The sequence below is a fragment of the Paraburkholderia ginsengiterrae genome, from assembly GCF_001645125.1.
GTDB classification, from domain to species: domain Bacteria; phylum Pseudomonadota; class Gammaproteobacteria; order Burkholderiales; family Burkholderiaceae; genus Paraburkholderia; species Paraburkholderia ginsengiterrae.
This window is the reverse complement of sequence record NZ_LXKA01000343.1, coordinates 1-42,706: the sequence shown is the minus strand read 5'-3', so window position 1 is coordinate 42,706 and position 42,706 is coordinate 1. Positions and strand designations below refer to the sequence as shown.

Below are 42,706 nucleotides of genomic sequence, written 5' to 3'. Positions count from 1 at the left end.
TTAGCGGGGTCACGGTGTGACGGGCATGGTGTGAATAGACGAGATTGCGGGGCGTTCTTGTCATTCATTGTCTTTTGTTTTAATGTTGCGGCACCCACAGGGTGCTAGACAGGGTGGATCGTCGGCAGCGTCAGATGTGTATAAGATCCAGAAGCGGCAGGCTTCGCAAATCTGCGTTTGCCGCGCTCGTGCCGCAATGGGACGTGCCGCACGTGCATTTGCCGTTTGGTCAGCGGAACGGTCTCCTACACGATCGAATGGCCCGGATTGAGCCGGGAAGAAAAGGCCGAAGGCCTTATTCTGCCCTGCGTTGCCATCGCCAGAACGGATCTGGTCATCGAGGTTCCTGACGCCTCGAGAATTTGATCGAAGGAAGCGCGCTTTCGCCCGATCAATCGCTGCAAGTTTCCCTTGCCACCTTACGACATACCTATAATAATTATGGGTATGTCCTCGCAACCCGTCCCGCTCAAGCTAACCGACGAAAACCTAAAGCGATTGATCCGCGAAACCGCGGCTGACACCGCGAGGGTGTTTTTCGTCCCACATGCCAAGAAGCGGATGCGGGAACGAAAGATAACGCCAACACAAGTCTATGACTGCCTGCGAAATGGTCATATCTGTGAGCAAGGGCACGTCAATTTGCACGGTCACTGGCAGTGCACTTTGACTCGCCGGCATGCGGGAGATGAAGTCACGATTGCAGCGGCGCTGGAGCGCGCAGACGACGGCAATTGGGTTGCAGTCGTTACAGTCTATTAAGGAACGGCCATGTACCACTACACAGAAATAGGGCTGCAAAACGTGTGGCTGGCTAACGGCTACAACACGAGAAAGACACCGTACGGAAAGGCTGTGTCCATCGAAGACGCCGAGGGCCTCCATTTGGCCATCGGCAGGGCGATCGCTCGCAAGAGCTATCTCACTGGCGCGGAATTCCGGTTCCTGCGCAAGGAACTGGACCTATCCCAGCATCGTCTTGCCGATTTGATTGGAACGTCGGAGCAAACCGTTGCGCTTTGGGAAAAGCGCGGAAAGATTCCGAAAACTGCCGACCGGATGTTCCGCGCGCTCTACCTTGAAACGATAGACGGCAACGTCAAGCTAAAGGAAATGATCGAGTTGATCGCCGATCTTGACCGCAAACCGGAAGAGAAAATGATTTTCGAAGACACCGAAAACGGGTGGCTCCCTAAGGCAGCTTAATCTGGACATTATTCGCGCGGCCAACGCGCCGCCCGATGCTCATGCCGGTCAGTTGGTGCTGAACGACATGACCGCCTGGTTGGGGTTGATCAGTCTGCGTTCAACGCCCGTTGCCCATCGCCCGGGCGATTTTCTTGTCGGTGTTGTACTGGCTCAATGCATACACCGACCAGATCGCGGCCGGAATCCAGCCGATCAGCGTGATCTGCAAAATCAGGCAGACGATGCCCGCAAACGGACGACCGATCGTGAAGAACTGGAACCACGGCAGAATGATGGCAAGCAGTAGACGCATACGGATTTCCTGTAGGCAATGTGGGTAGCGGGCTAGTTGATCGGCGCGAAGCGCGGCACCTTGGCGCCGTCGACTTCAATCAACTCGAAAAATACCGACGCCGGACGTGTCCAGATCGTACCATTGGCCGCTTTGTACACGATCATCGTGACGGTGGGGTCCGACTCGAGCGTGGCCTCGCACACCAGTTCGTAAATCCCGCCTTTGTAGTGCCGGTAGCGCACCATTCGAACTCTCCTTGAATTGAACAACCGCAGCGTTTGCGCAGAGCGGCGCCCGAACCGTCCCTCAAGGGGACTTCCTTCGGAGCCTCAACCGCCCTCTTTCATCTGCTTCAGAATCTTGTAGACCGTGGCGCGTCCCATCGTCAGCACGGCTGCCACATAGTTCGCGGAACTGCGGCCGCGAAACGCGCCTTGCGCGTGCAGCGCCTCGACGATTTCCCGCTTGTGCTCGCGCGTGAGCGCATTGATGCCGATCTGCCGCTCGCGCAGCCACGTATGCAGGTACGTGTTGATACGGTCCTGCCAGTCGTCGCGAAACAGTTCCTCGGCCGGCGCGTCCGTCAGATTGCCGCCCTTGATGAACAGGTCGAGCGTCGAGCGCACGTCTTCGAACACCGCAATATTGAAGTTGATGCACAGCATGCCGGCCGGCTTGCTGTCGTCGTCGAACAGAATGTTGCTCACGCAGCGCATGCGCCGGCCGTCCCAGTTGAGCTTCTCGTACGGTCCGATCGTCTGGCCGCGCGCCGCGTAATGGACTTCATCCAGCACGGAAGGGCCGCCCACTTCGAGCTTCGAGAGGTTGTTCACGAGGTAGGCGATGGTCTGGTCGCGCAAATCGTGAATCACCACTTCGGCACAGGGATACAACAGCGCTGCGATGCCGTCGGCGATAGGAGCGTAGCGCTCCAGCAGCAGGTCTTTCACAGGAGAGACGTTGGTCTTGCGCATTGGACAATCGCAATGGTCGAAGGATTCGGCAACTCGCCATTGTAGCCATCCGGCCCCGCCGCGGCGACCGCGGCGCGAATCGCCCCACAGGCAAATCGGCGCCCGTTCTTCGCCGCGCGGCGATTTTTGTCCGCCTGGCGAGCGATTTTTTTTCGTGCGATAAAAGAATCCTCTATTTCACGGAGCTCCAGATGGCCACGCTAGAAGCGTTTCGCGCCGTGCTCGATGACGCAGGCACGCCGGAAATCATCCGCAACCACATCATCGATTCCTTGCAATACACGCTGCGCAACCACGGACAGATCTTCACCTCGAAGGAAGTCGAATGGCTGGCCGGCTGGGATGACGCGCGCATTCCGCTCGCGGCGTCGCGCGAATTGCAAAAGCGCGTCGCCGAACCTTCGCGCTGAAGCGCCCCGCGGACCATCCATCGGTCCGCGCCGGAGCCTTCCGCACCCGGCGTCCCGCAGCGCCCCTCCGGCACACCGCCGGCGCCCCGGACATCTCGCGCAAACCCGCGCCGGCTGGGCGGTCTGCTCATGCGCGGAAGTTTTCGCTATCTAATTAGGCCCATTTATGGCACTATATTGGAATAGCTGTATCCCGCGTTCGTAGCACCGGCAGCACCTGGCAGTCTCAAACCGGCATCTCCGCACCACCCCCGACTGTTCGACCGCCGCCCGTCGGCGATCCCGTCACTCCGGCAATGCGCCGCCTGCATTCGCCGTCGCGAGTTGTGCAGCTGAGTGATCAGCTTTATGCGCCCGTTGTCCGCGCGACTTCGGCGTGTTTCTTCTCCATCGAATCCGCGATTTTGCGCGGCCGCGCCCAAGCCCTTGCAATCGGGCCTGTGCCAACTTTTTCCATGGCGGCGCGCCCCAAGGCTGCGCCGTCCGGCTGGTCGTGCCGCGCGTAACACGCGTGACACGACGGCCACGTAATACAGGACATGTGTTTCATGATTTCAGCTGTCAAGACGTACAAGGGTTACGAAATTCACCCGCTCGTCTATCCGCGCCGTCCGGCAACCGGCCAAACGAGCCGCAACCCGAACGCCGGTTACGACGCGTCGGTGCGCATCTGCCGCGTGGGCGCCAATCCGGCGGCCGAGGGGCGCGTGTTTCGACTGCAGTATCTGTTTCCGTTCGACGGCACGGGCAAGGCGCGCATTGCGTGCATGGCCCACGCCGAGCAACTGATCGACGGCCGCGTGGACGGCCAGTCGGTCGCCGATCTCTGAGCGGCACCGCCAGCGCATAGGTGATGCCACAAGGCAGTGGGCCGCAAAGCTCCTGTCATCCGTATCTGATTGATGTTGAGCCGCACACACAGGCGGCCAACGCACCCTAATCCCATCGACCAGGAGTAATGCATGGCGAAAGAAGAACTGCTTGAACTTGACGGTATCGTCGACGAAGTACTTCCGGACAGCCGCTACCGCGTGACGCTCGACAACGGCGTCGTGGTTGGCGCTTACGCATCCGGGCGCATGCGCAAGAACCACATTCGTATTCTCGCGGGCGACCGCGTCACGCTGGAACTGTCGGTCTACGATCTGACCAAAGGCCGGATCAATTTCCGTCACAAAGACGAGCGCGCCAGCGGTGGCGGCGCTCCCCGCGGCAACGCGCCATTCCGCCGCCGTTAAGGCAGGCGTGCCGCAGGGCCCGCTGGTCGTGTCCCGCACGATCCCGGCGCGGGCCATTGCGCTCAAGGTGAACCGCGCGCCTTCTCCGGCTTGACTCGTAGGTTCGGGCCCGAGCGGCGCGCCGCGGTATCGCGCACCCCTCCTGCGCTTCGCTCTGGAAGCGCGCTCAAAGTTTGAATACCGCCCTGAGGTCTTCTCCGGCGGCGCTTCTGCGCACCTGCTCGACCACCCGCTCCTCCAGTTCCGCCAGATGCTTGCGCATGGCGGTCAAGGCCACGTTGAGGTCGCCCGCGTCGAGCGCTTCAATGATTTGCCGATGTTCGTCCGCGGAGCACGTCGAACCCTTCGACGGATCGAACAGCGCCTTGTACAACTCGGTCTTGGCGACCAGTTGCCCGACCATTCCGAGTAGCGCCCTCCCGCCTGCCAGTTCCGTCAGCAGCACGTGAAACTGGCCGGCCAGGCGCACCGATTCTTCAATGGCCCCGGCGCGCAATGCCTTCTCTTCGCTGTGCACATGCGCGCGCAAGCGACGTTTGTGCGCGGCGCTCAACGTCCCGCACAAAGCCGTGACGATGCCCGCCTCGACGATCTGCCGCGCGCGATACACCTCACGAATGTCCTCCTCCGACGGCGACGGCACGAATGCGCCGCGATTCGCCTCCAGCACGAGCTTTCCCTCGAAGCCCAGGCGCGCGAGCACCTTGCGCAACGCGCCGCGCGTGCAGCCGAACGCGGCGGCGAGATCCCGCTCGACCAGTTGCGCGCCCGGCCGCAGGCGCCCCTGCAACAAGGCCGCGGAAATGGACTCGTAAATACGCGCTTCAACGCTCATCGGATCGCTGTCGGGCGCCGTCTGGGCGGACGTTTCAGCGTTGTCAGACAGGGCGCGACGGGATGGTGGAGCCATAGGTTCAGGTAACCGGAAAGGGAGCGATATCGCCCGGCATTCTAGCGGCGCCGGTTGGGCGGCGCCATCCGCCTGCGCCGTGAGCTATACCGGGCATTGCAAAAATGGTTAACCATTTCACGTTATTATGGCTGACCAAAATACGCCTTGCACGGATCTTCCAGACTGCCAAGGCGCCCTTCTCCCGCATCAAGGATCATCGTGAATTCGCCCTCCAGCGCCAATCCGCCCGTCGCTTCCGCTCACTACGTCGCCACGGCGCTAACGTGGCGGGACGCCGTGTGGCTGGCTGCGATCGTCGTGATCGGCATCAATCTGCGTCCGCTGCTCACGTCGATCAGCCCGCTGATGACAACGATCCGCGCGGCAACCGGCCTCAGCTTTTACGGCGCGTCGCTGCTGACGAGCCTGCCGGTCGTCGCGATGGGTATCGGGGCGTTCGGCGCAGGCGCGCTAACTCGCACGATCGGCGAAACACGTGGCGTCGCGCTCGGTCTGCTGGCGATTGCGCTGGCGTGCGCGGCACGCCTAAGCGCATCGAGCGGCGCCGCGCTGCTGGCGACGGCCGTGCTTGCCGGCATCGGCGTCGCAGCGATCCAGGCATTGCTGCCCGCGGTCATGAAGCAGCGCTTTCATGCGCGCGTGCCGTTGGCCATGGGCGTGTTCTCCGCGTCGATCATGGGGGGCGGCGGACTGGGCGCGAGCTTGAGTCCATGGATAAGCCGCGTGGCGCAGTCATGGCATGCGGGTCTTGCGGCATGGGCTGTCCCTGCGTGTTTGGCGCTAGTCTGCTGGTGGACCCTGAACCGGCAGTCTTCCTCGAACCGCGCCGCCACGCAGAACACTTCCGCAAACGCCGCCGACATCTCGCTGTGGCGCACGCGGCGCGCGTGGACGCTGGGCCTCTACTTCGGCATCGTCAACGGCGGCTATACGAGCCTCGTCGCATGGTTGCCGGCTTTCTATCAGCAGCGCGGCATGAGCGTCGCGGCAAGCGGCTCGCTGCTGGCGGCAATGACGGTATTTCAGGCCGTCTCGGCCCTGTTGCTGCCGCTGGCAGCGGCGTCGTTCCGGGACCGGCGGCCGTGGCTGGTGCTGGGCCTCCTCGCACAACTGTTCGGACTACTAGGCTTGATCGTGTGGCCCGATGCCGTGCCCTTGCTGTGGGTCGGCGTAGCCGGCGCGGGACTGGGCGGGGTATTTTCGTTGTCGCTCGTGACGGCCATGGATCATTCGGCCGATCACCGCGTGGCCGGCAAGCTCGTCGCGTTCACTCAGGGCGTCGGGTTTATCGTGGCGGCGGTCGCGCCGGTCGTGGCCGGCATCGTGCGGGGCTGGAGCGGCGGCTTCGGCGCCGCGTGGATCATGCTGGCCGTCTGCGTCGTCGCGATGATGGCGGTAAGCCTCCTGCTGTCGCCCCGCAGTTACGGCACGTGGCGTTGAGCATGTGAGCGGCGGCGCCATGCGCCGCTTCGGTGCATCATTCTCACATGCCCCGTGCGGGTGCAGCCGAAGCGCGGCATACGACCGCTTAATCCGCGATTACGTTGCTTTCAGCGCAGCATGCGTCACCTGGCATGGTCATTGCATTATCCATAGTCAGCCGTCGACAAAACTCATTCCATGCTGCGCGTTCTCCTCGTCACCGATACCGACAAACCCATTGGCGATTTGCGCGAGGCACTCGCCCGGCTCGGCTACGAGATGCTGGCGGGCACGACCACACCGCAAGCCCTGCATCGCGTGGTGCAGAGCGAACGGCCCGACGTGATCATCGTCGATACGGAATCGCCGTCGCGCGATACGCTCGAACAGCTCGCGGTGATGAACGCCACCGCGCCGCGCCCCGTGCTGATGTTCAGCCACGACGACAATCAGCAGCTGATTCGCGACGCCGTGAATGCGGGCGTCACCGCCTATCTGGTCGAAGGTCTCGCGACGGAGCGGCTCGCTCCGATCCTCGAAGTCGCGCTCGCGCGTTTCGCGCAGGAGTCGCAGTTGCGCGAACGCCTCGCGCAGGTCGAAAACGAGCTCGCCGAACGCAAGCTGATCGATCGCGCCAAACGCCTGCTGATGGACCAGCAGAAGATCACCGAACACGCCGCCTACGCCAGCTTGCGCAAACGCGCAATGAACCAGGGCGTCAAACTTGCCGAGGTCGCGCGCGCCATTGTCGCGGCGGCCGAGTCGAACAAATGAAGCGCCGCTCATGAACTCTCCTACCTCCCTCACCACGTCGTCCACATCGGGGCAGCTCGAGAAAACCCATTTGCGGCTCGGCTTCGTGGCGCTGTCGGACGCCGCGCCGCTGGTCGCCGCCAAACTGCTCGAATTCGGCCACGCCCACGGCCTTACGCTGGAGTTGTCGCGCCAGCCGTCATGGGCGGCCGTGCGCGACAAGCTGCTCTCGGGTGATCTCGACGCGGCGCACGCGCTCTACGGTCTCGTCTACGGCGTGCAACTGGGTCTCGGCGGGCCGCAAACGGACATGGCCGTGCTGATGGTGCTCAACCGCAACGGCCAGGCGATCACGCTGTCGAACCGTCTCGCCAATCTGCTTGCCGAGCACGGCACCCTGCCGAAGGCGCTGGCGGCGCTGGGCCGCAAGCCGGTGTTCGCGCAGACCTTCCCGACCGGCACGCATGCGATGTGGCTGTACTACTGGCTCGCGTCGCAAGGCGTGGATCCGTTGCGCGAGATCGAGAGCGTGGCGATTCCGCCGCCGCAAATGGTCGCGGCGCTCGCCGAAGACAAGCTCGACGGCCTGTGCGTCGGCGAGCCCTGGAACGCGCAAGCCGAAGCGCAAGGCGTGGGACGGACGATCGCCTATACGAGCGACGTGTGGCCGGATCATCCCGAGAAGGTGCTGGCGTGCCGGCGCGATTTTGTCCGCGCCAATCCGAACACCACGCGCGCGCTCGTGCAGACCATGCTCGAAGCCTGCCGCTGGCTCGACGGAGCGGGGCACCGCGAGGACATCGCGCGCTGGCTCGCCCGGCCCGATTACATCGGTATCGACGAAGCCCCGATCGCGGCACGCCTCGGCAGCGAGATTGCCGCGTCCGCGCCGCGCGGCCTGCCGATGCGGTTCTTCGACAACGGCGCGGTGAACTATCCGCACGCGTTCGAGGGCGCGTGGTTCCTCACGCAGTTCGAGCGCTGGGGCATGCTCGACGCGCGCGCGGACTATGCGGAGATCGCGGCGCGCATCAACCAGACGCAGTTGTATCGCAAGGCGGCCGCCGGTGTGAACGTGGCGGTGCCCGGAGACGGCGCGCCGCAGGTTTTGATCGACGGCGAAACGTGGGGCAGCGATACGTCACCGGTTGCGTACGCCAGGCGGTTTCCGATTCGCCGCTAAGGTCCGGCGGCCCGACCTCATGCCGCCGCTGCCCCCTTTACCGAAGGAAACAGTACGCTGACCACGAGTCCACCGCCGGATGCGTCGGTCAGCGCAACCCGCGCGCCATGCACGCGCGCAATCTCCCTTACGATCGACAAACCCAGCCCGCTGCCCTCGACCGCCTGGGTGGCCTCGCTGCGATAGAAGCGCTCGAACACCGCCTCGCGTTCGCCCGCGGCAATCCCCGGCCCGTTGTCGATTACCTGCAGCAAGGCCTGCTCGCCGTCACGCGCAACACGCACGGTAATCACCGCGCCGTCGCCCGCATAACGAATGGCGTTATCGATCAGATTGCCGGCCAGTTCCGCGAGCAGATCGGCCTGGCCCATCACGTCGATCCGCACGTCCTGTTCGAAGCCGAGGTCGATGCCACGCGAGCGCGCCACCGGCGACCAGTCGAGCGCGACGCTGCGTGCCACCTTATGCAGTTGCACCGCCGCATGCCTGACGGTGTAGCCGCTGTCCGCGTCGAGCCGCGACAGCGACAGCAACTGCTGCACGATACGCACCGCCTGCTGCACCGCGCGGTTCAGGCGCCGCAAATGCACCCCCTGCCGCCGCTGGCCGCCCGGGTTCTCGTGGGCAGCGTCGGTATCGCGCAGCGCCAGTTCGGACTCCGCCTGAATCACCGCCAGCGGCGTTTTCAACTGATGCGCGGCGTCGTTGAAAAAGCGCCGCCGTGATGACTGCATCGACTGCGTGCGGCTAATGTACTGATTGATCGAATCGACCAGCGGCACGACTTCGCTCGGCAAGCCGGCGGTATCGAGCGGGGTGGGATCGTCTTCCGCGCGCGCGGCCACCCTGGCCGACAAACGGTTCAGCGGTCGCAGGCCGCGCGCCACCCCCAGCCACACGATGCCGAGCGCGAGTACCACCAGCAGGCCTTCCTGTTGCAGCGAACCGGTCAGAATCTCGCGTGCGAGAGCCTGGCGCTGTTCGATCGTTTCGCCGACCCGCACCACCACCACCCGCGTCTGCGCGCTCGGCACGTCGTGCACCGGCAGCCTCAGCATCGCGATGCGCAGCGGTCTGCCGCGAAACACGTCGTCGTAGAACTGCACGCTGTAGGGCTCGCCCGGCACCGGCTGCGCGTCCGGCAGATCGGGATAACCCGTCACCACGCGGCCGCCCGCTTCGCGAATCTGATAGTAGATGTTGCCGCCACCGTTCGATTCGAACATCTCCAGCGCGAGGTACGGCAGGTCGACTTCAATCTGGCCGTCGCGCAAGCGGATGCCGTCGCGGATCGACCGCAAGGAAAATTCAAGCGTGCGGTCGAAGGCCGCGTGCGCGGCGTTCATGGCGCGCTGATACGTGAGCCAGGCGTCGAATCCGAGCAGCAGAAGCAGCGGCAACAACAGCCAGAGCGCGACCCGCACGCGCAGATTCGGCCGCGTCATGCGCTTTTTGCTTCGAGCAGATAGCCGAGTCCGCGCAGCGTGACGATGGCGACCGCGCTGTGTTCGAGTTTTCTGCGCAAGCGGTGCACATAGATTTCGATGGCATCCGCGTTCACCCACTCGTCGAGTCCAAAGATTTTCTCCGACAGCGTTTCCTTGTTGATCGCGCGGCCATTGCGCAGGATCAGCACCTCCAGCACCGAACGCTCACGTGGCGTCAGCGCGAGCGGCTCGCCGTCGAGCGTGAAGCTGCGATCCACGCTGTCGTACAGCAGCGCGCCGCATTGCGCATGCAGCAGCTCCTGGCCGTGACCGCGGCGCAGCAGCGCACGGGCGCGCGCTTCGAGTTCGGTGAGCGCGAACGGCTTGGCGAGATAGTCGTCGGCACCGAGGTCGAGGCCGCGCACGCGCTCCTCCACCGCGCCATGCGCGGTCAGCATCAATACCGGCACCGCGTTGCGGCGCGCCCGCAAGCGGCGCAGCACTTCGAGACCGTCGAGCTTCGGCAAGCCGATATCGAGAATCACCAGCGCGTAGTCCTGCGTGCGCAGCACGTGATCAGCGGATTCGCCGTCATGCATGCAGTCGACGGTCAGTTTCGCGATGGTCAGCGCGTCGGTCAGCGAGCGGGAAAGGATCGGATTGTCTTCGACGAGCAGTACGCGCATGAGCGGAATCCCAGGGAAATCCATGAGGTGAATCCGGGCATTGTGACGCATTTCTTTCGAAAACTGAAAGCATTCAGAAAGCACGCGATACTTACCATTCGCCTACACAAAACCAACATGAAGTTTTCTGGAGGAAGACGTGCAAAAAGTTTTGAAGAGTCTCGCCGTAGCTGTCGCATTCGCCGCAAACCCAGTATGGGCGTCGTTTCCGGCTGGATACCCCAGCGACTACCAGAGCACCGTCGACGGGGCGAAAAAGGAAGGCAAGCTGATCGTCTACTCGGTCACGGACACCGCGCTGGTGCGTCCGCTCATCAAGGACTTTGAAAGCCTGTACGGCATCAAGGTCGAGTACAACGACATGAACAGCACCGAGCTGTACAACCGCTACATCAGCGAAAACGCGGCCAGCAGCACCAGCGCCGACGTGCTGTGGAGTTCGGCCATGGACCTGCAGGTCAAGCTCGTCAACGACGGCCTCATGGCCACCTACGAATCGCCCGAGGCGAAGCAGTTGCCACAGTGGGCGCAGTACCAGAAGCAGGCCTACGGCACCACGTACGAGCCGCTCGCGATCGTCTACAACAAACGCCTCGTGCCGGCGGGCGAAGTGCCGCAAACGCGCGCCGATCTGATCAAGCTTTTGCAGGAGAAGCCCGATCAGTTCAAGGGCAAGGTCACGACCTACGACATCGAAAAATCCGGCGTCGGGTTCAACTATCTGACCCAGGATGCGCGCGTCAACCCGCAGGTCACGTGGGATCTGGTGAAGGCCATGGGCGCCACGGGTCCGAAGCTGCAATCGAGCACCGGTGCGATGATGGAGCGCATTTCGTCGGGCGAGAACCTGATCGGCTACAACATTCTCGGCTCGTACGCGCTCTCCAAGGCGAAGAAGGATCCGTCGATCGGCTACGTCTATCCGAAGGACTACACACTGGTGGTCAGCCGCCTCGTGACGATCTCGAAGAAAGCGCAAAGCCCGAATGCCGCGAAGCTGTGGGTCGACTACCTGCTCTCGCAGCGCGGCCAGACCCTGCTCGCGAATCAGGCGAGCCTGTTCTCGATCCGCGCCGACGTGGACGGTGAAACGTCGATGGCCGGTCTGACGAAGCAGCTCGGCGACTCCCTCAAGCCGATTCCGATCGGTGCGGGCCTGCTGGTCTATCTCGACCAGTCCAAGCGGCTCGAATTCCTCAAGCAATGGCAGCAGTCGATCAAGCGCTGAGCACCCGCGTTTGACGCTCCGGCGGGCGCGCTGAACCGCGCGCTCGCCTGCCTTTCCTTCCATACCTGTCGATATGCGGCGCATCTGCCGCAGGGGGACACTCATGCTTTCCACTAGCGCAACCGGACACCGCGGCGCCCCGCCGCACGCGGCCGACGGCGGCTCCATCGGCGCGCTGCCGCGCGGCACACTGCAGCCGTTCGCGGGGATGCTGCGCTGGCTCGTCGTCGCGGTGCTGACCGTCGCGGTCGCGCTGCCGCTCGGCTTTATCCTGCTGCAGAGCGTGCTGAATGCACCGTTCTTCGACGCGAAGCGCACCCTCGGCCTCACCGGCTTCGAATTCATTTTCAGCGACCCGGACTTCTGGTCCGCGCTGAAAAACTCGTTCGTCATCGCGGCCGGGATGCTGTTCATCTCCATCCCGCTCGGCGGCATTCTCGCGTTCCTGATGGTACGCACCGATCTGCCGGGCCGCCGCTGGCTCGAGCCGCTGCTGCTCACGCCCGTGTTCGTCTCGCCGATGGTGCTCGCGTTCGGCTACGTGGTCGCGGCCGGCCCGGTCGGCTTCTACTCGGTCTGGTGGATGGAGCTGTTCGGCACCGCCGAAGCGCCGTGGACCGTGTACTCCATTTTCGCCATCACCGTGATCGTCGGACTCACGCACGTACCGCACGTGTACCTGTATTCGTCGGCGGCGCTGCGCAATCTCGGCTCGGACGTGGAAGAAGCGGCGCGTGTCGCCGGGGCGCGGCCGTTTCGCGTCGCGCTCGACGTCAGCCTGCCGATGACGCTGCCCGCGCTGCTGTTCGCCGGCGTGCTGGTGTTCTTCCTCGGCTTCGAAGTGTTCGGCCTGCCGCTCGTGCTCGGCGATCCCGAAGGGCATCTCGTGCTGGCCACCTATCTCTACAAGCTCACCAACAAGCTCGGCGTGCCCTCGTATCACCTGATGGCCGCGGTCGCGGTGTGCATCGTCGCGATCACGTTCCCGCTCGTGCTGCTGCAACGCAGATTGCTGAAGAGTGCGAACCGCTTTGTCACCGTCAAGGGCAAGGCGGGACGCCAGACCGTGCTGCCGCTCGGCGCGTGGCGCTGGGTCGCGCTCGCGATCGTCGCGCTGTGGCTGCTGCTCACGGTGTTCGTGCCGCTTTCCGGCATCACGCTGCGCGCGTTCGTCACCAACTGGGGCCTGGGCGTGCATCTCGCCGACGTGCTGACGCTCGCCAACTTCACCGAACTGTTCGAGCAGGACAACCTGGTGCGCGCGATTCTGAACACGCTCGGCATCGGCGTGATCGGCGGCGCGCTGGCGGTGGGCTTCTATTCGCTGGTGGCGTTCGCGGGCCACCGGCACAACGACTGGGCCACGCGCCTGCTCGACTACCTCGTGCTGCTGCCGCGGGCGGTGCCGGGCCTGCTCGCCGGTCTCGCGTTCCTGTGGATCTTCCTCTTCGTGCCAGGACTCAAGGAACTGAAGAACTCCATGTGGAGCATCTGGATCGCCTACACCGTGGTGTGGCTCGCGTACGGCATGCGCCTGATTCAAAGCGCGCTGCTGCAGGTCGGCCCTGAACTCGAAGAAGCCGGACGCAGCGTGGGCGGCACGCGCACGCGCGTCAGCCTCGACGTGACGCTGCCGCTCGTGCGCTTCGGGTTGCTCGCGGCGTGGCTGCTGATCTTCATGATCTTCGAGCGCGAATACTCCACCGCCGTCTATCTGCTCTCGCCCGGCACCGAAGTGATCGGCGCGCTGCTGGTGTCGCTCTGGGCGACCGGCGCGGTCGATCAGGTCGCGGCGCTTTCTGTCATCAACATCGCGATGGTCGGCGCCGGACTCGGTGTCGCCCTGCGCTTCGGAGTGAAATTGCATGGATAAGCTCACGGTCGACAACCTCTTTCTCAGCTATGGCGACAACCCGATTCTGAAGGGTGTGTCGTTCGAGCTGAATCCCGGTGAAGTGGTGTGCCTGCTCGGCGCGTCGGGCAGCGGCAAGACCACCTTGCTGCGCGCGGTGGCCGGGCTGGAGCAGCCGTCGTCGGGCCGCATTCAGCTCGACGGCCGCACGTTCTTCGACGGCACGGCGCACATCGATCTGCCGGTCGAGCAGCGCTCGCTCGGGCTCGTGTTCCAGTCGTACGCGCTGTGGCCGCACCGCACAGTGGCGGACAACGTCGGCTATGGCCTGAAGCTGCGGCGCGTCTCGGCCGCGGAGCAGAAACAGCGCGTGCAGTCCGCGCTCGATCAGCTCGGCCTCGGCCATCTTGCCGCGCGCTATCCGTATCAACTCTCCGGCGGCCAGCAGCAGCGTGTGGCGATTGCCCGCGCGCTCGTCTACAACCCGCCGGTGATCCTGCTCGACGAGCCGCTCTCGAACCTCGACGCGAAGCTGCGCGAGGAAGCGCGCGCGTGGCTGCGCGAGCTGATCGTCTCGCTTGGCTTGTCCGCGTTGTGCGTGACGCACGACCAGACCGAAGCGATGGCGATGTCCGACCGCATCCTGTTGCTGCGCAACGGCAGGATCGAACAGGAAGGCACCCCCGCCGACCTGTACGGAGCGCCCCGCTCGCTCTACACCGCCGAATTCATGGGCAGCAACAACCGCATCGACGCGCGCGTGGCCGCCGTCGACGGCGCACGCGTGACGCTGGCCGGCGACAGCTGGCAATTGCAGGCGCAGGCGCGCGAAGCGCTCACGGTCGGTCAGAACGCGCAGGCCGTGATCCGCCTCGAGCGCGTGCAGGTCGCCGACGGTCCCGGTGCGAATCGTCTGCAGGCCGAACTGATCACGTCGATGTATCTCGGCGACCGCTGGGAATACCTGTTCCACTGCGGCGATCTGCGCCTGCGCGCCTTCGGCCACGTGCCGCGCGCGGCCGGCCGCCACTGGATCGAATTCCCCGCCAACGACTGCTGGGCATTCGCTCAGGCGAGCTGAACTCCCTGCCCTGAAGGACATTCCCTTTGGGATGTCCTCGTAGATGCAACAAAACCAACCACAGGAGACTGTTGATGAAGTGGAGCATGAAAAAGAAGACCCTCAAAGCGACCCTCGGCGCGACCTGCGCCGGACTTGCTGGTTTTGCCGGCGGCGCGCAGGCGCAATCGAGCGTGACCATCTACGGCATCGTCGATGCGGGCATTGAGTACGTGAACCATGCGAGCGCGGACGGCGGCGCCACGCGGCTCGTGTCCGGCGGCAAGAACACGTCGCGCTGGGGTTTGCGCGGCGTCGAGGATCTTGGCGGCGGCCTGAAGGCGGTGTTCCAGCTGGAAAGCGGCATCAACGTCGCGAACGGCCAGTTCGACGACGGCCCCGGCGCGATCTTCGACCGTCGCGCGACTGTCGGCCTGAAAAACCGCTTCGGGCAAATCACGCTCGGCCGCAATTTCACCACCACCTACGACTACATGCTGCCGTTCGACCCGATGGGTTACGCGCCGAACTACTCGTGGGCCACCTCGTCCACGGCGACGGGCGGCCGCAAGGACGGCCTGTTTTCGCGTTCGGCCAACGCCGTGCGTTACGACGGCACCTACTCCGGCTTCAAATTCGGCGCAATGTACGGCTTCGGCAACGTGCCCGGCAGCATGAAGTCGAGTTCGAAGTACGACTTCGGCCTGGGCTATGAGAACGGTCCGTTCGCGGCCGTCGCGACCTTCGACCGGCAGAACGGCGCGAACGACAGCGTCACGCCCGCGGACACCACCAACTACATTCAAGGCATTAATGCCGGCCTGAGCTACGACTTCGGCCCGGTCAAGGCCATGGCCGGCTACCGGAACTACCGGCGCACCTTCCACACCGCCGCGCCGACGCTGCGCAGCGATATGTACTGGCTCGGCGGCCAGTACGACGTGACGCCGTTCATCTCGCTGTTCGCCGCGGTCTACCACCAGGACATCAAGGACGCGAGCGACGCCGATCCGACGCTGTTCTCGCTGCGCGCACAGTATGCGCTGTCGAAACGCACGGTGTTGTACATGGCGGGCGGTTATGCGATGGCCAAGCACGACAAGCCGGTCAGCCTGTCACGTGATCTGATCGGCGCGGCGGATACGCAAGCGGGTGTGACGGCGGGGATTCAGCATCGTTTCTGAAGCAACGCAGGGCGCGATGCGCCCTGCCCGCTCGAGAAATTCGACGAGGCCAGCGCCTTTCGCCGTTCTGGCCGCAGCTTGCCGAGCTGCATCCACTTTCAACTGGAACGTCAGCACGCGTTGTGCAATTTGCACCAGTATCAACGACCCGCTTTACGTCAATCGAATGGCTGCGCTGATTATTGCGTCAGACAACGCACGCATACGGCCACTGTTGGCCACCCATCTGGCTGCAAATAACGCTGTGACGTCGTGCGTGCGACTCGCAGCAGACACTCTGTCCACTCCCACCATTCTGCTCGACACATATGTAACGCTTACTACCGCGAGCGCGCCAAATTATTCAGAATAACTATCTTAAATATCTTTTTCAACGTCTCACGAATCTTTGAGAAATTCATGATTTGAGCCGGGCGCTTACGCATTCTTGATATGAAGCGATAGCTGCTTCTCGATGACCGTTACATGCAAGCGTTGGCAATGGTCAAGTCAATACTGAATTTCAATTCGCCATCTTTTTGTGGATAGGAAAACGGTTTGCCATGGGTTGTCTTTGCGTGTTTAATGCGGTTCCAGACCACAGGCCGTCAGAGCAGGCGGCGCGTTATTCAGTGATACATCCCGGCGTTACTGTCTCCGGCGTCATACAGTTCAAGGGAGTCTTCGATGGGGTTGATGGTTCTTCCGTCTCAGGCGTACGAGGTCAAACTCGCACCGCATCCGGCGCCGTTCTCCGTGTTGAAGTTCGAAGGCGATGAGGGCATCAGCCGTCTGTACCGCTACGACATCGAGTTCACGAGCCCCGTCGCCGACCTCCCGATGGACCAGGTGCTGGGACGCCCGGCGAAGTTCGTGATCGACCCCATCGACCCGGACGCCGACTACCTGCTGAAGATGTTCGGCGAGAACGCGTCGAAGTTCAGCGAGATGCCGCCGGCACGCACGATTCACGGCATCGTGACGCGGTTCGACCAGCTTGGTTCGTCCGCCGACGAGACGCACTACCGGCTGCTCATCGAGCCGCGCACAGCCGATCTGGCTCGCGCGGTGACGAGCCGGCTGTTCCAGAAGCAGTCGGTGCAGGAGATCATCACCGACACAGTGCGCCACTACGGGTACCGCGAAGGTGTCGACTTCAAGTTCAATCTGCGGGCACAGTACAAGCGTCACAAATACATTACCCAGTACAACGAAACAACGTTTTCCTTCATCCAGCGTATTGCGGCGGATGAAGGCATCTGGTTCCGCTTCGAACAGGAGAAAGACCAGGAGGTTATCGTCTTTGGCGACGATCTCGATGCCTATGCGCGCAACCAGCGCGTTGTGCCGTTCCGGCGTCACTCGGGGTTGGCCAATTCCGGGGCGGACTCTGTCAGGTCGATTGAGCGTCACATGCGGCGCGTGCCCGAGGCGATCCGGCTGAACGACTACAACCATCGTCAGGCTGGTGTGAACCTGCTCGTCGAACAGAACGCCGCGCGCGACGATAAGACCACGAACGCGGTCGACTACCGCTGGGGCGAGCATTACGAAACGCCTCAGGAAGGGCGGCGCATTGCGCAATTGCGCCACGAGGCGCATCTGGCGCAGCAGATAACCTTCGAAGGTAAGGGCAACGCGTTCGCGCTCGAGGCAGGTGAGGTGCTGAACCTCGACCAGCAACTCGCTGACGCGCCGCACGGGCTGTTCATTGTCTCCGTCTCATCCAGTGGTGGCCGCAAACAGGCGTATTCGAATACGTTCTCCGCGATTCCGGCTGATCGCGTCTGGCGTACGCCGGTCATTCCGGCCGCGCGGCCGCTTATCAACGGTATTCTGCCAGCGCGGATCACGTCCCCCGGAGATTACAAGCGCGCCTACCTGACGGAGGAAGGCTGGTATGTGATCAAGCTGCCGTTCGACCTCGACACGTGGAGTCCGGGTGGCACGAGTCGCCCGGTGCGGCTTGCGAAACCGTATAGCGGTGACAACTACGGTCATCACTTTCCGCTGATTGATGGAGCGGAAGTTGCGATTATTCATACGGACGGGGATCCGGATCGGCCCGTCATTATCGGTGCGATGCACGACAGTTTGCATCCGGACCTGGTCAACAACCTGAATCAGACCCGTAACCTGATCCGTACCGTCGCGCAGAACGAGATGCGCATGGAGGACAAGGAGGGTAATGAGCATATCCATCTGACTACGCCGTTCCAGACCAGTGAGCTGAGTCTGGGGCATATGGTGGACGATCAGCGCAAAGAGCGGGGGCGGGGGGCGGAGCTTCGCACCGACGAACACGTAGCAATCCGCGGTGGCAGAGGGGTTTTGATCTCTGCCGATGCGCAGCCGGCCGCAAACGGCAAGCAGCTAGACATGAAGCCTGCCGTGGCCCTGCTCGACCAAGCATTGCAGCAAATGGAGGCTCTCGGCGAGGCGGCCAAGGCTGCCCAGGCAATTGCCGCCGACTATGCGGAGCAAAAAGCACTTCTCGGCACACTCAAGGATCTGAAAAAGGCCGGAATTCTTGCCAGCGCTCCTGCGGGCGTTGGGATGGTCTCAGGCGACCATCTGCAACTGAACGCCAAACAGAATCTGATCGCAACCGCGGGGGGCAACGCCGACATCGGCGTCATGAATCGCTTAACGGTCGCCGCAGGCGAACGGGTATCGCTGTTCGCGCAGAAACTCGGCATGAAGCTGTTTGCCGCGAAGGGCAAGGTGGAAATTCAGGCTCAGCGCGATGAAATGGCACTGGCCGCGCTGAAGGACGTGACGATCATCAGCACCGACGGCAAGCTGGTCCTCACCGCTGCTAGGGAAGTGTGGATCGGAGCTGGCGGATCGTACATCCGAATCAACGGCGAGCGTATAGAAAACGGCACCCCGGGCGACATTCTTGAGAAGGGTGCCTTTTGGGAGAAACAGTCCGCAGCTACCGAAAAACGTGCAATGCCTGTTCTGGGCCAACGACCCATATGCCTTGAGTGTCTGTTGAACGCCGCATTGCATGCTTCACCGTTTCTGGGGCGCTAACGATGGACTCCGTGAGACGCTTCGCCCTGGTTGACTGCGCTGTCGAAACACCTTCTATCTATCGCGAATTACTGCAGCGTGTCGAATTGGCCGGAGCGCGCTCACAGTGCCTGTTCACCAATCAGCGCGAGGCTAGTCTGGCCCATGTGGGGCCATGGCTGATCGACGTTCCAGAGATCGAAGCCACCCGAGAGTTGTTCTCCTGGTTGATGCTCATCGAGAGCAAATATCCTGCGATCAGTTGGTTAGTCGCAAAGGTCGACTTTGAGACGTTGTTTGCACATTTGGAATCTCAAATCGACCTAATGCTCCCAGACGGAAGCCGCGGCATGCATCGTTTCTGGGATCCCCGTGCATGGTCGCGCTTTCAACGTGTTCTAACGATGGAGCAACGCGTGGCATTCATGGGGCCTGTATTGGAGTGGAAGGTCGCTTTGAAAGGTAAAACCCATCAGATAAGCCGAGTAGATGCCGAGTGCAACCTGTTAGAGGAAATAATCTATGTTGACGCTGACGCCTGATCAACTGGAGATACTTTCGCTGCCCGATGCTCGCACATTCGCCCCAAAACTTGCGGCGGAGATACGCCGAGAATACTCATCGGCCGTTGCAGACATGAATGACTCCGCTCTTATCCGGGAGGTTGAGCGCAGCTATGGACATGCCAGTGAAACCTTGCACATCACTCATCTACCCACGCTGGTCGAATGGACGAAGGCGGATGTAGCGTGGGCACGCGGTCTGCGAAACGAGATGGGCATAGACCTCTGGATACGCGGAAGCCGCCCGAGCAATCTTGCAGCGCAAGACATTTTATCGGGTATGAAAGCCGGGGCAAAGTGGCATAGGGAGGATCAATAATGGCTGTCATTGTCGCTCCAGCTGCAGAAGGATTGGGTGCCCTTGTCATACGCATTTTGGTGGCACTCGGTGTGGGTGTTGAGTTAAGCGAGCAAGCGACGTCGCTATCGAAAGATAAAGTATCAGACTGCGCCGAGTCCGGTAACCAGAGCCAGTGCAATCAGTGCAGGTTGCAGGAGGGCTTTGTGGGACAAGCATTGCAACCGCGTTATGTCACTCGCGGTAATCGCATCAACTACGACTATCAGTTGTACATCGGGAATCTGCATGCAGGGCCAGAGCGCTTTTCCTACGTCAAACGCGGAGACAACGCCAATACTGAGATTGATCTAGGTTGGCAGATGACAAAGGATATGTTTGGTAATGGCGGAATCTATACGACAACCGAATGGAGTTACGGTGGCGTCTGGTTTGATGGTTTCTGGCGAAGCATGTGTACTGTCGTCGAAGCGAAGGCTAACTTTGAGGACCTGTGGAATGAAAGAGGAAATCTCGCGAAGCCCTGGGGTTTAGGGATTGTCACGGGTTGGGTTAGCAAAGACTATCCGCGACAACAGGCCGCCATAGCAAACACTGCGCCACAAGGAAAATTGGAATGGCATTTCATGCAAAGACTACCTTATGCCAAAGCCGTGGAAACAGGCCTCCCGAAAACTGTTGCACGATTGACTCCTATGCCGATACTGGGCCTTTAAATGAATACCAGATTTCACTTCATCATAAAGAGACATCCGCTCACTGAAGACGAGGGCTATGAATGGCTGAGCAGTTTGCTTACTACCATCCACCCTTTCTTGCCTACCGTCCATTGGTATCTAAGTCCAAGCACTCAGGAAGAATCGAAGCGACCGTTCCCCCAGGTGGTCGATAGAACCAATTTCTTGGCGTGGATCAAGCGGCGCCATGCTGAAACTCTCAGGGAATGGCCCGAATATCCGTTTGGCTTCAGCGCGTTATTGACTAGCGCTTCCGACGAACGAGCCTTCGAGGTAGAGGAAGGGCGATGCTCACTTATCTTCGAACCCGGTCACGGCAGAATACAGTTGGAGATTATCGATCCCGATATTGCATGGCCGCAAAGCGACGTCACAAAGATGATGAAAGGTATCCTTGGCGCGGTGGTGAATGATGAGTCCGTTGAGTTCGCTGCCGTCGATACGTCAAAATGGCCCCGGAAGGATGGCGAAAAGGGTGCTGACACATACAGCATTGACTTTCGCACCTTCCCTCATCGACGGTTTCTTGGCTGGATGGGCTTTGTCCCAAAGGTGATCGAACCCGCGGACCTGACCCAGGCTGACGAAGTCATCCCAATCCTCAGTCGTCGCGGCTCCATTGTTGTGGCCGTAAGTGATCAATTCGATGTTCACAATCCTCTACACATCGAGCAAGCGCAGCGAGTGGAAATGCGGTTGGTGGATCTGGATGCATTGCCAGTGATTGATCCTTCTTTCCAATAATGAAAATCGGCGGCAGTAGTTGCCAAAATGCAAGGGGATACCACGTTCGACTAACACTAAATACGTCTATGAGAATTTCCGTGTGAGATCTAGCGGGACTTGGGGGAACAAAAATCGGCGGTTAGCAATTATGGCTGTCCGCCGTTGGCACGGAACTGGCCGATGCGAATCCATAAACTGCTTCGGTGCTTTCAGGCCGCGTTGCTGCTGCAATTGGTGTGCAATGAGGAATCCCTCGCTCAGAGTTCCACTGTGGCATTCGACATTGGGAGCATTCGATAATGCAATTCATATGCAGGTCGACCCATTTTCCAGCTCAGCGCAGTATGTCGTGAACAACATAGCCGCATCTCAGCAGGAAGCTGCCACGGCGGCCCGGCGCGTGAACGAATTGAAGTCGCAACTGGAGAAGGCAAAGACAGAGGACCCGCAGAAGTTGAATATTCCAGGGCTAAACGTGCATATCTGCACCCTCGTTCCGCCAGATACACCGAAAGGCGGCGCGTGGAACGAGGTGTATATCCATTCCAAACTGATGATCATAGACGATGTATTTGTGGCGCATGGCTCGGCCAACGTCAATCTCCGCAGCATGGAGGTGGATAGCGAGTTGAATATCTGTCACGAGTCGATGCGCGTGACGCAGCCACTAAGGGAGAAGCTGTGGGGAATTCATACGAATGGGATGGGGGTGGGAAAAAAAGAAGTCAATGGGAGACTGGATGCACAGAATGCTTTTAAGAGTTGGGGCGAAATTATCGCCCGAAACAAAGACAGAAAGTCCGATAGAAATAGCAATCCATACGCATCCTTGGTCGAGTTCCGCAGAGAAGACCCGAAGCGGTCCAGTTGGGATTAGGAAATGAGAACTGCCGCGTTACTGTTGTTGGCTATCTTGAGCTTGGCCGCCTGCTCGAAGGAGAATGACTTGCCCGGATTGCCTGATATCGCCAAAGTGCACGCCAATCTTGCGTTCACCTGTACCCATGAAGCGGACCATCTACCTGCACTCGATCCGGACCCGGATGCCTTGTTCCGTTACGGCAGGTATCTGCAAACGCGCGCTGGCCCGAAGAACTTCGACGAGATGGCGCGTTACTACCGGATCGCCGCGGCGCATGGCCATTACAAGGCGAACCATAACGTGCAGCAACTGGTGTCGCAAGGCATGGCGGATTCACCAGACGCTGCGCACGAAGCGGTTGAATGGGCAACCCAACTGGTCAATCAGGGGATTCCGATGGGTTATTACGATATTGGTTACTACCTGAATTCTTGATATGGCCTGAAGCAGAACACGGAAATTGCGCTGAAGTACATTCGCAAGGCAGCAGGTCTGGGGAACGGGAATGCGCAGTACTACGTCGCCAATTTGCTGGCTCCGCGCGACAAGGCACCGGATATAGCAATGCAAATGAGGTAATGCGCCACCGATCAGGGGCACGCGCGCGCAGCTCATGAGTTGGGCACAGAGCGTCAAGAGGACGGGAAATATCATGACGCCGTTGAGGCATACCCAAAGGGAGTGGCTGCTGGAAGTAGCGTGTCAGCAATGAAACTCGAGGAATTGTTTCTAGCTCCAGCTGCGACGGATGAAGGATCCTATCTTGATCTTCTCAAAGATCCGGAACGCTCGCGTCGCTATAAATTAGTCGGCGATTTCCTTGACCGTAACCAGCTGAGCAATCCCGCCGTCCCGGATATCGACAGAATCGTCCCCCTCCCCCCGGCCCAACTGCCACCATGGGACGGTACGTTCGAATGGGAAAAGAAGCCGGCGCAGACTCTGGCAGAACTGCGCGGTGAGACGACACAGCGCTTCCGCAAGGGTGAAACATTGCCCATGCGCGATGTGAGTCTCGCCGCGAGCCGGCAACGAGACATACAGTCTAGAAATTAAAGTTGTCGATATTGCTCGAATCGAACGTGGTAGGCGGTCCGAGAATGATTTCGCCTTGCGGCCCGATGGTGCGCTTGCCGAGCTTGCCGGCGTCGAACGATTCGCCCTCCTTACCGCTGATCGTGCCCGACGACAGCGCCGCTGCCGCATAGGCGGCCAGGTAGCCGAGTTGACCCGGATCCCACAACTGGAACGCCTTCACGGTGCCGTTTTTCACGAACGCGCGCATCTGGTTCGGCGTACCCAGACCGGTCACCGCCACCTTGCCCTTGCTCGACGACGTCGAGATATACCGCGCGGCCGCGGCGATGCCGACCGTGGTCGGCGCGACAATCGCCTTCAGATTCGGATACGCCTGCAACAAGCCCTGCGTTTCTACGAACGATTTCTGATCGTCGTCGTTGCCGTAGGCGATTTTCACGAGCTTGATCTTCGCGTACTCCGGTTTCTTCAACTCCTCCTGCATCCACTTGATCCACGTGTTCTGATTGGTCGCATTGGGCGTGGCCGACAGCACCGCGAACTCACCCTCGCCGCCCATCAGTTTGGATACCAGTTGAATCTGGCCGCGGCCAATGCCTTCCGCGTTCGCCTGGTTGACGAACAGCTGACGCCCTTCCAGCGCCGTGTCGGAATCGAAAGTCACGACCTTGATGCCTTGCGACATCGCTTTCTTCAGATACGGCACCACCGCATTGGCGTCGTTGGCGGCGATCACAATGGCGTCCTGCCGCTGTGTAATCAACGTATTGATGTATTGCACCTGCGACGACGCGCCCGCATCCGACGGTCCCACCGCTTTGCCTACACCGCCGAATTCCTTGATCGCGGCCAGCCCGCCGTCGTCGGCGATCACTTCGTAGGGGTTGTTGATCTGCTTCGGCACGAAGGCGATCTTCAGGCCGCTTTTCAGGCTCGCGGCGGATACAGCGCAGGTGATTGCAAGCAACGCCACGCAAAGCGCGGCTGTGCCGGTGTGACGTAGGGGTTTGAACATGAAGTGTCTCCTGCCTTGTTGTTGGACGTGACGGTGTCCGGGTTATCGGTCGTGTAACTTGCTGTTCTCAGATGCAGGCATTGCCAGGACGTTACGAGGAAGACGCGGACTTCGCGATGAAACGGCGGTCGCGCGCCGCGCGCCAGCGGGCAACCAGATTCGGTATCAGCACCGACGCCAGCAGCAGCACGCCTGTGACGATGGTCAGCGTTTCGCTGGAGACGTCGTCGAGCGTCAGCGCATTCTTCAGGACGCCGATAATCAGCAGCGACAGCAGCACACCGGTCATCGAGCCGCGTCCGCCGAAAATGCTGACGCCGCCGAACAGCACCGCGGCGATCACCGACAACTCGAAACCCTCTCCGTTGTCGCCTCGCGCGCTCGTGAAGCGCAGTGTGTACACCACGCCCGCCAGCGCGCTCATGGCGCCGGACAGCACGAATAGACGCATTCGCAGCTTCGCCACTTCGATGCCCGAAAACGCCGCGGCGGTTGCATTCGCGCCGATCGCATAGAGACTGCGGCCGAACGCCGTGGCTTGCAGCAGCACGGTGAACGCCACCGCACCGGCAATCACAATGGCAAACGGCAGCGGAATGAAGGTCGAGCCGACCGTGTTCATGCCGAACGCCGTATAAGCGGCGGGAAAATCCGCCACCGCCTGATCGCCCAGCAATACGTACGCCAGGCCGCGAAACAGCGCCAGCGTCCCGATGGTGACCGCGAGCGAAGGCAGATTGAGCTTCACGATCACGAGGCCGTTGAGCAGGCCCGCCAGCGCACCGGCAATCAGTACGAGCACGATCACGAGCGGCATCGGCAGGCCCAGATGCCACAGCACGCCCATCAACGCGCTCGATGCGCCCAGCACCGACGCCACCGAGAGATCGATTTCAGCGGCGACGATGATCAACGTCATCGGCAATGCCATCAGGGCGATCTCGGTTAGATCGGCCAGCACGTTGCTCAGATTGGCCCCGGTGAGAAACACGGGCGACAGCATCCGTCCGAGCGCGAGCGACAGGATCAGCACGATCACCAGCAACGCTTCCCATTGCAGCGGCGTGCCGCGTTTGTGCGTTAGCGGCGCGGAATCGGGTTTAGCCATGATCGCGCTTCCTCATCATGCGTTTGGCGACGGAACGGGCCAGCAAGGTATCGGCGGCAATCGCGGCGACAATCAACACGCCCTCGATCGCCTGCTCCCAGAACGGCGACACGTGCAGTACCACCAGCGCAATGCTGATCACGCCAAGTACGAGCGCGCCGAGCGTGGCGCCGAGAATCGTACCCACGCCGCCGGTGATCGCGACGCTGCCCACCACAGCGGCGGCCACGACCTGCAACTCGATGCCTTTGGCCGTGCTGGCATCCACGGTGCCGAAGCGCGCCAGCCACAATGCGCCCGCAAAGCCGGCAATCGCGCCGGACAGCAGGAAGCCCGCCATCACGCGGCGCTCGACATTCACGCCGGCAAGACGCGCCGCCTCGGGATTCGAGCCGATCGCGTAATGTTCGCGGCCGCCGCGAAACTGCTTCAGATACACCGCGAGCCCGGCCAGCACCACGACTGCGATCAGCGCTAGCGTCGGAATGCCGAACAACGTGCCGGTTGCCAGGCGCGAGAACGCATCGGGCAGGCTGGTGGCGTTGATCTGGCCGCCGTGCACCCACGCGTAGTCCGCGCCGCGAAAGATGTACAACGTGGAGAGCGTCGCCACCAGCGACGGCACGCGCCCCACCGCCACGAGCAGCGCATTGATGCTGCCCGCCACGAGGCCAATAGCGAGCCCCGCCGCCAACGCGACGATCACCGGCATATGTGGAAACGCCACGTACAGGCTGCCGACCGCATACGCACTGACGCCGACCGTCGATCCGACGGAGAGGTCGATATGGCGCATCAGGATCACTACGGTCATGCCGGCCGTCAGCAAACTGATAATCGACACGTTCAGCAGCACGTCACGCAGATTCTGCAGATTCAGAAACTGCGGTTTCGCGAGCCCGGTGCCCGCGATCAGCAGAACCAGCACGACGAACAGAGTCGTCTCCCGGCTCTTCGCGATGCTCGCCGCAAAACCGCCCGGCGAGCCGGCGGAGCGCTGCGCGAGTGGCGCCTGAACCGGGGCGTGATGAATAGACGAGTGGCGCATCATGCGGCGCCTCCCAGCGGCGAGCGCGATGGAAGCAATTGAGCAGGCTGACTGAGTTGACCGAGTGCCGCGCCCATGATGCGTTCTTCGTCGGCATTGGCGCGCGCTATATCCGCGCTGATACGTCCCTCGTGCATCACCAGCACACGGTCGGCCATGCCGAGCACCTCCGGCAACTCGCTCGAAATCATCAGCACCGCCATGCCGTCGCGCACCAGTTCCGCGAGTGCGCTGTAGACCTCGGCCTTGGCGCCGACGTCGATACCGCGGGTGGGTTCGTCGATGATCAGGACTTTCGGCCCGGTGGCGAGCCACTTGCCGAGCACGACCTTCTGCTGATTGCCGCCCGACAGCGTACCGGCCGGCGCGCCCGGATCGCCAGCCTTCAGGCGCAGGCGCGCGCCCCATTGGCTGGCAAGCTGCGTCTCGCTGCGCGTCGAAATGAGGCCGTGTTTGACGAGCCGTCCGAGGACCGTCATCGACGCATTGCGCGCGATGCTCAGCTCCAGCGCGAGTCCTTGCTGGCGGCGGTCCTCGGGCACCAGCGCGAGTCCGGCGCGCACCGCGGCGGCCGGCCTGCCCGCCGTCAGACGCTCGCCGCCGATGCGGATTTCGCCCGAATCGAGTGGATCGATGCCGAAAATGGCCCGCGCGACTTCACTGCGCCCGGCCCCGACGAGTCCGGCCAACGCGACGATCTCGCCCGCGCGCACGTCGAAGGAAATGTCCTTGAAAACACCCACGCGCGTCAGGCCCCGCACCGACAGGCGCACTTCTCCGGGTGGCCGGTCAGCTTTCGGATAGAAGGTTTCCAGATCACGCCCAACCATCCTGGCAACGATTGATTCGGTCGTGAGATCCGCCGTGAGTCCGTCGAATACTTTGGCGCCGTCGCGCATGATCGTGACGCGTTGTGTCAGCGCGAATACTTCGTCGAGCCGGTGCGTAATGAACAGGATCGCCACGTCCCGCTCGCGCAGTTTGCGCACAATGGCAAAGAGGCGTTCTACTTCAGGGAGCGACAACGCCGCGGTCGGCTCGTCCATGATCAGCACGTTGGCGTTCAGCGACAACGCCTTGGCGATTTCGATCACCTGCTGGTCCGCGATCGATAGCCCGCGCACCAGCTGATCGGCGCGCAGATCGACGCCGAGCGACGCGAGCAGGCCATCCACTTCGCGGCGCATCGCGTCGTACTGAATGCGGCCAATCCGGTCGACCGGCTGCCGTCCCATGAAAATGTTCTCCGCGATCGACAGATCGAAGAACAGCGTCGGTTCCTGGTAAATCACCGCGAGCCCGGCGTCGCGCGCTTCGGCGGGCGTCGCGAAGCGCCGTGCGACACCGTCCACCCAAAGCTCGCCCGCATCCGGCTGATGCACGCCGGCGAGAATCTTCACGAGTGTCGATTTGCCCGCGCCGTTTTCGCCGAGCAAGGCGTGCACCTCGCCCGGCCATAGCACGAGATCGCCGTCGGCTAGCGCACGCACCCGGCCGAACGATTTACTCGCATGCCGCAATTCGAGCCTCGGCACAGCGGATGTGGGTTGCTGCAAGGCCTGTCTCCTTGAATTCGTATTCCGGTGCGCGTCAGATGCGGTAGAAGCGCTCCGCGTTACCACAAAACAACGCGGCTTTCTCGGCGGCGCGCGCGCCCTCGACAATCGACGCATAGGCATGCCACAGATCCGCGTAAGAACCGAACAGCCGGTCGACTGGAAAGTTCGAGGCGAACATCGCACGATCCACGCCAAACGTATCGATCGTTTCGAGCACGTATGGCCGCAGGCTTTCCACGGTCCACTGATGATCGAACATCGCGAGTCCGCTGATTTTCACGGCGACATTCCGGCAGCCCGCCAGCAGCCGCATGCCGTCGCGCCAGGCGCGATAACCGGCCACGCCGGCGCGGTCCACGAACATGCCGGCATGGTTGATCACGAACTGTGTGTCGCCGTGCGCGCGCGCCAACGCAGCCGCCTCTTCCATCTGCGACGGATACAGTTGCAGATCGAACGACATGTCGTAGCGCCGCAGCAACTCAAAGTGCTCACGCCATTGCGGCTCGCGCATGAAATGACGGCCGACGTAGTCGAACAGTTTGTTCTCGTGCACGTTGAGAATTTGCCGTACGCCACGCGTATTGGCGAACGACGCGTGCGCTTCGAGCACGGCAGGCGCATTCGGCGCGGACAGATCGACGGCGGCGACCAGCGCATTCGGCATGCCTCGCGATGGCGGGCTATCGGCGATGGACTGCAGCCAGCGGGTTTCCTCGACCAGATCGGCGGGATCGTGATTCGCTTCGACGTGCACGAGTTTCAGAACCTCGATATCGCCCGCTTCACTCAACAGATCGTCGAGCAGGTAGTCGTGCCTCAGATCACGCGCGTCGCCGACGAACGATATGCCGGGATTCTCCAGCCACGGATAGCGATGCGTTTTGAGATCCCACAAATGAATATGTGAATCCACCACCTGCATGCGACACACTCCGTACTGTGAAGGTCACTTCGAGGTCAGATAAGGTAAGCGTGGTGAGCTTATTTCGAATCGGCTCAGCCCGGCAAATTCAGATGAAAAACCGGTTCGAGGCGTTGCTGAAGCGGCGTGTGATCCGGGGCCGTCTGCATGATGTCAGCCATGTAATCCCACCATTTGCGCATGACGTCGAGTTGCGGCAGTTCGTTCATGGTGTGATCCGCGGTTCTCGTCAGCACGGCGAACAGATGGTGCGAATCCGGATCGAAAAAATCCGGTAGTCGCGCACACCGGCGTGGTGCAACGCATCAACCAGCTCAGGCCAGATTTGCGCGTGACGTCGTTCGTATTCCTCGCGCATGCCGGGGTTGAGCACCATCCGGAAAGCGATTGTTTCCATTGCGGCCTGTCTCCCGTCGCATGTGCGCCTTCGCAGCGAAGCGTCTGATGCGACTATAATTCCTGCGTCGATAGCATCTCAATCCGTTGTTGGGATTGGGCGATCCACAAACCGAATCGCACCGCACACATGAGCCAACCCTCGGCCACCGTTGCACTCGTCAATCGGCTCAAGTTCAAGCATCTCGCGCTGCTCGTCGCGCTCGACGACACGCGCAACCTCCATCAAGCCGCCGAGGCCGTCAACGTGGCGCAGCCGAGTGCGAGCCGCATGCTCGGCGATATTGAAGAAGCGTTCGGCTTCCTGCTGTTCGAACGCAACGCGCGCGGCATGACGCCCACGCCGCTCGGCGTCGTCACGCTGGCCTACGCGCGGCGCGCGCTCGCCGAATTGACCCGTTTCGCCGAAGACCTCGACGTCAAACGGCGCGGCGGACATGGACAACTGACAGTCGGCGCGATCATGGGCGCCGCTCCCGATCTGCTGGCCATGGCGGTAGCCGCGCTGAAAACCGAAAGCCCGCTGCTGAACGTACGCATACTTGGTGAGACCAGCGACCAGGTTGTGCAGTTGCTGCATCGCCGCGAAATCGATCTGGCGCTCGGGCGCCTGACCAGTCCGCTGCAACACAACGATTTCAGCTTCGAACCGCTCGCGCGCGAGACCTTGCTGCTGGTGGTGCGTTCCGTCCATCCGCTCGCGCAGCGCTCGCGCCTCACGCTGCGAGAACTGGTCGACTGGCCGTGGGTCGCGCAACCCGTCACCAGTCCAGCACGCGTGCTGTTCGAAGAGGAACTTGCGCGCGCGGGACTCGGCACGCCGGTCAATCTGACCGAATGCGCGTCGATCTTCGCCACGCTGCAATTGCTCGAGAATTACGATGCGGTGGCCATGCTGCCCGAGTCGGTCGTGCGCGATCATTTGCGCGGCAAGCTGCTGGTCGCGCTGCCGCTCGAAATTGGTAAAAGCCTGGCCGGCTTCGGCATTCTCACGCGCAAGGAAGAACCGCTCGCCGAACCGGCGCTGCGTTTCATCGACCTGTTGCGCGGCTTCTCGCGCAAGCTCGCGCGTGACGCCGCGCTGTCCGCGGCCGACGCTCAAATCGCGTCGGCCCCGGCGAAATGACATCGGCATCGCGCGTTATTGCAGATTGACGAAGAGGCGGCCGTCCACCAGCAGCGCGGCGCCCGTCACGTAGCGCGCGCGGTCGGAGGCGAGGAACACCACGCAATCGGCCACATCTTCCGGGCGCCCCAGCCTGCCGAGCGGAATGCGCTTTTCGAAGTAGGCTTTTTTTGCCTCGTCCGCGAGGTCCTCTGCGTTCAGGTCGGTCGCGATGGTGCCCGGCATTACCGAATTACAGCGAATCCCGTACGGACCTAGGGCAACCGCGCAAGATTGCATCAGCGAATGCACGCCCGCTTTGGTCGGCGTGTAATGCGTCTGCATGCCGCCGCCCACCAGCGCGCTGATCGAGCTCGTTGCCACGATCGCGCCACCCGTGCCCTGCGCTTTCATCTGTTGCGCGGCGGCTTGCGTGACGTAAAACGCACCGTTCAGATTGACCGCCACGGTCGACTCCAGCACGTCCGGCGGCATGTCGAGAAAGGCGTGGAACGGGCAGATGCCGGCATTGCTGGCGAGCACGTCGACCTTGCCGAACGCTTCGACCGTCCGGCGCACCAGTTGCTGGCCGGTTTCACGCGCGGCGACGTTGCCTTCCACCGCGATCACGCGCCGCCCGAGCGCCTCGATTTCACTGATCACTTCAGCGACAGCTGAACGGCGCCCATACGATGCGTCGTTATCGCCCCAGTAGTTGATCGCCACGTCCGCGCCTTCCGTTGCACAGGCTACGGCGATCGCGCGGCCGATGCCGCGCGATCCGCCGGTGACGATCACGACCTTGTCCTTGAGCAGCACGTCATTCTCCCTGGTTGGTCAACAGTGCGATGCGGCTCGCGAGATCAACGCACCAATCAACGCACCAATCAACGCACATAAGGCCGCACCAGCGCGCACTCCGGATTCAGGCGCACGCCGAAACCCGGTGCGTCCGGCACTTTCATGCGGCCATTCACGGGCACCGGCTCGTCGAGCAGCAGCGGCGTGAACATCGGCACGACCTGGTCGGCTTGAGGCGCCATCATCAGAAACTCGGCGAACGGCGAGTTATGCCGTGTGACGACGAAGTGATAGCTGTACACCGACGAGCCATGCGGCACGACCATCACATTGTGAGCATCGGCGAGCGCGGATATCTTGATCAACTCGGTGATGCCACCGCACCAGCCGACATCCGGCTGGATCAGATCGCAGCATTGCATCTCCAGCAGCATACGAAAACCCCAGCGCGTCGCCTCGTGTTCGCCGGTCGACACCATCATGCCGCGCGGCACGTTGCGGCGTAGTTCGGCGTAACCCCAGTAGTCGTCCGGTGGCAGGCACTCTTCGAGCCATTTCAGACCGTATTCGTGCGCGGCCTGCGCGAGGCGCGTGGCATACGGCACGTCGAGACTCATCCAGCAGTCGTACATCAGCCAGAAGTCCTCACCGACGCGGCTGCGCATGTCCGCGAGCTTCTCCAGATTCTGCCTGAGACCGGCTTCGCCTTCGGCCGGCGCATGCTGCAACGGCAATTTGCCGCCGATGAACCCCATCTCTTTCGCGAGGTCCGGGCGCGCGCCGGTCGCGTAGAACACGAGTTCATCGCGTACGGGGCCGCCCAATAGCTGGTACACCGGCTCCTTGCGCACCTTGGCGAGCAGATCCCACAACGCGAGATCCACGCCGGAAATCGTATTCAGCACCACGCCTTTGCGGCCGTAGTACAAGGTCGAGAAGTACATCTGATCCCACATCTTCTCAATGTCGGTCACGCGCTGGCCTTCGAGAAAACGTGCAAGATGCTTCTCGACGATGAACGCGCCGATCTCGCCGCCCGTGGTCACCGCAAAGCCGACCGTGCCGTCGCTCGCCTCGATCTCCACGACCAGCGTGCCGAGCACGTTGATGCCGAACGACTGGCGGCTTTGCCGATACTCCGGATAGCGCGCCATGGGCGTGGCAATGTGGTCGTCGATCCAGTGTCCGCCGGGTTGATCGTGATAATCCGCACCGCCGCCGCGGACGATGAAGGCACGCACGTGCCGGATTGTGGGCATGGCCATGAAAGGGGCTCCGTGATGAGGGCGTCGGCTGCGGTTCCGCGTGTGCTGTCGGGTATGCGGCCACTGCGGCGATGCATCGGGGTGACGCCGCGGCGATTCAGTAAGTAGATTCAGTAAGTCGCGCGGCCGCCGGACAGGTCGAATACCGAACCCGTGCTGAACGCACAGTCTTCGGACGACAGCCAGAGAATCATCGACGCCGCCTCTTCCGGCAACAGAAAACGGTTCATCGGGATCTTGGAGAGCATGTAGTCGATGTGCTGCTGCGACATCGAGTCGAAGATTTCGGTTTTGGCCGCGGCCGGTGTGACGGCATTGACGAGAATGTTCTTCGTCGCGAGTTCCTTGCCGAGCGATTTGGTCAAGCCGATCAACCCCGCTTTCGATGCACTGTAATGCGAGGCGTTCGGATTGCCTTCCTTACCGGCCACCGACGCGATATTGACGATCCGGCCGTAACCCTGCTTGAGCATTTGCGGCACGACCGCGCGGCAGGTGAGATACGGCCCGATCAGATTGACTTCGATGACGCGGCGCCAGACCTCGGGCTCCAGCTCCCACGTTGCGCCGTTGCCACCCGTGATGCCGGCGCAATTGATCAGGATATCGATCGAACCGTGATCGGCGACGGTTTGTGCGACCGCTCGGGCAACGGCGGCTTCGTCCGTCAATTCGACGGTGACGGTGGTGACTTTGCCCAGTTCGCCGAGTTCGCGCTGGCTGCGCGCGAGGCGTTCGGCATCGACGTCCCATAGCGCGACCGACGCACCCGAATTCAAAGCCCGTTGCGCCACCGCGTAGTCGATGCCGCGCGCGCCGCCGGTAATGACGGCCACACGCCCCTCCAGATCGATTCGATTCATCGCCATGCTCCTGCGGCAGGCCTTGCCGGCATGCCGTTGAGTAGTTGTAGTTCCGCTGTCCGTGCTGACTGTGCAGTCAATATACGAGCGGTGCGATGCGCTAACAATTCGAGTATTGAAGGGGGCGATAGCAAAAGCGAATCGGCGTAGTGTCAGCTGGCGTATTGCCGAGGCGCAAGCACGCCTGCCGAACCAGCACCTGCAGTTCAGTGGAAGATTCCCGCACTCGCTCCAAGAAGGCCCGCGACACTCACGAGCACGGCAATGCCGGAGACGAGCCACAGGTAGGCCCCACGAGGCCGATGCTGGCTTGGCAGCGCAGTAACGCTCAGCGCGATGAGCAGACCAACCACGAGCGGCAGCATCAACGCGTTGACCACCTGCGCCGCCACGTTCAGCGAAACGAGATCCGGGGCGAGCCAGACGACGCACGCGCTGCCCGCCACCGACACCACATACACCCCGTAGAACCACGGCGCGCTCGTGGGCCGGTCTTCCAGCGAGCGCCGGAATCCGGCCACCTCGCCCAGCCCCCAGGCCAGCGACAGCGAGCAAACTATGGCGGCCACCATCGATGCTCCGAGAACGCCCGCGCCGAAGAGAAACCGTCCCGCCGGCAGACCCACGACCGTCGCGAGCGCGTGACTGATTTCGCCGACGCTTTCCAGAGAGCCCGAGTGACCGCCGCCCGACAGGGTGGCGGCCGCGGCGACGAGAACCGCTACCGTCAATAGCTGCGTAAGGACTGCGCCAATGGCCGTTTCAACTCGGGCCGCTGTGTAGTCTGTGGGCGTGAGCCTTTTATCCGCGACCGCTGCCTGCTGATAGAAAACCATCCACGGATTGAACGTCGCGCCAATGAGCGCAGCAGCAAGATAAGCAAACTGGTGATTGCCGAGCGGGAGATCCGCCATCTGCCGGAACAGTTCGTGGATATCCGGATGCGCCTTCCATGCCACGACGAAGAACATCAATTCGAAGGCCCCAATGACGATGGCGACCTTATCCACGCGTCGATGCGAGCCTGTGAGCACGACGGCGATCAGCGCGACAACAGCAAGCGGCAAGGTAATGGACCGGGAGACACCATACATCTCTCCGACGCCGGCAACGCCGGTGAACTCGGTCACCAGCGAACCGAGCACGGCAATGACCAGCCCGGTTGCCGACAGGTATGCCCACACCGGACCGAAGTTCGAGCGAATGAGTTCGCCGTGGCCGCGTCCGGTAAAAATGCCGAGCCGGACAGTCAGTTCCTGAACCATGTAAAGCAGAGGGATGAGGCCCAGCAGCACCACCAGCAGCTGAAGACCCCATTGCGCGCCGGCCTGCGCCGCCGTCACAACATTGCCGGCATCACAATCCGCGAGCATGACAAGCAGCCCGGGCCCCCACAAAGCAACCCACCGCAGACGAGGCGGGACCTTGGATTTGATCAGCGAGGAACCAGTCATGCTTTCTGAAAGGAAGCGTAGGTAGTATTCGGCGACTGATTGTAACTTGGCGGGTGCCGTCGGCCGGCATGACGAGCCTGTCAACGCCCTTACACGACCGAACGCTCAGTTGCATCGTCCTTGCCGCCGCGCTGGTGCGCTAATGCGCGTGGCCACATCTCGAGGTTTTGAAATGGAAACGTACGTCTTGTTGGGCTGTGTCTTTGGCGCGGCGCTGTTGATCGCCATCTGGGGAATCTGGAATCTCCGGTAACGCCGGCACGGTATCCGGGAGCCTCCTCGGCTGCCTGGAAATATTCGGTTTCAGAAGTCACACACTCCGGGTCGTCATCGCAAGTGCCTGCGACGTTAAAGGGATGAACGGCAAAAAAGCCGCTCTTCAACGACCAGGAGATCAACATGCGCACCCCTACCTACCGCCTTGCTGCAATCGCTGCCCTTTCCATGACGCTGGCCGGCACCGCGTCCGCGGCGACCCACTGGGATGCCACCCATCCGCGCCGTGCCGAGGTGAATCAGCGGCTCGCCAATCAGGATCATCGCATTCACAGAGAGGTGCGTGAAGGCGAAATGTCCCACGCTCAGGCGATGAGGCTTCATCGCGATGACCATCAGATTCGCCAGGAAGAGCGCGATATGGCTAGCCAGGACGGTGGCCATATCACCAGGCAGGAGGACCATGTTCTCAACCAGCAGGAGAATCATGTGAGTGCGCGGATCGGGCAATGAGATCGGGCGCGGGCGTCAACTGCAGCGTTCAATGGTTGCCGCTGACGTCTGCGCTAAACTCCGGGAACAATCGGCGACGGCGACCGACGGTGACTTTCGTCAGGAGGCAGATGTCATGGAACGCTCTGAATTTCTCGCAGCCACACGGCAATTGGCGGCGGCCGCCGAGATTCTGGCCAAGGCTGGTCCTCCCGCCCTCCAGTTCGACGCTTTCCAGATGCTCGCGTTGTTTCGCCAATACGACCAGCCTGGTGCCGGCATGAACACGGTCGCAACCTCCAACGACGCGTTGTTCGCAAGCACAGGCCACGCCGCACTCACCATGGCCGGGCGCAATGAGTTTGCCGCATCGCACGCACTGCTCGAGCAGGCACGCTCGCTTTTGGCCGCCACATGAAGCCGCTACGATAGACGGGTGTTGGATTGCGAATATGCAGTACTTCGAAGCAGTATCTCGCGCTCCCGAACGGCTTCGTTACAGGAGCGCCCCATCATGCCCGGGATCTGATTACTGAATGGGCGCACCACCCCGCGTCACCTGGATGGCGGTCGCGGACTGGTAGTCGGCTCGAATGCTGTCACCCACCTTGAGTTTTTCGAGCGGCACATCCGGCGCCACCTGCAGCGTCACAGAGCGGTTCGGTCCTCTGAGCGTCACCTCACGTTTCTTGCGGTCAATTTTTTGCACCGTCGCTACGACCTGCACGCTTTTGACCTGAGCCGTGCCGCCGCCGGAAGCCGGAATTGTCGCCTCGTTTTCAACGCGTGAGCGAATACCTTTCGCGTCGATCTTGTCCGCCGACAGCAGCAGCGCGCCCTTGTAGGCAATGTGAACCTCGTCGCCGATCTTGAGCTTCTTGACGTCGCCAACTTCCGGAGCAACATCGACCACCATCGAATCGCCACGCGGACCGCGAAGCGTGACGCTGTTCGTACTCGCGTCGATATGGGTGACGTGCGCCGTCACCTCGACAAGTGCCGCGGCGCCGACGGCGTCGGGCGAGCTGGCCGCGGCCGTGGCGGTTTGTGCCGAGGCCATCGTGAACGGCCCGGCAGATAGTGCCGCCCCAAGGGCGAGCGCGATAGCCAGAGTGGAATGACGGAAACCTGAACGCATGCCTGAACCCTCCTACGGGTGTGAAAATGCGATGACGTCGGACAGCAGCGCGATAGTTTGCTCAATCAGTATCCGGTTTCCGCTTCCGTATCGGCCGCCCTTCGTTTGGCATGAGCAAAGACCCGGTCTCGCTCCGCCGCCGCAATCAGACGTCTCTTGGTGATCGACCGGCCACAGTTGCCAAGCCCCATCACGGCGACGTATTCGTCGCGGCGGTTTCGTTTGAAGCGGATAAAAAAATCGTCGCCCGGCAAACCGTTGTCAAGCGCTAGTAGCACGCCATAGTCGACGCACGTTTCTTCGCCCAGACTCGTCACGGCCTTCTCCAGCGCCGCCATGCGTCGCAACACCGGTTCGCCGGGATCGAACAGAGAATGGAAACATTTATAGGGCAACAGCCGCTCTCGCTCGGCAGCACGCCGTAGTGCTGACGCGATCTGGTTCACCACCTCGGATTGCATACCGTTGGATGAAGAAGAAAATAGTTCATACGACCGCTCACGCCGAATACGCTCGACATAAAGCAGCGCCACAAGTTGAACGAGGCCGCGACCTTCAGCGGCTTATTACTCTTATTGGCGTCATTCGCAGTGCTCTGGGAAAATGCACGGATTACGCATAAAGCAAACAGAATAAATAACGAAAAATACCTTCCCATGTCCGCCACCTCTGCATGCAAATCAACGAGCAAAAACTGGCCCTGTACCGAAAAAACTTGCCAACTGCGTTCGCAATTCGAGAAGCAACGCTTAAAAGCAATTTCAAGTGAAACGCGCGGAGTCTCCCGCAGAAGCAGGACCGCGCGAGACAGCGAAGATCGCCGCACAAGGGTCCGCCGGACTCATGGCAGGCGGCGAATACGCACGGTGTTTAAATCGCGCTCAATGAGGTTAGCAAACGCCGTTACGGAGAGCAAGAGCTTTTTTAAGATGAATGAAAGGTACGCGTTGCCAGATGCCCTTCCATGAAAATGGTGATTTGCCTATTGAGCGCCCATGACAATTTATTTTCTTCATATCCGAACATGGTTCACTGTTTTTCGATTATCCGTAAGTAGCGTGACAGTGAACTGCAGCCTGTCGAAAATCATCACATCCCGGTTAATGAATCGACCTGTGGAGCTTTGCGATGGCTCGCCCGAATGACGATTTGCCGACCATTGCCAGGCGCCTCGCGGCCGGGCAAAAACTGCTCGATGGCATTCCCGTGGCACAGATTGCCGAGGAAATGGGCATGGCAAAAACCACCGTCGAGAAATATCGCCAGGTGCTGGAGGAAGGTGGGCTCGACGCGCTACGCAACATTAGCGTGGGTGGCAGGCGTTCCGCGCTGGACGGCGCGGCTCGCGCCTGGATCGCGGAAGCGTTGCGTGGCTCTCCGCGGGACTATGGTTTTGATGCCGATGGCTGGACGAATACGAGAATGCGGGAGCTGATACGCCGTCAATACGGAATTTCGTACTCCAGAGTTTACGCATGGCAATTGGCGACTGACCTCGGCGTGTCGCACCGTTTCGGCCGATCCGGGCGATGAGGTGATTTTGCCGGCAAGGCCTGACCGCGAACGATTGGCCGATCGCTCGCGCGGTTACAGCTCAGTCGGAATGTCCACCGGCCACCGACGCTATGGATGTCTCTGGATGGCCGTGAGATATCCGCCTGAAGGCAGAGCAACAGTTAATCCGTACACGCCGGACACGCAATCGCTTCAGCCGGCACAGCCCGCTCGCTTCGCCCGAAACTCGTAAGCGCGGCCAGTCCAAGCAACGCAAGACCACTACCGAGCATAAAGTCGGCCGACATGCCCACATGGTCGACCACTACACCCCCCACCAGCGAGCCGAGTGCAATCGCAACCTGAATGATGCTCACGAACAATGCGGAGCCCGCTTCCGGCGAATCCGGCGTGGCACGTTGAATCCAGACGCTGAAACACAGCGGCAACGCACCGAAGGCCACGCCCCACGCGAGCACCATCGCCACGACTCCAACCGACGAATGCTGAAGCAGCGGCAGCGACACCAGCGCGAACATCAGAAGCGAAATCATCGCCCCCGCCGACACTTTCAGATTACGTGTCACCGTCGACGAAACGGCGAAGTTCGACACAAACCCGATCACACCGAACCCGAGCAGCAGCAAGGTGATCGTGGACATGTCCAGATTCGCGTTGTGCAGCAGGAAAGGCGTGATGTACGTGTACGACGAAAAATGCGCGCCGAACACGAGCGCCACCATCAGCATGCTTCGGCGCGGGTGGGGCCGGCGCAGGAGCGCGGTCAGATCGCGCAGGCGCAATGCGGCGCTCGAAGGCAAGGACGGCACGAAGAAGTACTGGGCCACGAGCGCGACAGCGACCAGCACGCCAGTGGCCATGAACGAAACGCGCCACGACGCAAAGCTCGCGATGAACGTGCCGAGCGGCACGCCAATCACCGTTGCACACGTCACGCCGGTGAGTATCGTCGCCATGGCGCGCGCCGAGTCCCTGGGCCGCACGAGACGCACCGACGCCGCGGTGGCCAGCGTCCAGAAACCGCCCAATGCGGCGCCGAGCAGAGCGCGACCGACCAGCATGAACAGAAAGTCCGGCGCGAAAGCGGAAATCAGATTCGACGCCAGCAGCAACGCCGTGAGTAACAAAAACACGCGCCGGCGATCCATGCGCCCCGCCACCAGCATCAGACCTGGTGCCGAAATGGCCGCAATGACGCCTGGGACGGTGACCATCAGGCCGGCCGTGCCCGGCAATACACCCAGTTCCGCGGCAATGCGCGGCAACAGGCCGACCGGCAAAAACTCCGTCGTCACGAAGGCGAAAGCGCCAATAGCGACCGCCACGACCGCGAGCCACGAACGCAGGGACGACGAGGCCCCATCGTCCGGCGAGGCATGGCTCACCGGCAGATTGTCTTCCATCAGCATAGTATTGTTTGCGAGTCTCTAAACAACGGGTGGGATTGGAGCGGTTTCACCGCGCTAATCCAATCGCCAACTGCCGGGCGTGATAAAAAAACAGGCCCTATTGGCCTGCCCGCCGACAGTGAGGAAATAGCGAACTGGAAAATCAGTAAGTGAAAACCCGAACAGAGCACACCTTAACATCGGATTAAATCGCTCGCTGACGACTCCGTAAAAATGCAGTCGCAAGTGGGGTTATTCGAGTGAGCGCCGCATCCCGCGCGCAGTGGCGGGCAGCGGTGCCGGTTATTGCGCACCGCTACCTTGAAGATGAACCGGTCATTGACCGAAATAGATTCTGCATTGTGGGCCGGAAGAGCATGGCTGGCCGTGCCGGCCACCCGCATCCGATTGTCCCGCGGCGACGCCGCCATAGGACACGTTCTGCACCGGCTGCGCGCCGGGCATCATGCTTTGCCCCGATTCACCGAACGACATGTCGGTCGTGGCCTGCGCCGATTCGTTCGCGTTCTGTTGCATCATTTCGCGGCCCGACATGCCGGCGGCCTGTTGGGCCTCCATCTCCGACGCGCCTGTCGCTCCCGGCGCGAGAAGAAGCATGGCGCTGGCCATCGCCATCCATATACGTAGTTTCATGTCCAGACTCCTTGAATCCGGCGCAGCAGTGCTCGTCCTCCAAAGAAATGATTCGCGAAAAAAACGCCATGCCGCCAAATTGGGCTGACGGACGAGTCGATGTCGATGCAAACTGCTGCGGCGAGTCATCGAACTAAACGAATAAAGAGTTGCCAGACCTGCAACCGATGTCGGATGCGTTCTCGCGGCTGCCCGGAATCAGTCGCCACAGGCTGGAAGCGCGGATTTTCGCTCCGCTGTTTCTTTATAGGTCGGCCACCCAGGAATTCAATCCCGGAACCGCGCGCCGCCTCGGCTGCAACCGGCGCCACCGGCCAATTGGCATTTGAATGAAAATCGCCCAAACTAGCGCGTGCTTTAGCCACGCAGTGCGTTATGATGCTGTTATAACGTACAAAAACGGCCCCGCGCGCGGCACCGGCGAGAGACGGAGCGTGGAGATGAAATCGGCCATCCACGATCAGTGCATCCTTATTACCGTTTTTCCATTGTGGCTGCAGGGCTCGTCCAGCCTTATTTGCCGCGTGCCTAAGCGCATGGGTGTTCACTGATTGGCACCGCAAGTCTGATTGGCGGTCTGGCCGGACATAAGCTGTACTGTGATTTATGGAGCGATGTTTTCTAGCGCTGCCCAGGATTTTCCTTCAATCGATAACCCCACCGCGGGCCGGCCCCATGCACATGGGCTCAAGGCTGTCGCGGGGCTCCCTTGCAACCTGTAATTATCAGAACACAAGACGCTTTAGAAGGACGAATATCATATGGACGAAAGGAAGCGAGATAGCATGATTGCGTATCTCCGCCACCGCATGGAAGAGTTTGGTATCAAACCAGAAGACCTTGCTGCAGTGCTCGCGTCCGAGCCGGCAGCGCAAAAGGCTCAACGCTACCGTAGCGCGACCGGAGATAGCTGGGACGGCCAGGGCGAAATGCCCCAGTGGCTGAAGCAGGCCATTAGCGCCGGTCAATCGATCGACCACTTTGAACTGTCGGCCGCGCCCATGCCGGCTCCGCAGCCCAAGAAAAATGTGGACTGGAAGAACGACCCGTTCGCAGGAAGTCCTCTGGCGCGTTCGAATAACCGCTAGGCTGCCTCGCGGTCAGCCCGCTGAGCAGCAATGCGGCACACTCGCCGGCGCCTCGATGCGCGCGACGGTATGCCCCGCGGGCGCGGCAGCGTATTGCGGCAGTTCGATCAGCGCAGTGACCTGCCGCACGATTTGCCAGAACATCTTGTCGAACAGGCGCATGCGCTCAGTCTCGGCCAGGTGCTCGCCAAGCGGATCGGCAAAGTTCCAGTGACACGACGGCGGCGCCCCCGGAAAGGCGGGTGCATGGTGTGCGCCGACGGATTCGTCCAGCGCGACCACGAGGTCCATGCGCGGTGCCCATTCGCCGGTGAATTCCAGCCAGCTTTTCGGGCTGAGTACGCCGAGATCCGAGATGCCGGGCCGCAATTGGGCCACCGCAAATGGATGAAGCCGCGCGGCCGGTTCCGGCCCCGCGCTGAATGCGTCGAACCGGTGTCCCGCCAGTTCCCGCAATAATGCCTCTGCAATAATGCTGCGCGCTGAATTCTCACGGCAGAGAAACAGCACCTTGTATTTTTTGGTCACGCTTACCCCGTACCCTTGTTTTTTTGCTTCTATAGGCAATTCTGCCGGTCCAGTCTTGCGCCCTCGTGACACTACGACGTTCAAATTTCTCGCGCCACAGGAATTTGTACCAGGGGGCGCCCGCTCATGGGCGGCGCGTTGGGCTTCGACGGCTTGACGGCTCGACGGGGCAAGAATCAGCCTGCGCGACGCTTCAGTATCGCAGGCCGTTCAGGAACTGAAACCAGAGGCCTTCCAGTACGCCCGCCGGATGCGTCTCGCCAGCCGGTTCTTCGCGCTTGTCCTGGTTGGCGCGGTTGGCCGGCGCGGCGCGCGGGGCGGCGTGGTCTGCTTTTTCTGCCTGTTCCTTTTGTGGCGCCACTTCAGCCTCAACCGGCGCGTCCTCGCGTCCAGCTTCAGTGTCAGCGTCAGCTTCGGCTTTGGCGGCTTCCCGCCGCGACGCCTGCAACGCCGACACGCTGTCGGCGATCTGCGCAGCCCGCCGCGCCTCGCATTGCCGCCCAAGCAGCACGCCGAACCGGACGTCGCGATTGTGGCCCTCGTCGGCAAAGCGCATGGCGAGCGACACCATCTCCGCGTAGGCGGTTTCGTCGGCGGCACGCGTGGCCGCCTCGCGTTCGGCTTGCGCCTGCTGGCTGCGGGCGCGCTGCGCTTCCCAGCCGCGCATCTGCTCCGCGTAGACCTTGTCGTAAACCTTGCGCTGCTCGGCGTCGGAGAGGATCGCGTACGCGTCCTTGATTTCCTGGAAGGTGGCGCGCGCCACTTCTTCGGCGCCGGTATTGCGGTCGGGATGCCACTTCATCGCGGCCTTCCGGTAGGCCCGCTTGATTTCTTCTTCCGTGGCGTGCGTGTGCACGCCGAGCGTGTCATAGAGGGTTGCCATTGCTTGCTCGATCTCGCCATGAATCGCGTCGCGGACCATCCTAGCACGCCAGAAGCGGATTTATCGTGAAGCAGGCTACGCCGGCGCCGCCCGGCCGTCAGCACATCGGGTAGGGTGAGGGGTCACCCCCTCAGCCCTCCCACACCACCGTACGTGCGGTTCCGCATACGGCGGTTCATCAAGAACGCTGGAGGCGTTGCTGGGTGTCCAGCATCGAAACAAGCCCCTGTC

At 61.6% G+C, this 42,706-nt stretch carries 45 protein-coding genes and 3 pseudogenes; 25 read left to right on the top strand and 23 right to left on the bottom strand.

Features of this window, described 5'->3' with window-relative positions:
• Nucleotides 1–150: 150 nt before the first annotated feature.
• The 3 genes and pseudogenes from A6V37_RS39565 to A6V37_RS29155 all read left to right on the top strand — a co-directional run.
• A pseudogene (locus A6V37_RS39565) lies at nt 151–366 on the top strand (2Fe-2S iron-sulfur cluster-binding protein); the annotation flags it as partial.
• A 75-nt stretch (nt 367–441) separates the two neighbouring features.
• Nucleotides 442–762, top strand: a complete 321-nt coding sequence (locus tag A6V37_RS42905) for a DUF4258 domain-containing protein (protein WP_075643577.1) — start codon at nt 442–444, stop codon at nt 760–762.
• A 9-nt stretch (nt 763–771) separates the two neighbouring features.
• Nucleotides 772–1,206 (top strand): helix-turn-helix domain-containing protein, encoded by a 435-nt coding sequence (locus A6V37_RS29155; protein WP_064270060.1) that lies wholly within the window; start codon nt 772–774, stop codon nt 1,204–1,206.
• Between the two features lie 100 nt (nt 1,207–1,306).
• Here the strand turns inward: A6V37_RS29155 and A6V37_RS29150 are convergent, their stop codons facing one another.
• From A6V37_RS29150 to A6V37_RS29140, 3 genes are all read right to left on the bottom strand, one after another.
• Complete coding sequence (locus A6V37_RS29150) at nt 1,307–1,501, bottom strand: YqaE/Pmp3 family membrane protein (protein ID WP_064270061.1); 195 nt, start codon at nt 1,499–1,501, stop codon at nt 1,307–1,309.
• Between the two features lie 32 nt (nt 1,502–1,533).
• A complete protein-coding gene (locus A6V37_RS29145) occupies nt 1,534–1,728 on the bottom strand; it encodes a DUF1653 domain-containing protein (protein ID WP_064270062.1) in 195 nt (64 codons plus the stop codon).
• 84 nt (nt 1,729–1,812) lie between these two features.
• Nucleotides 1,813–2,457: a helix-turn-helix transcriptional regulator gene (locus A6V37_RS29140; protein ID WP_064286584.1), complete on the bottom strand. Its 645-nt coding sequence runs from the start codon at nt 2,455–2,457 to the stop codon at nt 1,813–1,815.
• Nucleotides 2,458–2,648: 191 nt separating this feature from the next.
• On the opposite strand from A6V37_RS29140, the gene A6V37_RS29135 reads away from it, so the two are divergent.
• From A6V37_RS29135 to infA, 3 genes are all read left to right on the top strand, one after another.
• Nucleotides 2,649–2,867, top strand: coding sequence for a hypothetical protein (locus tag A6V37_RS29135; RefSeq protein ID WP_064270099.1), 219 nt, complete (start codon nt 2,649–2,651; stop codon nt 2,865–2,867).
• Nucleotides 2,868–3,415: 548 nt separating this feature from the next.
• Nucleotides 3,416–3,697, top strand: a complete 282-nt coding sequence (locus tag A6V37_RS29125) for a hypothetical protein (RefSeq protein ID WP_064270064.1) — start codon at nt 3,416–3,418, stop codon at nt 3,695–3,697.
• 132 nt (nt 3,698–3,829) lie between these two features.
• A complete protein-coding gene (gene infA / locus A6V37_RS29120) occupies nt 3,830–4,105 on the top strand; it encodes a translation initiation factor IF-1 (RefSeq protein WP_064270065.1) in 276 nt (91 codons plus the stop codon).
• A 166-nt stretch (nt 4,106–4,271) separates the two neighbouring features.
• On the opposite strand, the gene A6V37_RS29115 is transcribed toward infA, so the two are convergent.
• Nucleotides 4,272–4,940, bottom strand: a complete 669-nt coding sequence (locus A6V37_RS29115) for a GntR family transcriptional regulator (protein ID WP_242665876.1) — start codon at nt 4,938–4,940, stop codon at nt 4,272–4,274.
• A 276-nt stretch (nt 4,941–5,216) separates the two neighbouring features.
• Between A6V37_RS29115 and A6V37_RS29110 the strand changes: the two genes are divergently transcribed.
• The 3 genes from A6V37_RS29110 (at nt 5,217) to A6V37_RS29100 (ending at nt 8,376) form a co-directional block, all read left to right on the top strand.
• Complete coding sequence (locus tag A6V37_RS29110) at nt 5,217–6,458, top strand: cyanate transporter (RefSeq protein ID WP_064286580.1); 1,242 nt, start codon at nt 5,217–5,219, stop codon at nt 6,456–6,458.
• A 180-nt stretch (nt 6,459–6,638) separates the two neighbouring features.
• Nucleotides 6,639–7,214, top strand: a complete 576-nt coding sequence (locus A6V37_RS29105) for an ANTAR domain-containing response regulator (RefSeq protein WP_064270068.1) — start codon at nt 6,639–6,641, stop codon at nt 7,212–7,214.
• Between the two features lie 10 nt (nt 7,215–7,224).
• Nucleotides 7,225–8,376, top strand: a complete 1,152-nt coding sequence (locus A6V37_RS29100) for a CmpA/NrtA family ABC transporter substrate-binding protein (RefSeq protein WP_064270069.1) — start codon at nt 7,225–7,227, stop codon at nt 8,374–8,376.
• 17 nt (nt 8,377–8,393) lie between these two features.
• On the opposite strand, the gene A6V37_RS29095 is transcribed toward A6V37_RS29100, so the two are convergent.
• Nucleotides 8,394–9,821 (bottom strand): sensor histidine kinase, encoded by a 1,428-nt coding sequence (locus tag A6V37_RS29095; protein WP_064270070.1) that lies wholly within the window; start codon nt 9,819–9,821, stop codon nt 8,394–8,396.
• On the bottom strand, nt 9,818–10,489 hold the full coding sequence (locus tag A6V37_RS29090; RefSeq protein WP_064270100.1) for a response regulator: 672 nt from the start codon (nt 10,487–10,489) through the stop codon (nt 9,818–9,820). Before A6V37_RS29090 ends, A6V37_RS29095 begins: the two co-directional genes overlap by 4 nt.
• Nucleotides 10,490–10,628: 139 nt before the next feature.
• On the opposite strand from A6V37_RS29090, the gene A6V37_RS29085 reads away from it, so the two are divergent.
• The 11 genes and pseudogenes from A6V37_RS29085 to A6V37_RS43350 all read left to right on the top strand — a co-directional run.
• A complete protein-coding gene (locus A6V37_RS29085) occupies nt 10,629–11,717 on the top strand; it encodes an ABC transporter substrate-binding protein (RefSeq protein ID WP_064270071.1) in 1,089 nt (362 codons plus the stop codon).
• 103 nt (nt 11,718–11,820) lie between these two features.
• The gene (locus tag A6V37_RS29080; protein WP_064270072.1) at nt 11,821–13,590 is read left to right on the top strand and encodes an ABC transporter permease; all 1,770 of its coding nucleotides are present in this window, start codon (nt 11,821–11,823) and stop codon (nt 13,588–13,590) included.
• Nucleotides 13,583–14,650 carry an ABC transporter ATP-binding protein gene (locus A6V37_RS29075; RefSeq protein WP_064286578.1) on the top strand — a complete coding sequence of 356 codons (1,068 nt, stop codon included), beginning with the start codon at nt 13,583–13,585 and terminating at the stop codon, nt 14,648–14,650. The genes A6V37_RS29080 and A6V37_RS29075 overlap by 8 nt, the downstream gene beginning before the upstream one ends.
• An 86-nt stretch (nt 14,651–14,736) precedes the next feature.
• Nucleotides 14,737–15,813 carry a porin gene (locus A6V37_RS29070; protein WP_423213150.1) on the top strand — a complete coding sequence of 359 codons (1,077 nt, stop codon included), beginning with the start codon at nt 14,737–14,739 and terminating at the stop codon, nt 15,811–15,813.
• Nucleotides 15,814–16,488: 675 nt separating this feature from the next.
• Nucleotides 16,489–18,831, top strand: a complete 2,343-nt coding sequence (locus tag A6V37_RS29065; protein ID WP_075643578.1) for a type VI secretion system Vgr family protein — start codon at nt 16,489–16,491, stop codon at nt 18,829–18,831.
• A gap of 11 nt (nt 18,832–18,842) precedes the next feature.
• Nucleotides 18,843–19,352 (top strand): DUF4123 domain-containing protein, encoded by a 510-nt coding sequence (locus A6V37_RS29060; protein WP_165614467.1) that lies wholly within the window; start codon nt 18,843–18,845, stop codon nt 19,350–19,352.
• Nucleotides 19,333–19,692 carry a hypothetical protein gene (locus A6V37_RS29055; protein WP_064270076.1) on the top strand — a complete coding sequence of 120 codons (360 nt, stop codon included), beginning with the start codon at nt 19,333–19,335 and terminating at the stop codon, nt 19,690–19,692. Before A6V37_RS29060 ends, A6V37_RS29055 begins: the two co-directional genes overlap by 20 nt.
• Nucleotides 19,692–20,387 (top strand): Tox-REase-5 domain-containing protein, encoded by a 696-nt coding sequence (locus tag A6V37_RS29050; RefSeq protein WP_064270077.1) that lies wholly within the window; start codon nt 19,692–19,694, stop codon nt 20,385–20,387. Before A6V37_RS29055 ends, A6V37_RS29050 begins: the two co-directional genes overlap by 1 nt.
• Nucleotides 20,388–21,152 (top strand): Imm52 family immunity protein, encoded by a 765-nt coding sequence (locus A6V37_RS29045; RefSeq protein WP_064270078.1) that lies wholly within the window; start codon nt 20,388–20,390, stop codon nt 21,150–21,152. It begins immediately after the preceding gene.
• 331 nt (nt 21,153–21,483) lie between these two features.
• A complete protein-coding gene (locus A6V37_RS29040) occupies nt 21,484–22,011 on the top strand; it encodes a phospholipase D-like domain-containing protein (protein ID WP_242665877.1) in 528 nt (175 codons plus the stop codon).
• Between the two features lie 3 nt (nt 22,012–22,014).
• Nucleotides 22,015–22,926: pseudogene (locus tag A6V37_RS43350) on the top strand (SEL1-like repeat protein); the annotation flags it as partial.
• A gap of 115 nt (nt 22,927–23,041) precedes the next feature.
• On the opposite strand, the gene rhaS reads toward A6V37_RS43350, so the two are convergent.
• The 6 genes and pseudogenes from rhaS to rhaM form a co-directional block, all read right to left on the bottom strand.
• Nucleotides 23,042–24,049: a rhamnose ABC transporter substrate-binding protein gene (gene rhaS, locus A6V37_RS29030; RefSeq protein ID WP_064270080.1), complete on the bottom strand. Its 1,008-nt coding sequence runs from the start codon at nt 24,047–24,049 to the stop codon at nt 23,042–23,044.
• Nucleotides 24,050–24,140: 91 nt separating this feature from the next.
• A complete protein-coding gene (locus tag A6V37_RS29025; RefSeq protein WP_064270081.1) occupies nt 24,141–25,157 on the bottom strand; it encodes an ABC transporter permease in 1,017 nt (338 codons plus the stop codon).
• Nucleotides 25,150–26,208, bottom strand: coding sequence for an ABC transporter permease (locus tag A6V37_RS29020; RefSeq protein ID WP_064270082.1), 1,059 nt, complete (start codon nt 26,206–26,208; stop codon nt 25,150–25,152). Before A6V37_RS29020 ends, A6V37_RS29025 begins: the two co-directional genes overlap by 8 nt.
• Nucleotides 26,205–27,761, bottom strand: a complete 1,557-nt coding sequence (locus A6V37_RS29015) for a sugar ABC transporter ATP-binding protein (protein WP_064270083.1) — start codon at nt 27,759–27,761, stop codon at nt 26,205–26,207. The genes A6V37_RS29020 and A6V37_RS29015 overlap by 4 nt, the downstream gene beginning before the upstream one ends.
• A 34-nt stretch (nt 27,762–27,795) precedes the next feature.
• Nucleotides 27,796–28,689 carry an amidohydrolase family protein gene (locus A6V37_RS29010; protein ID WP_064286576.1) on the bottom strand — a complete coding sequence of 298 codons (894 nt, stop codon included), beginning with the start codon at nt 28,687–28,689 and terminating at the stop codon, nt 27,796–27,798.
• 74 nt (nt 28,690–28,763) lie between these two features.
• Nucleotides 28,764–29,086: pseudogene (gene rhaM, locus A6V37_RS29005) on the bottom strand (L-rhamnose mutarotase).
• Between the two features lie 129 nt (nt 29,087–29,215).
• On the opposite strand from rhaM, the gene A6V37_RS29000 reads away from it, so the two are divergent.
• Nucleotides 29,216–30,211, top strand: a complete 996-nt coding sequence (locus A6V37_RS29000) for a LysR family transcriptional regulator (protein ID WP_064270085.1) — start codon at nt 29,216–29,218, stop codon at nt 30,209–30,211.
• A gap of 15 nt (nt 30,212–30,226) precedes the next feature.
• On the opposite strand, the gene A6V37_RS28995 is transcribed toward A6V37_RS29000, so the two are convergent.
• The 4 genes from A6V37_RS28995 to A6V37_RS28980 all read right to left on the bottom strand — a co-directional run bounded on the left by A6V37_RS28995 (nt 30,227) and on the right by A6V37_RS28980 (nt 34,657).
• Nucleotides 30,227–31,009: an L-rhamnose 1-dehydrogenase Lra1 gene (locus A6V37_RS28995; protein WP_064286574.1), complete on the bottom strand. Its 783-nt coding sequence runs from the start codon at nt 31,007–31,009 to the stop codon at nt 30,227–30,229.
• Between the two features lie 68 nt (nt 31,010–31,077).
• The gene (gene rhmD, locus A6V37_RS28990; protein WP_064270087.1) at nt 31,078–32,256 is read right to left on the bottom strand and encodes an L-rhamnonate dehydratase; all 1,179 of its coding nucleotides are present in this window, start codon (nt 32,254–32,256) and stop codon (nt 31,078–31,080) included.
• A gap of 110 nt (nt 32,257–32,366) precedes the next feature.
• On the bottom strand, nt 32,367–33,119 hold the full coding sequence (locus tag A6V37_RS28985) for an SDR family NAD(P)-dependent oxidoreductase (protein WP_064286572.1): 753 nt from the start codon (nt 33,117–33,119) through the stop codon (nt 32,367–32,369).
• Nucleotides 33,120–33,325: 206 nt separating this feature from the next.
• Entirely contained in the window at nt 33,326–34,657 is a 1,332-nt protein-coding gene (locus A6V37_RS28980) for an NRAMP family divalent metal transporter (RefSeq protein ID WP_242665878.1), read from the bottom strand.
• A gap of 315 nt (nt 34,658–34,972) precedes the next feature.
• On the opposite strand from A6V37_RS28980, the gene A6V37_RS28970 reads away from it, so the two are divergent.
• Together A6V37_RS28970 and A6V37_RS28965 are read left to right on the top strand one after the other, a co-directional pair.
• Complete coding sequence (locus A6V37_RS28970) at nt 34,973–35,302, top strand: hypothetical protein (protein ID WP_064270090.1); 330 nt, start codon at nt 34,973–34,975, stop codon at nt 35,300–35,302.
• Nucleotides 35,303–35,333: 31 nt separating this feature from the next.
• Nucleotides 35,334–35,699, top strand: a complete 366-nt coding sequence (locus A6V37_RS28965) for a hypothetical protein (protein WP_082902796.1) — start codon at nt 35,334–35,336, stop codon at nt 35,697–35,699.
• A gap of 111 nt (nt 35,700–35,810) precedes the next feature.
• On the opposite strand, the gene A6V37_RS28960 is transcribed toward A6V37_RS28965, so the two are convergent.
• Nucleotides 35,811–36,419 (bottom strand): hypothetical protein, encoded by a 609-nt coding sequence (locus A6V37_RS28960; RefSeq protein ID WP_064270091.1) that lies wholly within the window; start codon nt 36,417–36,419, stop codon nt 35,811–35,813.
• Between the two features lie 65 nt (nt 36,420–36,484).
• A complete protein-coding gene (locus A6V37_RS28955; RefSeq protein WP_244174060.1) occupies nt 36,485–36,952 on the bottom strand; it encodes a hypothetical protein in 468 nt (155 codons plus the stop codon).
• Nucleotides 36,953–37,568: 616 nt separating this feature from the next.
• On the opposite strand from A6V37_RS28955, the gene A6V37_RS28950 reads away from it, so the two are divergent.
• On the top strand, nt 37,569–37,952 hold the full coding sequence (locus A6V37_RS28950; protein ID WP_423213153.1) for a helix-turn-helix domain-containing protein: 384 nt from the start codon (nt 37,569–37,571) through the stop codon (nt 37,950–37,952).
• A gap of 143 nt (nt 37,953–38,095) precedes the next feature.
• Here A6V37_RS28950 and A6V37_RS28945 read toward each other — a convergent pair whose 3' ends face one another.
• The 3 genes from A6V37_RS28945 to A6V37_RS41005 all read right to left on the bottom strand — a co-directional run bounded on the left by A6V37_RS28945 (nt 38,096) and on the right by A6V37_RS41005 (nt 40,524).
• A complete protein-coding gene (locus A6V37_RS28945) occupies nt 38,096–39,343 on the bottom strand; it encodes an MFS transporter (RefSeq protein WP_064270094.1) in 1,248 nt (415 codons plus the stop codon).
• 315 nt (nt 39,344–39,658) lie between these two features.
• Nucleotides 39,659–39,976: a hypothetical protein gene (locus A6V37_RS28940; protein WP_064270095.1), complete on the bottom strand. Its 318-nt coding sequence runs from the start codon at nt 39,974–39,976 to the stop codon at nt 39,659–39,661.
• Between the two features lie 125 nt (nt 39,977–40,101).
• Nucleotides 40,102–40,524, bottom strand: a complete 423-nt coding sequence (locus A6V37_RS41005) for a hypothetical protein (protein ID WP_131799908.1) — start codon at nt 40,522–40,524, stop codon at nt 40,102–40,104.
• 213 nt (nt 40,525–40,737) lie between these two features.
• On the opposite strand from A6V37_RS41005, the gene A6V37_RS28930 reads away from it, so the two are divergent.
• Nucleotides 40,738–41,064 carry an H-NS histone family protein gene (locus A6V37_RS28930; protein ID WP_075643576.1) on the top strand — a complete coding sequence of 109 codons (327 nt, stop codon included), beginning with the start codon at nt 40,738–40,740 and terminating at the stop codon, nt 41,062–41,064.
• A gap of 12 nt (nt 41,065–41,076) precedes the next feature.
• On the opposite strand, the gene A6V37_RS28925 is transcribed toward A6V37_RS28930, so the two are convergent.
• Both A6V37_RS28925 and A6V37_RS28920 read right to left on the bottom strand, forming a co-directional pair.
• Nucleotides 41,077–41,592, bottom strand: coding sequence for an arsenate reductase/protein-tyrosine-phosphatase family protein (locus A6V37_RS28925; RefSeq protein ID WP_064270098.1), 516 nt, complete (start codon nt 41,590–41,592; stop codon nt 41,077–41,079).
• Nucleotides 41,593–41,785: 193 nt separating this feature from the next.
• Nucleotides 41,786–42,475, bottom strand: coding sequence for a J domain-containing protein (locus tag A6V37_RS28920; protein WP_064286586.1), 690 nt, complete (start codon nt 42,473–42,475; stop codon nt 41,786–41,788).
• Nucleotides 42,476–42,706 lie beyond the last annotated feature (231 nt).

What these genes read in the sequence shown, in the direction of transcription:
- A6V37_RS29100 (WP_064270069.1), top strand. Translation starts at nt 7,225, where the DNA reads ATGAACTCTCCTACCTCCCTCACCACGTCGTCCACATCGGGGCAGCTC.
- A6V37_RS28985 (WP_064286572.1), bottom strand. Translation starts at nt 33,119, where the DNA reads ATGAATCGAATCGATCTGGAGGGGCGTGTGGCCGTCATTACCGGCGGC.
- A6V37_RS29070 (WP_423213150.1), top strand. Translation starts at nt 14,737, where the DNA reads ATGAAAAAGAAGACCCTCAAAGCGACCCTCGGCGCGACCTGCGCCGGA.
- A6V37_RS29020 (WP_064270082.1), bottom strand. Translation starts at nt 26,208, where the DNA reads ATGATGCGCCACTCGTCTATTCATCACGCCCCGGTTCAGGCGCCACTC.
- A6V37_RS29150 (WP_064270061.1), bottom strand. Translation starts at nt 1,501, where the DNA reads ATGCGTCTACTGCTTGCCATCATTCTGCCGTGGTTCCAGTTCTTCACG.
- A6V37_RS28920 (WP_064286586.1), bottom strand. Translation starts at nt 42,475, where the DNA reads ATGGCAACCCTCTATGACACGCTCGGCGTGCACACGCACGCCACGGAA.
- A6V37_RS29080 (WP_064270072.1), top strand. Translation starts at nt 11,821, where the DNA reads ATGCTTTCCACTAGCGCAACCGGACACCGCGGCGCCCCGCCGCACGCG.
- A6V37_RS28945 (WP_064270094.1), bottom strand. Translation starts at nt 39,343, where the DNA reads ATGCTGATGGAAGACAATCTGCCGGTGAGCCATGCCTCGCCGGACGAT.
- A6V37_RS42905 (WP_075643577.1), top strand. Translation starts at nt 442, where the DNA reads ATGGGTATGTCCTCGCAACCCGTCCCGCTCAAGCTAACCGACGAAAAC.
- A6V37_RS29095 (WP_064270070.1), bottom strand. Translation starts at nt 9,821, where the DNA reads ATGACGCGGCCGAATCTGCGCGTGCGGGTCGCGCTCTGGCTGTTGTTG.
- A6V37_RS29050 (WP_064270077.1), top strand. Translation starts at nt 19,692, where the DNA reads ATGGCTGTCATTGTCGCTCCAGCTGCAGAAGGATTGGGTGCCCTTGTC.
- A6V37_RS29155 (WP_064270060.1), top strand. Translation starts at nt 772, where the DNA reads ATGTACCACTACACAGAAATAGGGCTGCAAAACGTGTGGCTGGCTAAC.
- A6V37_RS29065 (WP_075643578.1), top strand. Translation starts at nt 16,489, where the DNA reads ATGGTTCTTCCGTCTCAGGCGTACGAGGTCAAACTCGCACCGCATCCG.
- A6V37_RS28930 (WP_075643576.1), top strand. Translation starts at nt 40,738, where the DNA reads ATGGACGAAAGGAAGCGAGATAGCATGATTGCGTATCTCCGCCACCGC.
- A6V37_RS28965 (WP_082902796.1), top strand. Translation starts at nt 35,334, where the DNA reads ATGGTTGCCGCTGACGTCTGCGCTAAACTCCGGGAACAATCGGCGACG.
- A6V37_RS29010 (WP_064286576.1), bottom strand. Translation starts at nt 28,689, where the DNA reads ATGCAGGTGGTGGATTCACATATTCATTTGTGGGATCTCAAAACGCAT.
- A6V37_RS29090 (WP_064270100.1), bottom strand. Translation starts at nt 10,489, where the DNA reads ATGCGCGTACTGCTCGTCGAAGACAATCCGATCCTTTCCCGCTCGCTG.
- A6V37_RS29140 (WP_064286584.1), bottom strand. Translation starts at nt 2,457, where the DNA reads ATGCGCAAGACCAACGTCTCTCCTGTGAAAGACCTGCTGCTGGAGCGC.
- A6V37_RS29135 (WP_064270099.1), top strand. Translation starts at nt 2,649, where the DNA reads ATGGCCACGCTAGAAGCGTTTCGCGCCGTGCTCGATGACGCAGGCACG.
- A6V37_RS29025 (WP_064270081.1), bottom strand. Translation starts at nt 25,157, where the DNA reads ATGGCTAAACCCGATTCCGCGCCGCTAACGCACAAACGCGGCACGCCG.
- rhaS (WP_064270080.1), bottom strand. Translation starts at nt 24,049, where the DNA reads ATGTTCAAACCCCTACGTCACACCGGCACAGCCGCGCTTTGCGTGGCG.
- infA (WP_064270065.1), top strand. Translation starts at nt 3,830, where the DNA reads ATGGCGAAAGAAGAACTGCTTGAACTTGACGGTATCGTCGACGAAGTA.
- A6V37_RS29075 (WP_064286578.1), top strand. Translation starts at nt 13,583, where the DNA reads ATGGATAAGCTCACGGTCGACAACCTCTTTCTCAGCTATGGCGACAAC.
- A6V37_RS29115 (WP_242665876.1), bottom strand. Translation starts at nt 4,940, where the DNA reads ATGAGCGTTGAAGCGCGTATTTACGAGTCCATTTCCGCGGCCTTGTTG.
- A6V37_RS29055 (WP_064270076.1), top strand. Translation starts at nt 19,333, where the DNA reads ATGTTGACGCTGACGCCTGATCAACTGGAGATACTTTCGCTGCCCGAT.
- A6V37_RS29125 (WP_064270064.1), top strand. Translation starts at nt 3,416, where the DNA reads ATGATTTCAGCTGTCAAGACGTACAAGGGTTACGAAATTCACCCGCTC.
- A6V37_RS28970 (WP_064270090.1), top strand. Translation starts at nt 34,973, where the DNA reads ATGCGCACCCCTACCTACCGCCTTGCTGCAATCGCTGCCCTTTCCATG.
- A6V37_RS29045 (WP_064270078.1), top strand. Translation starts at nt 20,388, where the DNA reads ATGAATACCAGATTTCACTTCATCATAAAGAGACATCCGCTCACTGAA.
- A6V37_RS28960 (WP_064270091.1), bottom strand. Translation starts at nt 36,419, where the DNA reads ATGCGTTCAGGTTTCCGTCATTCCACTCTGGCTATCGCGCTCGCCCTT.
- A6V37_RS29105 (WP_064270068.1), top strand. Translation starts at nt 6,639, where the DNA reads ATGCTGCGCGTTCTCCTCGTCACCGATACCGACAAACCCATTGGCGAT.
- A6V37_RS28940 (WP_064270095.1), bottom strand. Translation starts at nt 39,976, where the DNA reads ATGAAACTACGTATATGGATGGCGATGGCCAGCGCCATGCTTCTTCTC.
- A6V37_RS29000 (WP_064270085.1), top strand. Translation starts at nt 29,216, where the DNA reads ATGAGCCAACCCTCGGCCACCGTTGCACTCGTCAATCGGCTCAAGTTC.
- A6V37_RS29145 (WP_064270062.1), bottom strand. Translation starts at nt 1,728, where the DNA reads ATGGTGCGCTACCGGCACTACAAAGGCGGGATTTACGAACTGGTGTGC.
- rhmD (WP_064270087.1), bottom strand. Translation starts at nt 32,256, where the DNA reads ATGGCCATGCCCACAATCCGGCACGTGCGTGCCTTCATCGTCCGCGGC.